Below are 49926 nucleotides of genomic sequence, written 5' to 3' on the forward strand. Positions count from 1 at the left end.
CTTGCGGACTACGCCCGCCTCTGTCGCACGCGTTACTCACGCTCCGGCGCGCCGCCATGGCGAAAACGCCGGCCGTGACGCGGAGCGAATCCGAGGCGTGCGAGAGCGCACACGCCAGGCAGCGATTCGATGATCCACGAATTGGTAGATGCGTTCCGCGCTCACGACCTGACGCTGCGGCGAACGTTCCAGGACATGCTCAACGAGCTGCCCGCCCACCGGACGGAGCGGCGCGGTTGCGGCTTCACGCAAGCCACGCGCTTTCTCTCGACCTACATCAACGCGCCGGGCGCCTCCGACGATCCGAGCGATCTGCAGATCTTCGAAGACTGGCCGCCGCGCGGAACCCCGTTCGCCGCCGCGACGGCGATGGCTGCGGGTTGGCCGCACGGCTGGCGGCGGCTCGACGAATTCGAGCCGCATCGGCATCTCGACGGCGCGCAGTTCAACGAACTCATGGAAGCGCTGACGCTGCTGAGGCACCGCTTCCGCGCCGCGGTCGCGTCGCTGGCGCTCCCCGAAAGCCATCTGATCGCGACGCTGATGGCGCAGATTCTCGACCGCGACGGCGACACGCTGATCGTTCTCCCGCCGATGCCGGTGAAGCCGAACATCGGCAGCTGTTCGCAGGCCGAAGAGTTTTTCCTGGAAATCTCGCACGGGCGGGTGCGGCGCGGCGGATCCGTCAACGTGTTCGTCGACGATGACGGGAGTCCGGTTCTCGTCGAGAAGATGAACCTCGGCGAATCGCATTCTGCCGTCGTGCTCGCCCCGGTGCGCCTCAATGGCGTCGTGCTGCCGCCCGGTTCGCTCTGCGCACTCGCGCACGATGACCCCGATACGGGCCGCGCCACGGAGCACGGCCGCTGTTATCCGCTCGCGACGATCACGCAGACGCGTTTCCTGCGCCTGACCACGCTCGCCGTCGAGGCGGCGCACCGGCGACGCGTGTTCTCCTGCCAGCTCGACGCGCAGCAGCGCGCGGGCATGTTCTCCCCCGCGACGACGACCCTCGCCGAACTGCGTGCCTTCGCCGCGGCCGAGACGGCAAGCCGCCGATGACACGTCTGCCGATGTACTTCTCGCCCGCCTACGCGCCGGAAACCGAGCCGCGTCTGGCGCGTCTCGCGGTGGCCGCCGAAGCGCTGCAGGCCGGCAATCTGGTGGATGTGCGCGAGCCCGCGCCGCTGGACCGGAGCCTGCTGCAGGGACTGCATGCGGACGGCTATCTCGAGGCCTTCCACGAGGGCATCGAGCCGCTCGCGTCGAGCCAGGGCAGTCGCTGGAGTCCTGCGGTCCGGGATGCGGTCTACGCGATGTTGTCGGGCCAGCTCGCCGCCGTGCGCGAGGCCGAAGAAAGCGGCATCGCTCTGAATCTCGCGCGCGGCTTCCACCACGCCGTGTACGAGCGCGGTTCCGGATTCTGCGCCTTGAACGGCCTGGCATTCGTCGCCCACGTCTGGCCCGGCAAGAAAGTGTTCGTCATCGACTGCGACGAACATGGCGGCAACGGCACCGAGGAATACGCGGCGCGAATGCCCAATCTCTTCAACGCGTCGATGTTCGGCACGCGCTTCGGGTGCATGGGAAACGTCCGCTCCTGGCCGTTCGAAGTGCGCCTGCAGCGCGACGGTCCGGACGCTCACGAGCGGGCGCTGCGGGACATCGAGCGGCTGCTCGATCAGTGCCGTCCCGATCTCGTCCTCTATCAGGCCGGCGCGGACAGTCACGAAGCCGATCCGAAGAGCCGTTCCGGATTCAGCGCGAAGGATCTGGAGACGCGCGACCGGATCGTGTTCCGCATGCTGCGGCAGCGCCGGATTCCGACCGTTTTCGTGGTCGCGGGCGGGTATCAGCGCGCCAGCGACATCGCCAGACTCAACGAAGCGACCGCTCGCTGTGCGCTGCAGGCGTTCATGCTCGCCGACGAATCCTGAGGCGCAGGCACCGTTCCACGGGTGCGTTCGGCGGCACCTCCCGTCCCGGCTTGTCGTCGTGTAGCCGTCGTGGCAATTTCCCGCGACATCCCGTCGTTGGAGTGTCGTGATGACGGCAACCCGTGTTCGAACACTGATGCTCGCCCTCGCGCTCGTATTCGCCGTCATGGGAATCGTCCAGGCCGCCCGTCCCGACGCCGAGCAAAAGAAGATCGACTATCTGATCGCCGAGCTTCAGCGCCTGGACGGCGCGACGTTCATCCGCAACGGCAGCGAGTACAGCGCCGCGAAAGCCGCCGATCATCTGCGAACGAAACTGCGCCACGCCGGCGACCGCATCCAGACGGCGCGGCAGTTCATCGATGAACTGGGCACGAAGTCGTCGATGTCCGGCGAGACGTATCGGATTCGATTCGACGACGGACGCGTGCTCGATTCAGCGCAGGTGCTCAACGACCGGCTCCTGCACTACAAGCCGTAGGTTTCGCGCAGGTTCTGGGACAGCCAATAGGTTCCAGGACACCCAACGCGGGAATCGGCCTCAACCAGACCTCGGTATCGGCGCCTGCCGCGCATCCGACGCGGGCGGCGATCGGCGCGTCGTACTGCGGCCTCTCGGCCGCCTCCCGCGGCCGGCGGCGGTCTTGCCCTATCCATCCCGCTTCGCAGCGGCGCGCTCGGCGCTTGCGTGGTCCGACGTCTGCTTCGCTCGCTGCACCATGGCCAATGCCCGGATTCGGCATCGGTCGATGCGGCAACTACGGCAACGCCTGAGCATTGACAAGAAAATTTGTCAAAGCTACCGTCCGGCCATGTTCGACATCCACGTCATCGATGATCCGGCCGCGGCGGCGGCGGCCTTGGAGCCGGTCCGCGGTCGGCTGCTGGCCGAACTGGCCACGCCCGCCTCTGCCGCGACCTTGGCCAAGCGAGTCGGCCTTGCTCGACAGAAGATCAACTATCACCTGCATGCGCTTGAATCTCATGGGCTCGTGCGACTGGCCGAGGAACGCCAATGGGGCGGACTGAAGGAACGGCTGCTCGTCGCGACGGCCGCCTCGTATGTCGTTTCGCCGAGCGCGCTGGGTCCCGTAGCGGTCGACTCGAACCGGGCCGTCGACCGGCTGTCGGCGAGCTATCTGATCGCGCTCGGCGCGCGCGTCGTGCGTGAGGTCGGCGATCTCGTACGCCGCGCGACGGCCTCGGGCAAGCGTCTCGCGAGCCTCGCCGTGGATGCCGAAGTTCGCTTCCGGTCGCCGGCGGAACGCGCCGCGTTCAGTCAGGAGCTCGCCGAAGCCGTCGCGACGCTCGTTTCCAAGTATCACGACGAATCCGCGCCGGGCGGCCGCGCCCATCGGCTCGTCGTCCTCGCCCATCCCCTACCGCAGAAATCCGAATCCGAGGAATCGCCATGAGCGTGAAGCAGGAACCCAACGGACGCCGTTCGCTGCACGTCGAATTCGAGGTTCCCGGTACGCCGGAAGAGGTCTGGCAGGCCATCGCCACCGGGCCGGGGCTTTCGTCGTGGTTCGTGCCGGCGGAATTCGAGGAACGCGACGGCAAGCCCGTCACGATGAAGCTCAACTTCGGCCAGGGCCTGCAGCCCTGCGCAGCCATAACCGCGTGGGATCCGCCGCGGAGCTACGCCGGCGAGGGCGAGGTCTACGGCGGCGGCTCGCCGCCGGTCGCGACCGAGTGGACGATCGAAGCGCGCTCAGGCGGCGTATGCCTCGTTCGCATGGTGCACAGCCTGTTCGCCAGCACCGACGAATGGGACAACCAGCTCGAAGGCGCCGAATCCGGATGGGCCGGTTTCCTCAACATCCTGCGGCTCTATCTCACTCACTTCCGCGGCCAGCGCGCCGCGATCATGCAGATCACGACGCCGATCGCGACGACCGAGGCGGAAGGTTGGGAGGCGCTGACGGCGGCGCTGGGCGTCACGGGCGTGGACGTCGGACAGCGCTGGGCGACTGACGCCGGCGCCTCGCCGCTCGCCGGCGTCGTGGAACTCGTCACCGAGAATCCCTATGACGCCCTGCTGCGGATCGACGAGCCCGGCCCGGGCATCGCGGCGCTGGGCGCCGCCACCTACCCCGGCGGCCCGACTGTCGTCGCGATGAATTTGTATACGTACGGCGATCAGGCGGCCGACACCGTGGCCCGCGTGACGCCGCTGTGGCAGGCGTGGTTCCAGGAGCGCTTTCCGATGCCGCAGACGAGCGGGAGCGAATGAGTCCGTGCGTCGATTGCCGATCATCGTTTCGCGTCCGATGCGCACGCCGTCGCCGCTCCCGCGCGCGTCAGCTGCAGGCGGCGGCGGATCCGGCTCAGGCTCACCGGCGTGACGCGGACGTAGTTCGCGATTTCGTGCTGTTTCAGCCGAGCGGCAATCTCCGGCATGTCCTGCAGAAAACGGACGTATCGCGCCTCGGCCGACAGCGTCAGCAGTTCACGCTCGCGCTTTTCCTTGCGCTGCCCGTAGCGCTTGAACGCGTTGAGCAGCGCGCGCTGCCAGGCCGCTGACGCGCTCGACAGGTGATCGAGCGCCCGGAACGGAATCGACGCCACCGTCGTGGCCGCACCCGCATACGCATCGAAGTGCGCGCGGGCGCCATCGAGGCAGGAAACACAGGCAAACGGCATCAGCGGCGGCACGAATCCCTTGATCCACGACGTGCCGGCCGACGACGCGTATTTCAGTGTCAGGAAACCCTCCAGCACGACGTGGACGCGGCTGTCGACGGATCCGGCTCCGAAGAGCAGCCCGCCCGGGGCCAGGCTGCAGACACGGGTCTGTCGGTCGAGTGCTGCGTCGCGAACCAGGCGCTGCCCGGCGAGCTGCTCGAATGCGTCGTACACAAGCCTCGTCGCGACGGCGGCGTTATCGCGGGATAACGACGGACGGGTCGCGGTGCCGGATGCTCTGCGGATCATAGGAGGCCCCTTGCAATGATGCGTTTCCTGATTCCGCCGGTGCTCGTACTCGTCACGATCGGCGGCATGCTGGTGCTGGACAGGATGCTTCCGTCTCCGGAGCTGATCAAAACGCCCTACACCTGGCTCGGCGGCGTGATCGCGCTGGCCGGACTCGCGCTGGCTCAGGCCCATGCCCGCCTGTTCCACTCGCTGCGCATCAACATCCAGACCTTCGGCGAGCCGTCGGATCTCTGCGAGCGAGGGCTGTTCTCACGCAGCCGCAATCCGATGTACCTGGGCATGCTCGTGCTGCTGTCCGGCGTGGCCTGGTGTCTCGGATCGCTGGTCGCGTTCGCAGGGCCGCTGCTGTTTCTGCTTGCGGCGCAGTACTGGTACGTCCCCTACGAGGAAGCCCGGCTGCGGCGCAAGTACGGCGAGCGCTACGACGATTACTGCAGGCGTGTTCCGCGCTGGATCGGATGGCGCCGTGGCGGTCGCGACCTGCGCTGAGCGTCGAGGTATTCCCCTGACTTTTCCTTGTTTCGGTTATGTTATAACATAACTATTCTGGAGCCGCCGGGGAATTTGATGCAGACAAACCACGGACGCCGGCCGAGCTTGCGCTGGTGCGTATGCCTGTCGCTGGCCTGCCCGACTGCGCAGGCCGAGGAAGCGCCGCGAACGCTGGACCGCGTCGAGGTGACCGGGACCACCGCGCCCTCGCCGCTCGACGAGACGCCCGCGGTCGGCTCGCGGCTCGGCCTTGCGACACGCGAAACGCCGGCGACGCTCGATGTCCTGGACGAGACGCAACTGCAGGCGCGCGGCGCACGCACGAGCATCGAAGCGATCAATGCCGCGCCCGGCGTGCTCGCGGCGGCGCTGCCGTCGTCGCCCGGCGTGACCACGATGCGCGGCTTCAGCGGCGGCGCGATCTCGCTGCTCTACGACGGCATTCGCCAGACCGCCGGTCCGCTGATCACCCGGAACTACGACAGCTTCAGCTTCGAACGCATCGAGGTGCTCAAGGGGCCGGCTTCGGTGCTCTATGGCGAGGGCGCGCTCGCCGGCGCCATCAATCTCGTGCCGAAGCGGCCGCAGTTCGAGGCGCCCCGCTGGAGCGCGACGCTGGGCGCCGGCGATTTCGGCGCGCGTCGCGCGGGTGCCGATGCCAATGCGCCGTTCGGCGAGCGCGCCGCGCTGCGCGCGGTCGTCAGCGACAACCGCAGCGACGGCTTCGTCGACGACACCGACACGAGCACGCAGGCCGGCTTGTTCGCGTTCCGGTGGCGGCCGCACGACGCGCTCGAGCTCGGCGTCTCGATCGACCGGTTCCGCGACGACTACGGCACCGCCTACTGGGGTACGCCGCTGGTTCCATTTGCGGCGGCACGCGATCCATCCCGCATCGTGACGAGCGCGAACGGCTATGTCGTCGATCTCGCGACCCGCAGGCGCAACTACGACGTCGCCGACGGTTACTCCCGCGCGAACGCCGACTGGCTGCGCACGCGACTTGCCTGGCAGCTCAGCGACCACGCGCAGTTCGTCAACGAGCTCGACCGCTATGCCGCGGACCGCCGCTGGCGCAACACCGAGACCTACACCTGGGACGCCGCGGCCGCGAACCTGCGCCGCTCGACCACCTTCATCACGCACGACCACGACTATTGGGTCGAGCGCGCGAGTTACGTCGTCGACGCCGACCTCGGCGGCCTACGCCATCGCTTTTCGGCCGGAGTCGAATACAGCGAAAGCGATTTTTTCAATCGGCGCCGCTTCGGCACGACGACGCCGGTCGACCTGCACGATCCGCAGCGCGGCCACTTTCCCACAGGCGACGAAGCCCTGCTGTTCCCCGGCGCCGGCAATCGCGTCGACTTCGACAGCGCATCGACGGTCAGCGCGCTGTTCGTCGAGGAGGCGCTGAACCTCGGTACGCGCTGGCTGCTCGTCGCCGGCCTGCGCCACGATCGCATCGACCTCGATCGCGTCGTCTCCGACCGCAACACGGGCACGCGCACGGCCTTCGCGCGGAGCTACTCGCCGCTCACCTGGCGTGCCGGTGCGGTGTTCGAGGCCGCCGAGCGCACGCAGCTCTACGCGCAATTCAGCCGCGCCGTCGCGCCTGTCGGCAGCCTGTTCTTGATTTCCCAGGCCAACGCGACGTTCGACCTGACCACGGGTGACGCAGTCGAGCTCGGCCTGAAATCGTCGCTATGGCAGGAACGCATCGATCTCACCGCAGCCGCGTACCGCCTGCGCCAGGACGACATCGTGACGCGCGATTCCGGCAACGTGAACGTGACGGTCCAGGGCGGGCGGCAGTCCTCGCGCGGCTTCGAAGTCGGCGTATCGGTGCATCTCACGCCGCAGTTCGACCTCGACGCGAATCTCGCCGTGCTCGATGCGCGTTTTGACCGGCTCGTCGAAGCCGGCGGCGCGGACCGGGCCGGCAACCTGCCGGCCAACGTGCCGGAACGCCTCGCCGGCCTGTTTGCGGTCTATCGCTTCGTCGACGCACCGGTATCGCTGAATCTCGGCGCGCGTCATGTCGGCCGGTTCTACACCAACAACGCGAACACCATTCGCGTCGGCGCCCACACCGTGGTCGACGCCGGCGTGAGCTGGCAACTGCCGCTCGGCGAGCTCGCGCTGCGCGGGCGCAATCTCGGCGATGCCGTCTATGCCGACTGGAACGGCGGTGCCGCCGACCAGATCCTGCTTGGCGCGCCGCGCAGCGTCGAACTGTCCTGGACGGTGACGCGATGAGCGCGCTGCGTCTGGACGGCGTCAGCAAACGCTATGGCGGCCGGATCGCCGTGGATGCGCTGTCGCTGGTGCTCGCGCCGGGCGAGATCTATGCCCTGCTCGGCCCGAACGGCGCGGGCAAGACGACGACGGTCAATCTCATTCTCGGCTTCGCCGCGGCCGATGCCGGCACGATCGAAGTCGGCGGTACGCGGGTCGACCGCGCGCCGTTGGCGGCCCGCGCGAAACTCGCCTACCTGCCGGAAACCGTCATGCTGCATCCGGCGCTCGATGCGATCGAGAACCTGCGCTATTTCGCGCTGCTCGGCGGACGCCGGCTCGGCACGCACGAAGCGCGCACGCTGCTGACCGAGGCCGGATTGCAGCAAGAAGCGCAGGTGCGCCGTACCGAGGCCTACTCCAAGGGCATGCGGCAGAAAGTCGGTCTCGCGATCGCCCTGGCCCGCCGCGCCGGCCTGCTGCTGCTCGACGAGCCTACCTCGGGCCTGGACGCGTCGGCGGCCAACGATCTCACACGCTGCCTGCGCACCGCCGCCGCACGCGGCATCGCCGTGCTGATGGCCACGCATGATCTCTATCGCGTGCGCGAACTGGCCGACCGCCTCGGCGTGCTGCGCGAAGGCCGGCTCGTGCTCGAACAGTCGACCGGCAGCCTCGGTCCTGCGCAGATCGAAGCGCTCTATCTCGCCGAGCTCGCCGCATGAGCAGCCGACTCCTTTCTCTCGTCGTATACGAATGGATACTGCTGCGGCGCGACCGGCGCGCCGCCGGCGCCCTGATCGTCCTCGCAGTGCTGCTGGTCGCGGCGTTCGTCGTCAACGCGGCGGCACTCGCGCGCGACAACGCGGCGAAGACGCAGACCGCCGCCGCCGAGCGCGCGCGCTGGCTCGCCCAGCCCGCCAAGGATCCGCACTCGGCCGCGCACTACAGCATTTACGCCTTCAAGCCGGTGCCGGCACTCGCCGCACTCGACTTCGGCGTCGAACCGTTCGTGGGTCAGGCCGTCTGGCTTGAGGCCCATGTGCAGAACGATCTGCTGTACCGGCCGCAGGGCGACGCCTCCGCGCTCGACCGCGCAGGGCTGCGTCATCCGGCCGTCCTGCTGGCGACGCTCGCGCCGCTCGTCGCGTTCCTGCTGGCCTTCGCCACGGCGGCGCGCGAGCGCGAACGCGGCACCTTGCGGCTGGCTCTGGGCGTCGCCGACAGTCCGCGGCGGCTCGCGTTCGCGAAAGCCGCGGCGGTCTGGCTCGCACTCGTCGCGGCGCTCGTGCTCCCGCTCGTGCTTGCCGCAGCCGCCGACCGCAGCGTGACCGGTACCTGGCATGCCGACGTTCTCGCGCGCCTGGCCGCCTGGACCTGCGCCGCGGCTATCTATCTCGCGGTGTTCGCCGTCGCCGGCGTCGCGATCGCGCTGTACGCCCGCGACACGCGGCTCGCGCTGATCGCGCTGTGCGGTGTCTGGGCCGCCGTCGTACTCGCCCTGCCCCGCTTCACGAGCACGGCGGCGGATGCGGCGCGGCCGCTGCCGTCGACGCAGTCGGTCAAGCAGCAATTGTTCGACGAGGCTCCCTCGTACTGGAGCGCGGAAACCTCGCGCGAAAACGAAGCAGCCATCCTCGCGCAAGCCGGCGTCTCGCGCCGCGAAGAACTTCGCGCGAACTATCGCGGCCTCGAGCTCGATCGCGCGGAGCGGTACTCGCAGGCCGTGTTCGATCGTGTGCTCGGCGGATTCCATGATCGCGTGATCGCGCAGGACGAGGCGTTCGGCGCGCTCGCCTGGCTGTCGCCGGCCATCGCATTCGCCGCGCTGTCGCCGGCGCTCGCAGGCACCGACTTCGCGCACCACCGGCGCTTCATCGACGCGGCCGAGCGCTACCGGCGACAGCTGGTCAACACGATGAATGCCGAGGTCGCGGCGCATCGTCCCGGCGCCGACGGCAAGGCCCACGCGGCAGGGCCCGAACTCTGGGCCTCGCAACCGGCGTTCGTCCACGAGCCGCCGCGACTCGGTGAAGCCGGCAGCGCCGGCCCGGCATTCGCCGCACTCACCCTGTGGCTCCTCGCCGCATCGCTCCTGCTCGCCCGCGTCGCACGGAGGCTGCAGCCGTGAGCATTGCATCCAATTCCACATTGCACCATGTGCACGACGCCGCCGCGGGCGTGAACGCGCCGCCGGCGGCGAGCTGGCGCGCGCTGCTCGGCTGGGAGCTGCGGCGCATCGCGCGCAGCGGCATCTTCTGGAGCGCGATTGCGCTCCTCGCTGTCGCGTTCTGCGCCGGCGCGCGCGTCGGCGGCGCATTCCAGCGCGCGCAGGCCGCGGCGCAGCACGCACAGACCGCTGCCGACGCGGCCTGGCAGCGTGCGATCGAGCAGCGCGCGCGCGACTATGCCCACCCCGCTGCGCAACCCGCGCCCTACTGGCAGGATCCCACCGACCTCGCCGGCTTCAGTCGCTACCAACTGCGCCGCCATGCCTACAAACCCGTGCTGCCGCTTGCGCCGCTGTCGATCGGCGCAAGCGACCTCGCGCCGTCGCGCTGGCCCGTGAAGCTCGAAACGCTGTTCGGCGTCGAGCCCGCCTACGATTTCGAACCGCCGCGCAGCCTCGCCGTCGGACGCTTCGATCTCGGCTTTGCGATCGTCACGCTGCTGCCGGTCGTCGTGATCGCACTCGCTGCATTGCTCGGCACGGCAGAGCGCGACCGCGGCATGCTCAGGCTGATCGCAGCGCAGCCGGTCGCGCCGCTCGCCTGGCTGTCGGCGCGTCTGGCCGCATTGAGCTTCTGGCTGCTGCCTGTGGTTGCGGCCGCGCTCACGCTCGCACTGTTCGTCGGCGGCGCGGATCCCACCGCCGCCTGGCCCGAATGGATCGCGGCGCTCGCACTCGTCGCGGCCTACGCGCTGTTCTGGCTCGCTCTCGCCTTCGTCGTGCTCGCCGCATGGCCCGGTGCGGCGGGCGCGATCGGGAGCCTGCTTGCGCTCTGGCTGACGCTCTCGCTCGCGCTGCCGCTGCTCGGCCGCTTCGTCGCCGACGGCGTGCAGCCGGCGCCGTCGCGCGTGCTTTACGTGGATGCCCAGCGGCGGGCCGAGGATGCCGTCGCCGGCGCGCGCGATGCGCTCGTTGCCGAGGCTTTCCGCAGCCGGGCCGATCTCGCCGCCCTGACCGATCGCGTGGCGAATCTCGACTATGCGACGCGGCAGAGCTTTCTCGTGCCGATGATCGAGACACGCCTGGCCGTCTGGAACGATCGCATCGCGGCGCACCGCGGGTCGCGCGAGACGTTGTCGTCCGTCCTGGGCTACGTCGCGCCGCCGCTCGGCATGGACACCGCGCTCGCCACGCTCGCAGGCACGGACATGGCGCGGCAGCGCGACGCCGAACGGCAGGTGCGTATCTACCAGCAGCAGTTGCGGGACTTTTTCTGGCCGCGCATGCAGCGCGAAATCGCGCATCCCGCGCCGAGGCCGCCCGGAAGCTACGCGCGGCTGAACTTCACGGACTACACGGCCATACCCGCGTTCGTTCCCGCCGTCGAGCCCCGGCGCGGACGCGTGAACGCGGTGCTGCCGTTCGTGGCCTGGCTCGTCGTTGCCGCACTCGCGCTCGCCGGCCTCGCGGCGTGGCGGCTGCGCCGCTGGCCGGCACCGCTTTGAGCCGGCGCGCACTTGCGGCACCGGGGCTGTCGCAGGTGGTGCTCCGCGGCGTCGCCGGCGGCGGCACCGCATCGGCAGGCTCGTCACCGCATCCTCCACTATGACAACAATGTCCCCCCACACGTCGCAGTCGCGCCCTGTTGATGCGGTACGCATGCGCCGTCGCCCGCGGCACTCGCCTGGATTCGCGATCGACCGGCAGCCACGCGATCGCCGCTCGTCCGGCCGCGATAGGGGTAATGTCCACCAATGTCCCGCGACATGACAGAAATGGACAGCTCATCACATTGAGCTCCTTCTGGAAATGTGTCCGGGTTCGAAGAACCGGTCCCCGTTCAGGCACAGCATCACGGCCCGTCGAACGGAGGATCTGCCATGAGCGAACTGACTGTCGGCGCGCGTCGCGCCACGGCGCGGATTCTGCTGAACGCCCCTGCCCGCCTCGTGCTCGGCGCCTGTCTGCTGCTGAGCGGCGCGTTCGCGCGGGCCGAGTTCATTTTCGTCGACGGCTTCGACGCGGGTCCCGCGCCGGTCGTGCGCGTGCTGCGCGACGATCGCGTCGCGACGCTCGAGATGGACTACAACGCGGAAAGTCCGTGGGGACAGTTCTGGACCATGAGCGGTTCGCCGAAGGACGACGCCGGCTTCCTCGTGAGCTGGTGGCCGGCGACCGCGAACGCCCTCGACGCGGCGCGTGCGATGTCGGGCAAGGACAGCGGCGGCCTGTGCCTGAATCCCGATCACCTGAAGTCGCCCGAGCCCGCCGCGTCGCCGTCGGACCTGCCGCCGGGACACAAATGGCTCGTGACCGGCAATCGCCGCGTGCAACTGCAGCCGCTGGTCAACAACGCGCCGTACATCGTGCGCGTGCAGCGTGTCAACGCGCTGGGCCAGATCGCGAGCGCGCCGACGCAGCTCAGCTTCGACGGCGGCGATCCGGCGCGCGTCGACGCGCTGCGGTCGAGCCTCACGTACTTCGACGATTTCAATCTGCCGCTCGGCGCGGCCGACGAGAAGCTCTGGAACAACGCGACGGTGACCTCGACCGACTCGCGCTTCAACCTGTTCTTCATCAACGATCAATTCCATGCGCATACCTTGAACGGCACGCGCGTGGACAACACCGGCGACAAGTCGCAGACCGCGCAGCGCTTCCGCAAGAAGATGCGCGTCGAGTCCGGCGTGCGCCGCCGCGTCGTGTTCGACATGGACGGCCCGCTGAGCCCGCGCTCGGTCTGGTACCTCGATCTGAATCCGGTCGCGACCGACACGACGGCACATGCGAGCTTTTTCGACGAGGACGGCGCGACCGGTCTGCCGGCCGGCATCCTGCGCCTGCGCGCGCAGTTCCAGACGCTCAGCGTCAGCCTGATCGACATGCAGGGTGCTTCGCATCAAGTGGCCACGGTCGACATGGAGAACGCCGGGCGTCAGGTCGTGCCGAACGTGCGGCGCAATTTCGACGTGCGCGTCGGCACCGACGGCATCCAGATCTTCGTCGACGGCCGCAGTCTCATCAACGCGAACTTCGCACCGGGCGCGTTCGCTGCCGGCGACTACGAGCTGCTCTGGGTCGGCTTCGGCTACAACACGCCGAAGGACGCCGTGTCCTATTACCTCGTGCACTGGGACAATTTCGGCTTCGACGGGCCGACCGTCGACGCGCGCGTGGTCCACAACTATGTCACGCGCATCGCGGGAACCGACTATCAGAAGTCGCAACGCTGGGACAATACGTTCCCGACGTTCTCGATCAACATTCCCGACGACCTGCGTCCGACCGCAGCCGGCGCGACCGCCGAAGCGTGGCTCGTATACACGTATCAGATGGGCGATTATTCCGGCTTGAACGTGCTGCCGGGCGACTTCGTCCGGGTCAACGGCGCGGGCCAGTTCCCGCTGCCGCAGCCGGTCAACAACAGCGCACCGTACAACGCGTCGCTGCTGCAGTGGGGCATGCCGCATACCGCGCGGATCCGGCTCGGCACGCTCGTGCAGGGCGGCGGCTCGCCACTGCTGGTCGGCAACAACACGTTCCAGTTTTTTGCCGACAACGCGGGTCTGTTGAACGCGCATGTCGAGGTGTTCTATCCGCCGGGCAGCGCGCCGGCCTACACGCCGCCGGCGGCGCTGCATCCTTTCCCGCTGCACGCGGAGCTGCCGCGGCTCGGTCCGCCGGCGCGGCTGCAGCGCATCGGCGACACGGATGTCGGCGAAGCGCAGCATCTCTCGGCGACGTCGCCGACGCGCATCACGGTCAGCGGCACGGTTCCGCTGAATGTCGAAATCGGCAATGCGAGCTGGGCCGGCTGGGCGCCGCAGCTGATGCACATGCCGGTCGTCAGCGGCGAGGTCTGGAGCGCCGGCGGCACGGCGGGCATCGCAACGCTCGAGGTGTTCATCCGCGCGAGCGGCGCCACGGCGCCGGGCACGCGCCTCGTGCTGCTCGACACCGCGCGTCACGTGCCGGCGCCGCAGGGGCGCTACGCCCTGCAGTTCAATTCGGCCGCCTTCCCGAACGGCGACTACGAGCTGTTCGTGCAGGCGACGACGCCGTCGGGCCTGAAGAGCGTGCCGAGCTACGGCGACGAGGTTCACGTGTTCGACGCGGCCGTGCTCTCGGGCGCGTACTACCCGATTCCGATCCGCATCCAGAACTGACCTCGTGCGCCTCGCCGCGTTCGTCGCCGTGCCGGTGCTGCTCGCCGCCGCAGCGCCGGCGATCGCGTTCGCCGGCGCGTGCGGTCTTGCCGCGCCGGCGTTCTGCGAAACCTTCGAAGACGGTCCGGCGCCGCCCGCCGATCGCGGCCGCGGCAACGAGCTGAGTCGCTCGCGCTTCAGCGCGACGCGCTACGCGCCGTCGCTGTCGACCGGCGACGGCGTGACGTTCTGGGTCTGGGATGCGGAGTTCGGCCTGATTCCGGACGAGCCGCCGCCGTGCCGCAGCGATGTCACCGGCTTTCTGCCGGCGAACCGCGACACGCTGGTCTGCGATCCGTCGGCGCACATCAACAGCCGCTATCTGCTGACCGCGGTCGGTTCCCAGAACTACGGCAGCAACGTCTATCGCATCCGCCAGCCGTTCGATTTCGCCGGCCGCACCGGCCGCATCGTGTTCGACACGGACCTGACGACGAACTTCCTGCTCGGCTACATGAGCGTGGTCATCAGCGAAGATCCGTCGCCGACACCGGCGTGGGACCTCAACGGACGCGGCCCCAATCCGCGCAACGGCGTGATGCTCGTGTTCGTGAGCAACAACGTCGAGATCCACGACGTGCGCGATTACGCGCTGACGACGATCCCGGGCTCGGCGTCGACGATTCCCGCGCAGAAGGGCCGCCTGTGCCGCGTCGAACTGCGCATGTCGGCGACGCAGCTCGACGTGCTGACCTCCCCGCCCTCGGACGACGGCGTGAACTTCGCGCCGCCGGTCAGCCGCCGCATCGTGAATTTCGCGCCGCCGCTGCCGTTCTCGCGCGGCTACGTGCATCTGATCGGCCACAACCATGCGACCTGGAAATACGCGATCACGTTCGGCGGCCTGCCGCGGCCGCTGCGTTCGTGGAATCTCTACTGGGACAACATCGGTTTCGACGGTCCGGCCATCAGCTGGACGCGCGAATACGAAATTCCCGACGCCGCGATTGCGTCGACGCGCACGACGGTCGACGAATATCCGCCGGGCACGCTGCACACGACCGTGCACAACGGGCTCAGTCTCGGCTACGTGATGCCCAACAGCGTGTCGACGCTGAGCGCGCCGCTGACCTTCACTAACGTCTCGCTCGCGCACGCAACGCGCGCGCGGCTCGTGTTCAACGGCTACTACCAGGGCTACAACATCGACGGTATCCGGCTCGGCACGGGACGGCTGCGCTATCAGATCAACGACGGGCCGGTCCACGTGCGCGCGTTCACGCCCGGCGAAGTCGCGATGCTCGACACGCCGGGGCAGACCGGCGGCTACAACCATGCGATCGACATCCCGCTCGCCGAACTCGTCGACGGCGACAACACGGTGCGCTTTTCGACCCTGAACATCGAATCGGGTTATCCGAACGCCGTGCTGAATCTCGATCTCGTCATCGATGCCGATCCGGACCCGCTGTTCGCGAACGGCTTTCAACCGTAGCGAAGCCGGGGGGACACGTCCGCGCAATCGTGCGTTGAACGATCAACGGCACGTCGACGCGCTGCAGTGCGAGGAAGCGCATCCGGGACTCGATCTGCATCGCGCACTGAATTGGGCGGCCGCACGCCGTCATCGGCGGATCTTCGCCAGCGTGTCCCGGAGCGATCTGCCCGCTACGGATCCGGACGTGTCGTTTCCGTATCGAGTGCAACGCCTGGCGTTCGCGCCGTCCGCTCGGCGTGCCCGGTCCACAGCCGCGCGGCGCGTGTCAGCCGATGCTCCGCGCCGAGCGCCGCGGCAAGGCGCGGCTCGGCGGAATGAATCTGCGCGGCGCCTGCTGCGTCTCCGGCCAACTGCCTGCCGCGTCCCTGCAGCGCCTCGGTCCAGGCCCGCAGCCAGTCGCCGAACGGCAACGGCTGCGCTGCGTTCGCCGCTGCGTCGGCGGCGCTGCGTAACGCGGCGGCGTCGCCCGACCCCAGCGCGAACTCGATCTTCAGCGCGAGCGTGCGCACGAGCGGGCGCAGCGCCGCGCGGCCGCCGCTGCGAAACTGCGCGGCCGCGATGTCGAGCTGCGCCTGCGCGCCGGCCGGATCGCCGCGCGCCTGCAACAGGCGGCCGCGCTGTTCCGGAACCAGACCGCGGTAATGATGCGACGGCGGATAGCTCGCCGCGATCAGCGTTTCCGCGCGGGCGAGCTCCGTATCGGCCTTGCCGAAATCACGCTGCAGCAACGCGGCTTTCGCACGTTCGATCGCGGCCTGCGCGAGCGGCGCGCCTTCCGCGATCTTCAGTTCGCGCTGTATCGCCGCCGCGCGATCGAGCAGCGGCACGGCCGCATCGGGCTGCTCCAGCACGAGCTTGGCGGTGGCGGCATTGATGAGCCGCTGGCTCAATCCGGCCGACGCGCCGGCATGTTCCTCGGTGCGCGCAATCACTTCGGCGAAGCTCGCGTCGGCATCGAGCACCCGTCCGCCGTTCAGTCGCGCCAGCGCGAGATTGCCGAGCGTCGACAGCGCTGCGGCGCTGTCACGCCGGCCGAGCCGCGTATAGATCGCGAGCGCGCGCTCGTTGTGGGTCAGGGAGTCGTCGATCTTTCCGCCGTAATACGAGCCCAGCGCGTAGGCATGCTCGATGCCGGCGAGCTGCAGCGCGGACTCGGTGTCTTCGCCGACGCCGCCCTCGGCCTCGGCCAGTGCGGTGCGCAGCATGTCCATGGCTTCCGCATCACGGTTCAGGTCGGCGAGCACTGCGCCAGCGACGCTGCGACAGCGCAGCAAAGTCGCGCGCGCGCTGCCGGTCAGCGCCGTTGCCAGCGCGACACCCCGCTCGCTGAGTTCGCGAGCCCGCTCGAGCTTCCCGCCGGCGTGCTCGGCGAACGCAAGCACGCAGCGCAGGCGCGCGCCGAGTTCGGCCGGCAGTTCATCGATATCGCTGCGCTCGAGCAACGGCGCCAGCAGTTCGCGCGCGCCCTGCGGATCGCGGCGCAGCAGCTGCAGTTCGCCGAGCACCGAGTGGACGAGCACGGCCGAGTCGCGGTCGGCCGGCGGATGCGCCCCGAGCCAGACCGCGCCGCGGCTCAGCAGTTCGCTCGCGGTGAATTTTTCCGACTCGTTCGCGCTGTCGCGGAACAGGCCGACGAGAAATTCGTACAGCGCGCCGTTGCGCGCGGCTTCGAGGCGTGCGGCATCGCGTTCCGCGCGCGCGCGATCGCGTTCCTGCGCGGCGATGCGCGCCTGCCACAACGTGCCGGCCACACCGAGCATCACCGCTACACCGAGCAGGCCCGCGACGGCGACGGCAACGCGATGGCGCTGCAGGAACCTGCGCAACCGGTAGCCGCGCGACGGCGCGCGCGCGTCGATCGGCAGCCGGGCTGCGCTGCGATCGAGGTCGCGCAGCAGCGCGTCGACCGTCGCGTAGCGGTCCGCGGGCTCCTTGGCCAATGCCTTGCCGACGATCGCATCGAGATCCCCGCGCACCTGCCGCGCCGGCACCTGCGTCAATGTCGTCACCTCGCTCGGCGGCGGCGGCGTCACCTCGCAGGCGCGGCGCACGAATTCCGCGAGCGACAGGTCGCGCATCGCCAGCGGTGGACGTCCGCTCAGCAGCAGATACAGCAGCGCGCCCAGCGCGTAGACGTCGGTCGCCGTCGTGACTGGCTCGCCGGTGAGTTGCTCGGGCGCGGCGAAGTCCGGCGTCAATGCGCGCTCGTGCGTCTGCGCGCCGTCCGCGTCGAGCAGCTTCGCGATGCCGAAATCCAGCAGATGAACCTGAGCCTCATTGTCCACCAGTATGTTCTGCGGCTTCAGGTCGCGATGGACGATCAGGTGCCGATGCGCGTGCGCGACGGCGGCGGCCACGGCGCGGAACACGCGCAGGCGCTCGTCGAGGCCGGGCTGCGCGCGCGCGCACCAGTGGTCCAGCGTCACGCCGGCGATGTATTCAGTGACGAGATACGGCGTGCCGCCGGCGCTGAATCCCGCGTCGAGCAGCCGCGCGATCTGCGCATGCTGCAGCCGCGCGAGCGCTTGGCGCTCCTGCGCGAAGCGCGAGCGCAGGCTTGGCGAGTCCTCGCGCAGGAACTTGATCGCGACCTGCTGGCGATACGCGCCGTCGGCGCGTTCGGCGAGCCACACGGTGCCCATGCCGCCCTGCCCGATCGGCTGCAGCAGGATCCAGGGACCGACGCGCTGCGATGCGGCCGGCTGCGCGCCTCGGGCCGCGTCCGGCAGCGGGATTTCATCGGCCCGGTCGATGCCGCGCAGCCAGCCGCGCAGCGCGGCGGCGTCCTCGGGTACCGAAGCGTCGAGTTCGGCCAGGCGCCGCTGCCGTTCCGACTCGACCAGCGCCAGCAATTCGTCGAGCGTGCCTTCCAGCCGCGCCCAGCGCGCCCGTTCCGGATCCGTGCCCGTGCCGCTCATGACGGCGCGCTGTCCGGATGCAGCTGCGCATACAGCCAGCCGCGCGCCTTCAGCCAGTCGCGGCGTACCGTGCTTTCCTCGACCGCGAGCAGGCTGCCGATTTCCGTGTTGCTCATGCCGGCATAGAAACGCAGGTACACGACCTGTGCGAGACGCGGGCGCACGCGCTCGAGCTGGTCCAGCGCATCGGCGAGTTCGATCGCGCCGAGGGCTTCGGCCTCGTCGATGACGCTCAGCGCCGCGTCGTCGATCGCGACGGGCGCCAGCCCGCTGCCGCGCTTTCGCGCAAGCCGGCCGCGGGCGTAGTCGACGAGCACCTGACGCATCGCGCGGCCGGCCAGCGCGTAGAAGTGACGGCGGTCGGCGACGCCCGGCAGGCTGCCGCCGCGCAGCTTCATGTATACCTCGTTGACGAGTGCGGTTGTGGACAATGTTTCACCGCCGCCGGAAAGACGCCGCTCGTGCCGCGCGATGCGGCGCAGGTCGGCCTGGCCGACCGCGAACAGTTCCGCGAGCGCGCCGGTGCGCTCGCTGAGCAGGCGCTGCAGCAGCTCGGCGATCCGCGCCGTCGCTTCGGCGTCATCGGGAACGTCGTGCGTGTCGACCATGGTGCCCCGGCACGGCAGGAATTGCCCCAGTACAGCACAGTCCCGCCAGCGACGAAACGTCCGCTGCACGGATCGGCACCGCTTCCTCGTATTGGAGGCGGCACGGGCTCGCGCCCCTCCTGAAGGCAGACTTCCATGAATCGCGATCGCAGACCTTTCCACAACGCCGGATGGCTCGCAGCGCTGCTGCTCGCCTGCCCCGCGGCGCACGCCGCGACGCTGACCTGGCCGAATCTCGTGGGCGTCGGCAGTTGCCTCGGCACCTTGCAGGCCTGCATCGACAGTGCGGCTCCGGGCGACACCGTGCAGATCGGCACCGACGACCTGTTCGTGCCGGACGCCTATACGGCCATCGACGAGTTCGTCACGATCCGCAAGTCACTGACCCTGCGCGCCGTCACGGGCATCGACGCGGTGTTCGCGCCCCGGCGCGGCATCGCGGTGCAGTCCCCCGCGAGCGGTCCGGTCAACGTGCGCATCGAGGACCTCGTCTTGCGGCGCGGCAGCCTCTTCGTCCAGCACCAGTCGACCGATGCGTCGACCTACGCGCTGAGCCGCATCCGCATGGTCGAGGCCGACAACACGACCGGCGACTGCATGATCCGCATGACCGGCACAGGCAGCGGCAACCCGACCTTCGTCATCGGCGACAGCACGCTGCTCGCTACCGGACCGACCGGCCTGCCGCGACCCGCGATCTGCGCCGATCGATTCACCGGCAGCTGGCAGGTCAACCTGTTCCGCAACCGCATCCGCGGCGAGAACGGCGTGCTCGGCAGCGGCATCACCGTCGCCGGCAGCGCCGGCGGTTTCGTGACGCTCGATGCGAACCGCGTCACCGGCAGCCGTTTCGTGCGCGGCATCACCGTGTCGCAGAACACCGGCAGTCCACCGAACCGCGTGACGCTGCAGAACAACGTCGTGCAAGGACAGGACAACCTCGGCGGCACCGACTACGCGCTCGGCGTCAATCTGACGAACACCGACGTGCACGTCGTCAACAACACCGTGATCAACGGCGCGACCGGCGTGGCCATCAACGGCACCACGACCGCCGGCAACAGCGGCCGCATTGCGAACAATCTGATCGCGTTCAACAGCGTCGTCGGCCTGCTCGTCGACAGCCGCGTCGCCGCGGTCGTGCCGAATCGGTACAACCTGATTCACGGCAACGGCAGCGAGGCGTTCACGCCGGGTACCGGCACGATCACGGCCTCGCCGGCGCTGTCCAGCGCGCGCAATCCGCGGCCGAGCGGCGTGTCGCCCGCCGTGAACGCCGGCAACAACGCGGATGCGCCGACGTTCCCGTTCGGCCCGACCTACGACGCCGACGGAGAACTGCGCAGCGTGGGCACCGCGGTCGACATCGGCGCGTTCGAACTGAACTTCGATTTCGCCGTGCGTCAGGAAGCCAGCGCCGCCAACACCGGGGCCAATGAAACGCAGATCGACGCGCTCGCGAACCGGCTCGGCCCCAGCGAGAGTCTTCTCGTCACGCCGCTGCGCGGCAGCGCGAGTGCCACGGAAGCCGGCGCGACGCTCGGCGTGTACCGCGTGTCCAACCCACCGGCGCTCTATGCGCTTTTTCGCGAGGACCAGCTCGCGATCTCGACCGGACGGCGCTATGCCGTGATGGCGCCGTTAGACGGCCGGCGCACGTCGGTGCACATGACGACGCCGGGCAACATCGTCAACGCCTATACGCAGCTCGACGATCCGGAACTCAACAACCGCCCGGAGGCGCTGCTGTTCGCTCTGCACAACTGGAATCCCGGCGGTGTCGGCGGTACGTACCACGACCACCGCATCGGCGTCTCGTATCTCGGCGGGCGCTGGTACATCGGCAACCAGGACTCGGTCGACATGGTCAGCGGCGTCGCGTTCAATTTCAGCGTCGCGCCGCCGGGATCGCCGAACGCATTCTCGCAGCCGGTCGGCGCGAGTCCGCGCAGCGAGTTGCGGCTCGCGCATCCGCTGCTCGACGACAACGACTGCGCCGCGCCGCAGCTCACGCGCACCGGAACGCCGTCGAGCGACACCGGCTTCAGCCTCGCCTATGTACGCGGCGGCTACGGTGCGCCGGGTCGCTGGGTCGTCGTCGCCGAAGGTACGGGATCGCCGACGTTTGCCGCGAACACCGGCTTCAACGTGATGCTGCACGGCGCGCAGGCGAACGAATGCCGCGACGATCGGATTTTTGCGGATGGACTGGAGGCTGTCTTGTAGCGACGGCGATCGATAACGCTTCACGCAGGAGACGGGCCGGCGGCTGTTCTCTGGCGGCGAGGCCCCCGCGTTACTTGCCTGCAGGCGAGAAGCGGTGGGCTCGGGCGAGTCATCGCAACGTGTAGCGAGCTTTCTCAACGAGTGGGAACGAACCCTCCCCTTCACGGGGAGGGCATGGGTGGGGATGGGTTTGCTTTGCACTGTCAGGAGACGGCGCTGAAAATCCAAAGGCCTCAGAGTTTCCGTTTGCCCCGGGAAGCGCCACGCGCCTCATCACCAGGCGCCGGCTTCGCCGTCAGCGCCCCCCAGACGGCTTCGAAACCCCATTCGCAAATCGTGGACGCCGCGCCGGGCTCCCGCGCCATGTGGTCCATCGTCGTCGTCGCGACGGCTTCCATGACAGCGCCGACGAACATCGCCGGCGCCTGCCGCATCGGGCCCTGGGCGCTGATCATGCCGATCAGCGCAAACATTTCCTCGACGCCCTTGAGTCCGGTCGCGCGGGTTTCGGGCGTGATCCTGTCGGACACCGCGAGCTGCGCGAGCGCCCGGCGCTCGGCGGGATGCTGGACACCCCAGGCCGTCCATGCCTTCCAGCTCGCCTTCAGCTGCGTGCGCAGGTCGGCCTCGCGCGGAACCGCAGCGGACACGCGGGACGTCAGCTCGCGCTTCACATGAAGGTAGAGCTCGTTGAACAGGATGTCCTTGTTCGGAAAGTATACAAACAGCGTTCCGTCGGCCACCTTGGCCGTCCTGGCGATCTTGGCGGTCGGCGCGCCGAGCCCTTCTTCGGCAATCACGCGCGCCGCCGCGGTCAGGATCGCGATCCGCTTTTCCTCGTCTTTCTGGCGAGCCATTGCCGTTGCCGTGCCCCGTTCCCGTGTCGATGTCCGCGCAGACGGCGTTGCCGCACTTGCGGACGGCGCGATCGTGTCGTAATAATGAGTGCGTAGGCAGTTAATAATAACTGCCGTGGCCGAACCTTACACCCGCCTTTCGTCCGACGAAAGGACGGCGGCTCGACGGCGACTTTCCGTGACTCGCCTCGCCCGCCGTCCGCCGTCTCCGCCGCATCGCGCAGAAGCGTTGCGCGGCGCCGGCGGAACGTAACCGCACGCAGTCTCCGACGGAGTCCCGGCATGGCGATCAGAATCAACGGCAGCGACGTCGCACCCCCGACGGATCCGCGCACTTCACTGCTCGACCTCCTGCGCGACGGCGCCGGGCTGACCGGAACGAAGGTCGGCTGCAATCAGGGTGCCTGCGGCGCCTGTACCGTCCTCGTCGACGGCACGCGCGTGCTGTCGTGCCTGACCCTGGCGGTGCAGGTCGACGGACGATCGGTCACGACGATCGAAGGGCTGGGCAGCGGCGGCGGACTGCATCCGCTGCAGCGCGCATTCATCGACTGCGACGGCCTGCAGTGCGGCTACTGTACGCCGGGACAGATCTGCGCGGCCGCGGCGATGCTCGAGGAAATCGCCGCGGGCGTGCCGAGCTACCTCACCGCGGACCTCAGCGCGCCGATACCCGTTTCGCGCGACGAGATCCGCGAGCGCATGAGCGGCAACCTCTGCCGCTGCGGCGCTCACAACGGCATCGTCGACGCGATTCTGCGCGTCGCCCGGGAGCAGACGCCATGATGCCGTTCGTCTACGACCGCCCGACCTCGATCGGCGAAACCCTCGCACTGATGGAACACCGCGGGCACCAGTTGCTCGGCGGCGGAACCAATCTCGTCGATCTGATGCGCAAGGGCATCGCGCAACCGTCGCGCCTCGTCGACGTCACGGCGCTGTCGGGCCGGATCGACGCCGCGGCCGACGGCAGCCTCATGATCGGCGCCGCGGCGCGCAACAGCGAGGTCGCCGCGCATCCGCTGGTGCGCGCGAACTACCCGATGCTCGCACGCGCGATCCTCGCGGGCGCCTCGGCGCAGATCCGCAACATGGCCACGGTCGGCGGCAATCTCATGCAGCGCACGCGCTGCCTCTATTTCCAGGACGCCGCGGCCGCGCGCTGCAACAAGCGCGTGCCCGGCAGCGGCTGCGATGCGATCGGCGGATTCAATCGCTACCACGCCATCGTCGGCACATCGCCCGCCTGCATCGCGGCGCATCCGTCGGACATGTGCGTTGCGCTCGCGGCGCTCGACGCGACGGTCCACGTGACCGGCCCCGGCGGCACGCGTGCGATCGCGCTGACCGGCTTCCATCGCCTGCCGGAAGACCGGCCCGATCGGGAAACGGAACTCGCGAGCGACGAAATCATCGTCGGCGTGGAGGTTCCCGCCCCATCCCGCGGCGCCCGCTCGACCTACCGCAAGGTGCGCGATCGCGCGAGCTACGCGTTCGCGCTCGTCTCGGTAGCCGCGTCGCTGGAGCTGCACGACGACCGCATCGCGCACGTGCGCCTCGCGTTCGGCGGCATCGCGCCGAAACCCTGGCGGGCGCTGCGCGCCGAGGCGGCGCTGCTCGGCGAGCGCGCCACGCCGCACGCGCTCGCTGCAGCCGTCGCGACGGAATTCGTCGATGCCGCGCCGCAGCGCGACAACGCCTTCAAGGTTGACCTCGCGATTCGCACGGCGACCGCCGTGCTGACCCAGCTCGGCGGGAGCGCGCCATGAGCCGGCTGCAGAACGTGATGATCGCGTCGCTGCGGACCGTGCTGGGCTGGGTTCCCGACCGGTGGCTTCCGGGCAGCCGGCCCGACGCGCTGATCGGGCGCGTCGCCGCGGTGGGGCGGCACGACGTACGCGTGGACGGTCGGGCAAAAGTGACCGGCACCGCGCGGTTCGCGGCCGAGGTCGCGATGGACCGGCTGTGCTACGCAGCGCTCGTGCACAGCACGGTCGCGCGCGGACGCATTGCACGGCTCGACACAACCGCGGCACAAGCGGCGCCGGGCGTCGTCCTCGTCCTGACTCACCGCAACATGCCGCGGCTCGCGCCGCCGGATCTGATCGGCGTCTCGAATCTGTCGGCGATCGGCAACAGCAGCCTTCCGGTGCTGCAGGATGCCGACGTGCGCTATGACGGACAGATCGTCGCGGCCGTCCTCGCCGAAACGCAGCTACAGGCCGATCATGCGGCCTCGCTCGTTCGCGTCGACTACGCGCGCGCCGACGCGCGCACGCGGTTCGAGCAGGCCAAGGCCGATGCGCGCACGCCGGCCTCGATCCTGATCGAGAAGAACCACGAGACGAAGGGCGATGCCGATCGGGCGCTCGCGCAGGCCGCGCACGCGGTCGACGCCGTGTACACGACGCCGGCGCTCAATCACAACGCGATCGAGCTCCATGCCGTCACGGTCGACTGGCAGGACGATGCGCTGATCGTGCACGACGCGACGCAGATGGTCGCCGCCACCGCCGCAACGATCGCCAGACTGTTCGGACTGAAGAAAGAACAGGTACGTGTCTTCTCGCCGTTCGTCGGCGGCGGATTCGGCGGCAAAGGTTTCTGGGATCACCAGATCGTCGCCGTCGCTGCATCGAAAATCGCCCGCCGGCCGGTTCGCCTCGTGCTGACGCGCGAGGGTGTCTATCGCAGCGTCGGCGGACGCAGTCCGTCCGAGCAGCGCGTCGCGATCGGTGCCGACGCGGACGGGCGATTCACGGCGCTCGTGCACACGGGCTATTCCGTGATGCCGGCTTACGCCGCGTGTCCGGAGCAGTTCACGCTCGGCAGCCGCGTGCTCTATCGCGCCGCAAACGTCGAGTTCCTGCAGCGTCATCTCGATCTCGACGTCGTGCCGAACACGTTCATGCGCGCGCCCGGCGAGGCGATCGGCACGTTCGCGCTCGAGAGCGCGATCGACGAACTCGCGCAGGCGATGGGGCTCGATCCGATCGAGCTGCGGCGCCGCAACGAACCCGAGCGTCATCCGATTCACGGGCATCCGTTTCCGCAGCGGGCTCTGACCAAGGCCTATGCCGACGGCGCGCAGCGCTTCGGCTGGACGCGGCGCGCCGCCGAGCCCGGCGCACGCCGCGACGGCGAATGGCGGATCGGCATGGGCTGCGCGACCGGCACCTATCCGTATACGCGGATGCCCGGTGCCACCGTGCGGCTCACGCTGCGTCGCGACGGCACGGCGACGGTGGCGAGTTCGGCGCAGGAAATGGGCATGGGCACGGCGACGGTGCAGATCCAGCACGCGGCCGATCGCCTCGGCCTGACTACCGAAGCCGTCTCGTTCGAACTCGGCGACTCGATGCTGCCGCCCGCGCCGTTCGCGGGCGGCTCCGGGCAGACCGCGTCGCTGCTCGGCGCCGTCACGGCGGCCGTGAAAGAACTGATCGCCGAACTGCTGAAACTCGCCGGCAACGACAGTCCGGTCGCGGGACTGCGCGCGGACGAGGTTCAGTTGATCGACGGCAGCGTGGCCGGCATCGCCGATGCGTCGCGGCGCGAACGTTTCCAGTCCCTTCTCGCGCGCGCCGGGCGCGACGACCTCACGGTGACGGCCACCGGAAATCTGCCGCTGGAGATGCTCCGGTTCGCGATGCACAGCTACTCGGCGATCTTCTGCGAGCTGCGCGTCAGCGACGTGACCGGCGAGGTGCGCGTCGACCGGCTGCTCGGGTCGTTCGACTGCGGAACCATCCTCAATCCCAGGACGGCGGCGAGCCAGTTCAAAGGCGGAATGATCATGGGACTCGGGCTCGCACTGACCGAGGAAACGCTGTTCGACGCACGCAATGGCCGGATCATGAACGCGACGCTCGCCGACTATCACGTACCCTCGCATCTCGACGTGCCCGAGATCGAGGTCATGTGGACCGGCATTCCGGATCCGCGCTCTCCGCTCGGTGCGCGCGGCATCGGCGAGATCGGCATCACCGGCGTGGCGGCCGCCGTGGCGAACGCGGTGTTCAACGCGACCGGCCGGCGTGTCCGCGAGCTGCCGATCACGCTGGACAAACTGCTGTAGCGCGCCGGGACCGATTGCACTCCTCGACGTCGCGCAAAGCGAATACCATCGCCGGCCGTCAACGACGAGGAACGCTCAGTGATCCGGAACGCCGCAGGCTTTCTCCCGCTGTTCCTGGCCTGCCTGCCGATGGCGTCCGCATCGGCAGCGCAGGCCGTCGATGCAAAAACGTTCCTGGCGCGCGGCCCTCGCGGCGCGTCCGAGATCCGCATCACGCAGGTCAAATCCGGCGATGCCGACCTCACGCTCGCGCTGAACCGCTTCGAGGTATTCGGGCGCACGGCGCAGCTCGTCGCGGACGACGGCCGCGGCAAGGTCGAACGCATCGCGCGTCCGCGCACGCGCTATTTCAGCGGCCGGGTCGTGCAGACCGGCGAGACGGCGTTTCTCGCGGTCGAGGACGACGGCAGCGCGCGCGGCATCGTCGACGGCGGCGGACGCACGTATTCGCTGTCCGGATCGGCGCGCGACGGCTTGCGCCTCACGGCGATCGACATGCGCGAATCGCGCGCGGACGGCGGCTTTCGCTGCGAGGCGGACAGTCTCGACCCGGCGCGCGGACTCATCGAGGACAGCCGTTCGATCGTGGCGGCACCCTCGCCGGCATCTGCGCGCGGCGCGCTGCCGTATCGCGCCCGCGCGGCCATCGAAACCGACTACCAGTTCTATCAGCGCTTCAACGACGCAGCGGCGGCGACGCGCTACGTCGGCGACCTGCTGGCCTATGCGTCGACCAAATACGTCGCCGAGGTGAACACGCGCCTCGAAGTCGTCTTCGTGCGGTTGTGGACCACGGCCTCGGATCCCTGGAACGAGACCATGTCCAACTGCAGCCTCTACGAGTTCGGCGCGTACTGGAACGCGAACATGACCAGCGTCTCGCGCACCTTCGCGCACATGCTCAGCGGCCGCTCGACCGGCGGCGGCATCGCCTGGGTCGGGACGCTGTGTTCCGGGCCGTTCACCACGAATGTCCCGACCTGCAATTTCGGCACCGGCAATCTCAGCGCCGGCGGCGACTACGGCTTCACCGGCAACATCAGCGGCAATTTCAATCCCGGCAATCCGCAGGTGATCTGGGACATCGTCGCGACGTCGCACGAGATCGGCCACAACTTCAATTCGCCGCACACGCACTGCTATGGCGGCATCGGCGGCAACGCCGAGCCGATCGACCGCTGCTATGCCGGACAGGCCGGCCAGACCGGCTGCTACGGCGGTGCGACGTCGCTGCCGGGCCCGGCCGGCCAGGGCAGCGGCACGATCATGAGCTATTGCCATCTGCTGTCGCCGCAGATGGCCAACATCAGCCTGACGTTCGGCAACGGCCATCCCTACGGCATCGCGCCGGAACGCGTGCCGACGCGGATGACCGCGCGCATGGACAGCCTCGCGCAGTCGAACCCGGCCTGCGTCATCGACGACACGGTGTTTGCCGACGGCTTCGAGTAGCTCGGCCGGTCGCGCGCCGGCCTGCCTGAGCGCGAAACCCGCCGGTAGCCGGAAGCGCGCCCGTTCACCCGTACGCGCCACGGCAACCGGGACATTTCCGTCCATGCATGATTCGCGTGCGGAGCGCGCCCGACGCTCGGGCCGTCGTGGCCGGCACACGCCTCGCCGCAGACCGCCGGTCTGCCGGCGTGCCGCGGCCTATGCTCTGCGCCGGTCCGTCGGGAGTCGTCCATGAAACAGGCCATCCACCTGCTCGCGCTGGTCTTCTGCGCAGCACCGTCGCCGGTAGTCGCCGAATCCGGCGCGCGCGTCGCGTTCGAGCAGCTCAAGGGTCTGGCCGGCGACTGGCGCAGCGAGAAACAAGGCAACGCCACCGTCGTGAACTACGCTGTGATCGCCAACGGCACGACGGTCGTCGAGAACTGGACCATGAGCCCGACGCTGCGGTCGATGACCGTCTACACGCTCGACGGCGACCGGCTGATCGCGACGCACTACTGCCCGCAGGGCAATGCGCCGCGGCTGCAATGGATGCGGACCGATGCGGACGGCACGCATCGCTTCGAATTCGTCGACGGCGCCAATCTGCAGGACCCGTCCGGGTCGCACGAGCACGCGTTCCGCATGCGCATCGATGCATCCGGCACGCTGCGGCGCAGCGAGGTGTATATCCGCAACGACGCCGCCTACGACGCGCAGCGTGACGTCGGCGACACGGCATCGTTCGTGCGGGTGCCTGACGCTTGAACCGCGGCGGCGGCCTTCACATCCATGAACCGCCGCGCGGCTGGGCACGACAACCGCAATCGCGTACCCTCGCGCCGCCGCCGCATGCATGACGCACGCCGGCCGCGCATGCCTTCAGGGGGGCATCAAGCAATGAACGCGGACTATTTCTGGAGGCCGGAAGGCGATCGCATGTCGCTGATCTGGCAAGCGCGCGAGCTGGGCTACGTCGTAGGACTCGACGACGGCGGCTGGCTCGCCATCAACACCTTGGGCGCGACCTCGATCCTGCGATGCACGTCGAGCCTGCAGGCGCGCGAGGCGCTGCTCGATCTCGTCGCGGCACAGTCGGCCACCCTGCCCCAGCGCGATCCGGCGCTGCGCCCCGCCGACAGTCTGCAGCCGTAGCCTCGGGACATGCGCAGCCGGCCCTGAACCGGCGCGTGCAGAAAAGCCGAACCGGTCATCGTGATGCGACGGCGCGACAGCGCCGGTCGCGCCGTCGACCACGCCGCTGTTGATGCCGACGGCGGCCACTGCAGCCGCGCCGAACCCGTCGTTGCAAAAGCGATCGTCCCGCGGTTCGGCAGGCGGCGCTGCCGCCGGCGGTCCGCGCGCAGTGCCGGATGCGCCGTTGACCGCCGGCGACGCGTTAGCATCGCGGTCGCATCGGCGACCGGCAGCCGGCAAGAGGACGACGACCACGATGGCGATCTCGCAGCGCACGCTTCGCCGCTGGCATGCGTGGATGGCGTGGACGGTCGGGCTGCAGGTCGTGCTCTGGGTCGTGTCCGGCGTCTACATGACCGCCGCGCCGATCGACTGGATCCACGGCGATCACTGGGTGCGCGCCGACGACCGCGCGCTCCCGGCACCCGGCAGCATTCTCGTCACGCCGGCGCAGTTGCAGCAGCGTTTTCCGGCCATCGAGCGCTTCACGCTGAAACCGCTGTTCGGCAAGCCCGTCTACGAGGTCCACCACGGCGCGTCGATCGCGCTCGTCGATGCGGCGACCGGCACGCCGCTGCTGCCGCTCGATGCCGGCGCCGTGCGCGCGCTCGCGCAGGCGCGCTTCGCCGGCACGGCGAGGATCTCTGCGGTGACCTGGCTGGAGACCGCGCCGCAGGAGGTCGCGACGCGCCCTGCTCCGCTCTGGCGCGTCGACTTCGACCACGTGTCGGCGCCGGCGCTGTACTACTCGCCGTTCACCGGCGAGCTGCTCGCGAAGCGGTTCGCGGGCTGGCGCGCATTCGATGCATTGTGGATGTTGCACATCATGGACTACGACACGCGCGAGGACGTCAACAACGTCGTGCTGCGCGTCGCGGCGGGCCTCGCGCTGGTGTTCGCGATTTCCGGCGCCGCGCTGCTCGTCGCGGCACGCCGCCGCGCGCCGGCCGCGCTGCGCGGCCGCCTGCCGCCACGCCCGTGGCCGTACCGGATCCATCGCCTGCTCGCCTGGATCGTCGGCGCACAGCTGCTGCTCTGGATCGCAAGCGGCCTTACCATGAGCCTGCTCGATCAGCGGGTCGTCGAGGGACAGCACTACCGGCGATCGCCGGCGCCCGCGGCGATCGATCTTTCCGCCGTCGTCGCACCGGAATCGCTGATCGCCGCGCAAGGCGCCCGCGTGCGCGCGGTGGAATTCCGCACCGCGATCGACGGTCCCGTCTACATCGTTCGCAGCGATGCGGGCGACCGCCGCTACGGCGCGCGCAGCGGCCAGCCGCAGCCGGTCGACGCGGCGCTGGCGCGAGCCATCGCGAAGGCCGACTACGCCGGACCCGGCACGGTGCAGGCCGCGCAGCGGCTCGGCGGACCGGATCTCGAAACGCGCAACCATTCCGGGTCGCTCTGGCGCGTGCCGGTCGCCGACGACATCGACACGACGCTCTACGTTTCCGCGGTCACCGGCGACGTCCTCGAACGCCGCAACCGCGTCTGGCGCATCTTCGACGTCGCCTGGATGCTGCACATCATGGATTACCGCGAACGGCGGAATTTCAACCATCCGCTGCTGGTCGCCATGGCCTTCGGCGCGGCCTGTTTCGCGGGTGCCGGCGTCGTGCTGCTCGCCCGCCGCCGGAGACGGGACAGCCGTCGGCCGGTTGCGGCCTGATCGATCGGTATCGCGTTCCTGCATTCCCGTCGCGGCGATCGGCAGCGCAGCGGCTGGATCCGCCGGAACACGTTCGAGCACACCGGCGATTCGGCCTATGACGTGAAGATCGGCGCGTACGACGTCACCGTGTCGTTCAATCGGCTGCGCGACGTCAAGCGCGCCTCGCTGCACGGATCGAGCGACAGCGAGACGGTCGGCGCGGCGATCCGCACGACGGTTCACGGCAACCTGCTCGTGACGACCGACGCGCACTACGGCGAGTCGGCCTCCAGCGGCCTGCGCCGCGGACCGCTGCTGCGGCGCGGCCAGTCGCATATGTCGGATACGCGCGACGCCGGCGAGCTGCCAGCAGCCGTCCGTGCAGCGCCAGACACCGAACCGGCCGGGCGCGCGCTGCGCGCCCGGCCTCGCTTCGAATCAGGCGGCGGAAACCTCCGTCGATGCCGGCTGCCGCGCGCCGGGGCCGTCCGCGTCGATCTCCGCATCCGATTCGCGGATCTGCGCGACGAAACTCGCCCAGTCCGCATCGCCGATGAAATTGCTCGCGAGCACGCGCCGCTCGTCGTCGACGAAGATATAGAACGGCGCGGCGTTGCGCGGATTGAGCGCGCGCCGAACCGCGGCGCTCACGAGCAGGACATGACCGAGCAGCGGCGAGTCCTGCAGAAATGCGCGCATGCGCCGCTTCGAGCGCGCGCTGACGACGAAGAATCCGACGCCCGAGCGGCGGATCGCGTCATACAGCGTCGCGAGTTCGGCGATGCGCCGCCGGCAGTCCTCGCAGTCGGGCGACAGGAACACCAGCACGGCAGCCTGGCCCGACAGAAAATCGCCGGACAGCCGCGCGCCGTCGCGCAGACGTCGTCCGGAAAACGCCGGCAACGTGCTGCCCGCCGGCACCGCGGTTGGCGACCGCAGATAGGCCTGCGCGCTGACGACGGCGGCGAGCCGCAGCACGAGAAACAGCACGAAGGCGACGACGACGGCGAGCACGGCCACGACGAAACTCATGAGGCTCGGCTCGATCGACGTCGGACTCATGACAGTCCGGCTTCGATCCGCAGCACGGTCGCGATGTCGCGCAGGTTCGTCGAGAGCTGGAACAGCATGAACCCGATCGCGGCCAGCGCGATCTGCGCGAACACGTCGACACCCGACACCGTCGGCATCCAGGCGCCGAAGCCGGCCGCACCGATCAGCAGGCCATTGCGCAGCAGGTCGTAGCCGGACACGGCATGCCCTGCTCCGCCGAAGCAGCGGCAGACGACGGTTCTGTCCTGCACGAGCGCGACGGCGACGACCAGCGTCATCGCCGCGAACAGCGCGGCGGCAGCCGCCATGCCGCCGCGAGCCGGGTCGCCGCCGCAGGCGATCAGCACGACGAGCAGCCATTCGACCGCGACGATCGCCGGGGCTACCGCGGCGACGCCGCCGCGCAGTTCCGGAAACGACGCGGCGAGTTCCGCACGAAAGCGCGCGAACGCGAACGTCTTGCCGAATGCGGCCACGAGCAGCGCGCACAGCAGCCACCAGCGGCAGATCTCGGCGATGTGGCCCGGGAGCGCCATCAACGCGCGGCCAGCGCTTCCCAGACCGCGGCCGGCGCATCGACGCTGCGCCGGCGGCGGATGCCTTCGTCGCGCGTGATCAGGATCGCGTCGTACCAGTCCGCGTCGGCCGATCCGCGCGACTCCGCGCCGATGCGCGCACGGACCTCGCGCGCGATCGCCCAGGCGATGCGCTCGATCGCCGGATCGCGCGATACCGGCAGGCCGATGCGCGCAAGATCGTCGCGCGTCAGCGCAAAGGTATGCGAGTGGAAATCGAACAGCAGCGCATCGGCGATCGCCTGGCGCCGCTGCGCCGCGTGATCGGGCAGATGCAGCGCGAGCAGTTCGTTGCTGATGACCTGCACTTCGCGTGTGCAGCGGTAGAACGAGGTCAGCGTCGTCGGGAAGATGCTCTCGCAGAGCTGCGGCAGCGCGCGCTCCTGCGCGGTTTTTTCGTCGATGCCGAACCAGTCGCGACTCATCTGCGGAAACAGGCGGACGTCCTGCGCCGACAGCGCCGACGGGCCGCTGCCGCCGTCGGCGCTCAGATGCGGATCGGTCGGCGAAAAGATCGCGAGCGGGCCCGCGACGATCTCGTCCGCGGCCAGGGCCATGATGGTGCCGGCCGACTCGCAGAAGTGCGGCACGATGAAACGCAGGCGCCCGGCGAATTCGCGGAACAGCAGCGCGATGCGCCGCGCCGCGTTGACCGAGCCGCCGCGGCAGAACACGACGACGTCCAGGCGCTCGCCATGCCCGATACCGCCCAGCGTCTCGTAGAGCGCCGGCAGCAGGTCGATGTCGAGACTCGTCGCGCCGAACACGACCACCCTGCCCTGCGCGTGATCCTCGAGCTCGCGGATCGCCGCGTGCACCGATCCGGCACTAGCGTTCACCGCGCGCTCCGGCGATCAGATAGTCGGCGACCGCATCGATCATGCGCAGCTCCGGCACGAGCTGCTCGACGAACAGGAATTGGCCGCCCGGATTGTTTTCGAGAAACACGTAGTCGCCGGCCGGCGTCACGATGAGATCGAGTGCGCCGTAGGTCAGTCCGTAGCTGTGCACGAAATCGCGGCAGCGCTGCGCGACGTCGGCCGGCAGGTCGAACGCGTCGTAGCGGATCGCCGCGGAGAAGTCGCGGTAGTCGGTCCGCGTGCGGGCGTCGTCCTGGGAATGGATGCGCGCAGCGAACACGCGATCGCCGATCACGGTGACGCGCAGCTCGTAGGCCTTTGCGATGTGGTCCTGGAAGAAGCACGGCACTTCGCGCAGCGAATCGAGCATGTCGAGATAGTCGTCGGTGATCCGCGTCGTCGCAACGCCGGTGGCGACGCAGTCGTCGGGCTCGACCTTGTCGGCGCCGAGAAACGGCGAAGCCATGGTCTTGAACACGATGTCGCCGCCGACCGCGGCGCGGAAGCGATGTACGGGCTCCGGAGCATTCGCGATCAGCGACGCGGGCACGCGGAATCCCATGCGCGCCGCGCGCAGCAGCTGCTCGCCTTTCCACTGCGCGGCGCGCACCGCGGCCGGATGACTCATCCAGCGGCAGTCGAGCGAATGCAGCAGTCCCAGCAGCACGTGTTCGGTCTCCTCGGCCGCATAGGCTTTCTCCTGCGGCCCGAGGTCGGTGCTCTCGAACGCGAAGTCGGCGGGCTTGCGCGTCCAGACCGCGCCGATGTCGTCGGGCGCGAGCACGTCGCCGCCGGGCCGGTAGGTCAACGCGCCCTGCCAGCGTCCGCCGGCGAACGCGAGGTCGACGCCGAACGCCGCAGGAAATTCATCGAGATTCAGCCGGAACGGCCGGTGCCCTCTCGCCGCGATGCGCTCGACGACGAGATCCGCGTGAATGTCCGCGCGGCGGGTGACGATCAGAATGCGTTGGGTCATTGCGCGATGGCTGCAGAAAAAGCGCAAAGGGCCCGGCGGTTGCCGGGCCCTTCAGGCAGGCTGCGTCTATTCAGCAATAGACGCCGCGATCCGCCGCGCCGCCGGCGCTGGTGTAGCGCAGGTTGCCCACCCAGATGTAGTCGGTGCAGCCCGCAACCGCGGCGCCGTCACGACCTTTCCACTGGGCGTCGGCCTTGGCGGCTTCACGCTTTGCGTCTTCTTTCGCGGCCAGCTTGAACGCAAACAGCTTCTGCTTGGTTTCCATTGCGAAATCCTCTCGATTGATGGAAGTGCGTCGTTGTCTACACCGCAGGGGTCGCCTGCGCACGCGACAGCCGGCGCGCGGGAACGCGCGCGGACTCGTCGGCGCCGTGTCGCTTCTGTCCCCCTGACAACAAGTCAACAACAAGACGTAGCAACCTTTCTACCATACGAGAAATTGTCGGCGACGCGCAGACTGGCATCCATGCAACAAAGGGACTAAAGTCGTCGGCTCGCCGACCGCCGCAGCGACCATGCCCGAACCGACGAGCAACGCCCCCATCGGCAGCCTGCGCGCGCTGTGGCCGCTGATACGCCGGCATCCGGGTCTGCTGTCCGGCTGGCTGGCCGCCCTGGCGGCGACGAGCGCCGCGACGCTGATCCTGCCGATGTCGTTCCGCGCGGTGATCGACGAAGGCCTCGCGCAGGCCGGCACCGACATCGACCGCGCATTCGCGCTGATGCTCGGCCTCACCGTCGGTCTCGGCGTCGCGAGCGCCGCGCACCACTTCTTTATTTCGCTGCTCGGCGAGCGCATCGTCGCCGACCTGCGCGAGCGCCTGTACGCGCACCTGATCGGCATGGACGCGGCGTTCCACGACCGCAACCGCAGCGGCGAACTCGTGTCGCGCCTGATCGCCGATTCGGAGCTGCTGCGCATCGTCATCGGCTTCACGCTGTCGGCGGCGCTGCGCAGCGGCGTCACGGTGATCGGCAGCTTCGTGATGCTGTTCGTCACGAGCCCGCGGCTCGCGGGCTTCGCGCTGCTCGGCATTCCGCTGACGATGCTGCCGCTCGTGTTCGGCGGCAAGCGCCTCGCGCGCATCGCGCGGTCGAACCAGGACCGCATCGCCGATGCGAACGCGCTCGCGGCGGAGACGCTCGGTGCCGTCCGCACGGTGCAGGCGCACGCGCACGAACCCTACGAGCGCGGCCGGTTCGCCGCCGCGCTGCAGGCCGCGATCGCGGCCGCTCGCCGGCGCATCGCGACGCAGGCGACGATGACCGCGCTCGGCATCAGCCTCGTGTTCGGCGCATTCACGATCGTGCTCTGGCTCGGCGCGCACGACGTGATCGCGCAGCGCATCACTCCCGGCACGCTCGCGCAGTTCGTGTTCTACGCCGTGATCGGCAGCGGCTCGGTCGGCGCGCTCGCCGAAGTCTGGAACGAAGTGCGGCGCGCGGCCGGCGGCATGGGGCGCATCGCCGAGCTGCTCGCCGAAACGCCGCGGATCAAAGCACCGGCGAACCCCGCGTTCCTGCCTTCGCGACTGCGCGGCGACGTGCGCATCGAGCATCTGCACTTCCGCTATCCGCAGCAGCCGGACCGACCGGCGCTCGCCGACTTCAGCCTGCACGTCCGGCCCGGCGAAACCGTTGCCGTCGTCGGGCCTTCCGGCGCCGGCAAGAGCACGCTGTTCTCGCTGCTGCTGCGCTTCCACGATCCCGAAGCGGGCCGAGTCCTCGTCGACGACGTCGATATCCGCACGCTCGATCCGGCGGACTTGCGCAAGGCCATCGGCCTCGTGCCGCAGCAGCCGACGCTGTTCGCCGCGAGCGCGCGCACGAACATCCGCTACGGCCGCCTCGACGCCGGCGACGACGAACTCGACGCCGCGGTGCGCGCCGCGCACGCGGCCGATTTCATCGCCGCGCTGCCGGACGGCCTCGACACCGAACTCGGCGAACGCGGCACGCGTCTCTCCGGCGGCCAGCAGCAGCGCATCGCGATCGCGCGCGCACTGCTGAAGGACGCGCCGATCCTGCTGCTCGACGAAGCCACGAGCGCACTCGACGCGCAGAGCGAGCGCGCCGTGCAGCAGGCGCTGGACACGCTGATGCAGGGCCGCACGACGCTCGTCATCGCGCACCGCCTGTCGACCGTGCTGCGCGCCGATCGCATCGTCGTGCTCGATCACGGCCGCGTCGTCGCCGAAGGCACGCACGCGCAACTGCTGGCCCAGGGCGGTCTGTACGCGGAACTTGCACGACTGCAGTTCCTCGACGCGCCGGTCGCGGCCGCCGGGTCCGCGCCGGCGCTCGTCGAACCGGCCTGACGCCGCGGCTAAAGCGTAAAACGACGCACTTTCCACTCATGCCCGCGGCGGGCAACATCGGCGCGGTCGCTTCGGCGAAAAAATTCGCCTTGTCCACTTGAGCCGTGCCGCGCGCAGGCGGCACTATCGGCCAACCGTCGGGAACGCCGTGCGCAACGCGCGTCGTTCCTGCGGCAGCCGGCAGAGCTGCCGGATGCTCCACAGTGCGCCACCACGCCGGACAGGGGAATCGGTCATGCGACATCGCTTCGAACGGACGTGCGCCGACGGCGCGCGGCTACTCGCCCGCCTGCGTCGGCTCGGCGGCCTCGCCGCGCTGCTGCTGCTCGTCGCGCTCGGCGGCTGCAGCCAGGCGATCCGCGGCGGCGCGCCGACGACGCTGGACCGGCCGTCGGGCCCGACGGCCGGACAGCCGGCGCCGCTGCCGGTCGCCGCCGAGGAACTCATGGCCGCGACCAGCGTCGCGCAGCGCAACCAATTGCTGCAGCGGCGCCTGATCATGATCGACGCGGCCTACGTCGACTTCATTTCGACGCTGCGCCGGCAGAAGACGATGACGGATCTGGCCACGAGTCTCGCCGAGCTGGCCATCGGCGTCGCCGGCACGCTGACCGACGGCGTCGCGGCGAAGACCCACTACGCCGCAGCGGGCACGCTGCTGACGGGCGGCACGGCGGTCGTCGATCAGACGCTGTATTACGAACAGACCGTGATCGCGCTCGTCGCCGCGATGGATGCGAATCGCGCGGCGCTGCGCCTGAACATCCTCAGGGGCATGAACGAGGATCTCGGCGCCTATACCGCCGACGACGCCTATGCCGATCTCCAGGCCTACGAACGCGCCGGCACGCTGCTCTCGGCGATCGGCTACATCCAGGCGACGGCCAAGCAGGCCAAGGACGCCGCCGACAGCGACATCCGCGACATCGTCGCACTGACCCCGGCGCAGTACGACGCGAAGGCCTGCAACACGCGCAGCCTGTTCAGCAACAACCCGAAGCGCACGGCGGCGAGCCTGCAAACGGCTGCCGGCACGCTCGGCCTGACGGTCCCGGACAGCGAGCAGTCCGACGCGAACGCGATCGCCGCGCGCATCAGCCAGCTCAATCGCGACGCCGACACCGGCGGCATCGCGCGCATCAACGCGGCGCTGTCGAGTGCCGGCGTACTGATCGACTGCACGCCGTAGCCGACGAATCTTCCGGAGAACCGCATGTACCAACGCTCGATTCCGGCCAACCTGTCCCTCGACGACATCGCCGGCCTCATCGCCGACGAAGAAGCCGGCGGCTCGCAGTTCGCCGACAACCAGATCCGCCTGTTCAAACAGTCGGGCAAGCCCGGCGCCATGCGCAACGTCGCGAGCTTCGAGGTGCTCGACGACGCGATCCCGAAACGCCCGACGCTGATCGAAAAAGGCGACCCGCCGCCGGCCGGTCTCGCGCTGCAGTGGACCGGCAATCTGCTCGTCAAAGGAACCTCGACGGTCGTCGGGCTGTATCGCTAGTGCGGATGGCGCAGGCGCGCCCGGCGCCGGTGCTACAGTGCGCGGCTCTGCCCTTCCCTGCCCAGCGAGCCCCGCAATGACCGACGCGCACACCTATCCCATCGGCACTCCCGGCCAGCCCTGGGGCGACGCGGAAAAGGCGGCATGGCGTTCGCGGCAGGCGCGCCGGCGCAGCTATGCGGCGGACGTGATCAGCGCGATCGATCGGCTGCGCGCGCGGTTCGACGTCGTCGAATACGGGCAGCTCGAGTACGCATCCGACGACGGCGGACCCGATCGCTATCCGCTGCTTGCGATCCGCAGCCGCGACTGGCGCAACGATCTGCCCGGCGTGCTCGTGACCGGCGGGGTGCACGGCTACGAAACCAGCGGCGTACATGGCGCGCTGCAGTTCGTCGAACGGCATGCCGCCGAGTACGCCGGCCGCGTGAATCTGCTCGTCGCGCCCTGCGTGAGTCCATGGGCCTACGAGCGCATCCACCGCTGGAACGCCGACGCGGTCGATCCGAACCGCTCGTTCCGCGACAACAGTCCGGCCGAGGAATCGGCCGCGTTGATGCGCCTCGTCGCAACAGTTCCGAACGTGCTCGTGCACGTCGACCTGCACGAGACCACCGACAGCGACGAAACCGAGTTCCGGCCCGCGCTGGCGGCGCGCGACGGCAAGGCGTACGAACCCGACACGATTCCCGACGGCTTCTATGTCGTCGGCGACAGCGACAACCCGCAGCCCGGATTCCAGCAGGCCGTGATCGCCGCGGTCGAACGCATCACGCACATCGCGCCGGCCGATGCGAACGGCAACATCATCGGCTCGCCCGTGATCGCACCCGGCGTGATCCACTATCCGGTCCGGAAACTCGGCCTCTGCACCGGCATGACCAACGCGCGCTACACGACGACGACCGAGGTCTATCCCGACAGCCCGCGCACCACGCCCGGGCAGTGCAACGCCGCGCAGGCCGCAGCGGTGTGCGCGGCGATCGACTTTGCGCTAAGCGACTGACCCCGTACGGGTTCCTGGTTCCGGTGATTCATTCCGGGAGATTCATTCCGGGACACCCAGAAGATCGGGTGATTCCGAGAGCAATTCGGGACACCCAGAAATCGGGCCGGCATGGCCGCGCAATTCCAGGACACCCACCGACATCCCGCAAAACCCGCGCAGCGATCGGACTGCCTCGAGCAGCCTCGCGCGCCGCGCGGATGACCGCAAAGGCAGGACACGTCGATTCATTCCGGGACACCCAGAGAATCGAGTGATTCCGAGGGGATTCCGAGGACACCCAGCAATTCGGATTCCGAGGACACAGCAACTCGGGAAGCAATTCGGAGCAATTCGGGACACCCAGAAATCGGAGCAATCCGGGACACCCAGAAATCGGGCCGGCATGGCCGCGCAATTCCAGGACACCCCGCGACTTGATCGGATAGCGGTGCTCGCGCACCTGCACCGCAGCCCGCCACTGGCTCGATCCTTCCTTGAAATGCAGCTTCATCGACGGGTACGAGCACGCGACGCTCCGTCACCGCGCCTCGACGGCGGGGCCGGTGCGCGGCGCGGCCGTCAGGCTTCGGATTGTCGATGCGCGGACTTCGGCGCGTCATGCGAATTCCATGTAACCACATGTGCGACATGTGCATTCGAGCCGCTTTTCTACTCGTACCGTGACGTCGCAGCATTCCTCCGCCGCACCGGCGCGTTTCAGGCGGACAGGGTCAATCGCGAGACCTCGAGCAGCGGCTGGCGCAGGCGCGTATCGAGCTGCGAGTACAGCGCGAGCGACAGCAGCCATGCACCGGCCGGCACCGGCGCGTTCGCGCTCCTCCAGGCGGCCAGCGCGCCGGCGATCTCGCCGGCCGTCGCCGCGGCATACGGCTGGACCGGAAACAGCACGACCGGCAGCCGGACCAGCGGCGACGCCTCGGGGTCTGCCGGATCGATGCGATAGGCGTAGGCCGACTGCAGCGCGATGCGCTGACCGATGCGGCGCTCGCCGAACCACCGCTGCATCAAGGCGTCCAGCGCCGATGCCGCGTCGCCGCCAAGCGCATCGATCGGCACGTCCTGCGACCAGCGCAGGAACGGCGACACTGGCTGCGTCGTCGCGATGGCGGAGCGGAAGACGTGCTCGTCGACGGTCGGTTCGCCGAGATTGCCGTTGCGCACGGCGGCGAGCGACGCCGACGCGTTCTGCAGATCGCCGAGCCCCAGCGCGGTGAAGCTCAGGCCGATGCCCGGCCAGTTCTCCGCGGGTACCGGCGGATCGAAGACATAGCGGCGGATCGCGTCGTCGCCACTGCCGTTGCCGAGGTCGACCGCCGCGCCGCTCGGCGCGCGGTAGTCGGCATCCGGCCAGCGATCGCCCGGTCCGGATTCGACCTGCGCGCGCGCCAGCTGCAGCGCCTCGATGCGTTCGCCGTCTTCGCTGTAGACGAGCACCGCACGATAGCGAAAGTCGACGCACGGCGGCGTGTCGGCGGTGACCTCGGCGTCTTCCGACGGCGTGACGTTGAACGAGACGGCAACGACGACTTCATCGTGCGCGAGGTGCTCGTGCCGGTAGTCCAGGCGATAGCGCCATTGCGCGAGTTCGGCGAGATCGCCGTCGCCCTGCGCCGCCGCGGACTGCGATTCCACGAATGGCGCGGCCGGTTCCACGAGCAGCGGAGCGATAGGACGTGTCGGCATCGCGGTATCTCCGGTGACGGTTTTCGAAAGCGCCTTGCGCAGTCCGAACCCTACCCGTTTCGAGCCCCACGGCGTCAACCTGCCGATTGCGGCGCTGTGATGCCCCCCACGAGATCGGGCACGGAAACGCCGGCACCGGGCAGGTCGTGCCACGCCGGGTCGTCCGGCGACACCTGACGCATCTGCGCCCAGTGCACGACGAGCGCACTACCCGGTCCCGACGACATCTGCATGACGAACCGCGCATGGCCGCCCTCGCCGCGCAGGCAGCCGGTGCCGATCGTCGTCGCCGCGGACGAGCGCACGAAGGTGATGTGGACGGCGCCGTCGGGCGTGATGCTCGCGTAGAACGTCGAATCGCTTTTTCTGCGACGCGTCCGGCGTGTCGCCGGCCGGCGTCAGCAAGGTGCTCGCCACGCCCCAGAAATAGCCGTCGGCACCGCCGGTGACGTGCCAGACGGTCTGATCGACGACCCAGGCGAAGACGCCGGTTGCCTCGGTGCGCAAGGCCGGCATGTCGGCCGCCGGGCAGTACCAGTAGGTGTCGCGAAGCCACTCGCGGGCGGGTCGAGGCGTCGGCGTCATCGTGTCGGTCCCTGCGCCGTCGGTATCGGCGCACGCGACGCAAAAGATACTAGAGAACGTTGCACAATGTTCACTATGATTTCCCCTGGAACGGCGGGGCCCGCCGCGAGGCGCTCGCGGACAGCGTCGTGCGGTTGCTCTAGACTCGGGCCGACCCATGCGATGGTCGTCAACCGCGACTGCAGCGACGGCTGGATGCGCGTGCAGTCCGCAACGATCCACATCCAATGTCCGGCCGTCGTCGACGACGCATCGACCGGCGGTTTGTATCTGTTTCTCAATTGGGACGTGTTGCGCCGGAACGGCGCGGCCAACCGCTGGTCGGCGCGCCTCGCGAACACGTCGGTCCACGGCCAGTACGCCGCATCGGCGTTCGGGACGCTTTCGCTGCCCGCCGGCCTCGGCGCGCATCGCTCGTGCCATCGCGTCGATGCGAACGGCTTCGTCCTGCGCCTGTCCGAAGCGCCCGACCGCCTGTCCGGAAACGGCTTCGACCGAGCATCACGCGCCGATCAGCGCCGCGTCGCAAGCACGCCGTCGAGCGCGAGCTGTGCGGCGAAGCCCGCCTTTTCCAGCCGCTTCGCGACTTCGCGCGGCACGTCGCGGCCGCTCGTGAGCTTGTTCGGCGTGCCGGTATAGTGGAACAGCCGCCCGCCGCGGCGCAGCACGCGCGCAAGCTGATCGTAGAACGCCTGCGCATACAGCTCGCCCGCGATGCCGAAACGCGGCGGATCGTGCAGCAGCGCGCCGACCGAGGCATCGCCGAGCAGCGCGATCGCCTGCGACACGTCGGCATGCGTCAGCTGCAAGCGTCCGTCGATGCCGGGCGCCTCCGGATCCGGCGACCAGGGGTTCAGCGTGCGCAGCCACAGCACGTCGGCATTCTTCTCGAACGATTGAATCCGCGCCGCGCCCGATTCGAGACAGCAGGCAGCGAAGTAGCCGAGTCCGCCGCAGGTGTCGAGGACAACCTTGCCGCGCGGTTCGATCAGCGCCACCTTGCGCCGCGCGTCCTCGAACGGCGACACGGTCGCCGTCGGCAGCATCTTGATACCGTCGATCTCGAACGTCGGTGCGCCCCAGTCGGTCGGCACGAGCTTGGTCAGCGAACCCGAGAACCGCGAAATCGCACAGAACGCGTCGCCGTCCCAGAAATAGATCGTGCGTTCCTTGAGCTTCTGCGCATACGGATAGCGCTCGCCGCGCCATTGCCAGGTATCGGCACCGAGCAGCGCCTCGCTCTGCGAACGATCCAGGTCGAGCGAACCGGTCCACGCGGCCGCGCCGCAGTCGCGGGCGGCGAGCAGCGTGTCGTTGGCGGCGAGGGTCAGCAGCGGACCGGAATAATGCGGCACGGTCGGAAATCCTGTCGGCAGTGACGAACCGGGCATTGTTCCAGAAATCGGTGAACGTCGGTGCGTAAAGGCTCCGCCCCGTGACAGACTGGCGACCGGAAAGGCGCGCGAACAGGCCATCCGGGTCGAACGGTCCTTCCGCCTCGCCTTCGTATCGAAGCGAGGTCCATATCGAAAGAAGCGCGCGAACCGTGTATCGCGTAACGCCTGCGCCAAACATGATCGTCGGCCCGCCCTTGCCCGCGGTGCGGCGGGAACAGCGCGGATCTATCCCGCCATCTTTACCCCGGCTTGAACACGTCCAGCCGCACGCTCCATGCGCTCCGCGGGCAAATCAGCGACCAGCCGTTCGAAATCATCGGGACTCGACATGCTCAAGTCGTACCCGCGCTCTTGCCCGTATCGCAAGCCGGATCGGAGGTCTCGCCGCGCGCCGGGCGCGACGGTCGGGCGGAAACCCGTCCCGGTGCTAGCGGACCGAACGGAGAAATCGAGACGTCTGCCACCGGAATCAGCCGGCAAACCGGCCCAGCCTAGACCGGAATCGTCCGCACGATCGAATACTCGTCGTTGCGAAGGCGCCGCGTGTCATGCAGTTCCGATTCCTCGCTCAGCGCGTCCACGAGCGGACGCCGCGGCACTTCGGTGTGGCGGTCTTCACTGCCGTGCACGTTGTCGCAGGTCGACAGGAACGACATCAGGCGGTCGGCGCCCCTTTTCGTGCCGCGCTGCGCGAATCCGCTCCAAAGATCCCTGGGTGTCGCATTGAGGCTGCCGTGATGACCGACCTTGTACAGGCTGACCTTGCCGAGCAGCTTGCGCATCCCGGGCTGCCCGAGAGCGTACATCCAGTTCTCGTACTGCGCATCGCCCGGGAACAGCAGCAGCTTCCTGCCGACTTCGAACAGCAGGATGAGACTCGTGTTGTTCATCTGGTCGTCGAGCGAGCGCACGATCGACAGCATGGATTCGGCGTGCTCGCGCTGCGCGTGATAGCGATACCAGCCGGCGTCCCAGGGCGGACGCTTCTCGACATGATCGGGGAACAACGGTGCGAAAGCGATTTCCGGCGCTGCGGCAATGGCCGCACGTTTCGACCAGAAGCCCGCGCGCTCGGCATTGAGATGCCAGAACTGGTCCTTGTCGGAACTGCGCTGCACGGCGATCGAGCGCGTCTGATCGAGCGTCGGCGGTCCCAGCACGCGCGTCGTCACGCCGGGCAGCAAGGCGTCGAGTCCGGACTTTGCGCCGAAGTACACATAGCTGCGTTTCGGCGACATGGTCATCAGGTTCGTGATCGCGTCGCGGTTCGCCAGTTCGTTGTCGTCGCCGAGAAACTCGAGCTGCTCGCGCAGCCCCTTGAGATGCGCGCCCTTGAGGCGACGGCTCGATTCAACGACGAAGCCCGCATAGCGGTTCATGTCCGCGAGCGCGCCGACATGCAGAGCGCGCCGCGCGCGCGCAGCGCTGAGGTTCTTCGACGGCTTCGTCGCGTCCCGTCGCGCTTCGGGATCCTCGGTCCAGGGCTGGATCACGAGTTCGGGATTCAGCGCGCGGATGATGGCGCCCGGCCCTTTCCCGTTCTTCATCGCGAATCCGCTGATGTGGTCCTTGTGGCGGTGCGTCGCGACGACGGCGTGCAGCTTGCCGCCGCAGTCCTCGGCGATGCGCTTCGCGACGCGTTCCATGTAGTTGCCCGTACCGACCTTGTCCTTGGGCAGGCGCGTGGAACCGAAGTCGATGAGCACGTGCCGCTCCATCGCCGCGTAGTGGAACGTCAACAGGTAGCAGTCGCCGAACCCGACATCGTAGCTGCGGAGCGTGACGCGATTCGGTTTTGCATTCGGCTTCTTCGCGGCGCGCGCGCCGGCATGCGTCTTCTTCGCTGCCGGCAGGTTCTTCGCCGCGGGCTTTCTCGTCGTACGCGGTTCCGCCGTCTTCGTTCGGGCTGCCATGATCACCATCCCTCCTGCAGGGTCTGCACCGGCCGCAGCACCCGGTCGCGATGCATTTTGGCGATCCGGGCGGACGCATCGTTTGATTGGAAGTGACCGCGCTGCCAGAGGCTGCGTAGTCGATCGGACTGCCTGGTGCTGCGTACGCCGGTGGTGATGTGGAATTTCAGGCGTCCGAATTCATCGAAGATCAGACTGCCGCCGCCGTAAAGCGTGATCAGGCGCGAGCCGCGCATGCCGTCCGGTTTCTCGATGCCCATCCCGGCAAGTTCGTTCGCCCACACCTTGAGCGTCTGCACGTACTCGACGACGGTCTCGCGCAGAATCGCCCGGTCGTTGCTGACGCGGACCACCGGCCGCACCGAGATGACGCGCGTGAACGCATTCGGCTCGACGCAAAGCGCGTCGCGGTTTTCCCAGATGAAGCGGAACACTTCGGTCGGATCGCGCTGCATGCGTTCGAAATGCGTGCCGGCCATCGAGAAATCGCCGCAGGGTGGATCCCAGGCGCCGTCGGCACGATCCCGGTTGGCCGGCTCGATGCCGAACGAAGCGAAGGTCTCGGTCAGCGTCTCGCGGTAGCGGTACTTGTCGTCGTCCGGATAGAGCTGAAGATCGGCGGTCAGCAACGCGCTCAGATAGTCGGGGAACGTCAGATCGACCGGCGGCAGGTAGTCGAGCGCACGAATGCAGATCCGCAGCAGCTGCCGCGCGGCAGTCGCGCCCTCCTCCGCGACGACGGCGACATTGATGCCGCCGACATAGTCGTCGCGACGCAGCGCGAGCCGGCGCAGCCAGGTTTTCACGAACGCTCGTACGACGACGGCGACGAGCAGCTCGCCGCGGTCATGTTCTTCCGCGAACGGCTCGCTCGTGTAGTGACGACGATCAGGCTTGATCTTCAGCGATTCCCTCAGTGCCGCAGCGGGTACACCTTCGAGCGCCGCCCCCATCTGCTCGGCAAGCTTCGCGATCGACGTGCCCGTGAGATCCTCCTCGGTCAGCTGGCCCAGCGGGATCCGGCGGTCCTTCTGCGTGATCGGCGCCAGCGCCTTCTGCACGACTTCTTCGCTGCGGAACACCGACAGCAGCGCGACGATATCGGAAAAACCTTCGTGGAAAGCCGCCTGGTCCGTCGACGACGGCTTCAAGTAGAACGGGCGCAGCCCGTCGAGCAGCGCGTGCGTCGTTTCATGCACGACGATGTCGTGAGACAGACACGTGAAAACCAGCGTGCCGGAGCCGTCGGAGAAGTAGCCGAAGTTCAGGCTCTCCGAGTCGCGCGAGTAGTAGGCGTTCGCGTCGGCGAATGCGTGCGGCGATACCTTCAGCTGATGGCTAGGATCGCGGAAACCCCAGTTGACCGGCCGCCCCAGCGCGCCTTCGAACTCGCACAGCGTGGCCATGGTGATCGCATAGACGTTTTGCTGGTGGAAATACGGATCGCGCACGAGCTGCCGTATATCCGTGACGCCGGCAAAGGGATCCGATGTCACGCCGGTCGTGCGGGAACGATAGAACCGGTCGGCCGACGCGTCGTAGTCGATCACATGGACACGATGCCCCTTGGGCCCTCGTTCCAGGCGCTCGGCCGGCACCGATACCGTCGTCGTGAGCGCGCTCCCGTCGGCTGCCGGAACGCCGGGATCCTGCGCGAGGATCGTCCATTGCCGCATCGGCACGTCGTGCCGGACCGGATCGTGCCGTGACTTGCCGTTCGAGCGTCGTGTCGTCATGAGCCATGCCTCGACGAATCGGGATGACGGCGCCGAACGAGACGCGCAGCGCCCATGGATTCAGTGACGTGGATGCACCAAATCTCTCACCGGCGCGTTGGGCCGCAATACGCCGCATGCAGCGCCCGCAACACGCCGAGCGCCGGCGTGTCGGCGATCGCGTAGTGGATCGTCTGCGCCTCGCGCCGCGTGGTCACGAGGTCGAGCGCGCGCAGCACGGCGAGGTGCTGCGACAATGCCGACGGGCTCAGGCCTGCGATCGGCTGGAGTTCGCCGACCGAGGCTTCGCCGTCGACGAGCCGGCACAGTACGAGCAGCCGCGCCGGATGCGCGAGCGCCTTGAGCAGACCGGCGGCTTCCGCGGCGTGGCCGGCCATCGCGCCGAGGCCGGAGACGCGCGCGACGCGTTTACGGCCGGCCTTGCGTGCAGCCATGGCTTGACTCCCCGATGAGGCGATTCTAATTTAGAAAAGTCTAATTCAAGGATCAAGCCGTGGATGCCATCTCCGCGCTGGCCGGCGGCATGCTGATCGGGCTGGCCGCGACACTGCTGCTCTGGCTGAACGGGCGCGTCGCCGGCGTCAGCGGCATCCTCGGCGGCCTGCTGTCCGGGACTCGCGGCGATCGCGGCTGGCGCGCGGCCTTTCTTGTCGGACTCGTCGCCGCTTCGGCGCCGTATCTCGCCCTTGCACCCGCAGCGCCGGATCTGCGCAGCGACTTTTCGCGACTCGGCCTCGTCGTCGCCGGACTGCTCGTCGGCTTCGGCGCGCGCATGGGCAACGGCTGCACGAGCGGCCACGGCGTCTGCGGTCTGGGCCGGCTCTCGCGGCGTTCGTTCGCCGCCGTGCTCACGTTTCTGCTGGCGGCGATCGCGACGACGTTCGTCGTGCGTCACCTCATGGGTGTCGCATGAGCGGCCACGCAGGTCTGTCCGGCGTGACGCTGTCCGCGCTGGCCTCGGGCGCTCTGTTCGGTCTCGGACTTGCGATCTCGGGCATGACCGACGCGCGGCGCGTGCTGGGTTTTCTCGATGTGTCGGGCGCGTTCGATCCGTCGCTGCTCTACGTGCTCGGCGGCGCCGCCGCGACGACGCTGCTGCTGTTCCGCGGCGTGCTGCGCCGCGGCCGTCCGCTGTTTGCCGATCGCTTCGGCCTGTCCGACGCGCGGCAGATCGACGCGCGTCTGATCGGCGGCGCGGCGATCTTCGGCATCGGCTGGGGCATCGCGGGCTATTGTCCCGGACCGGCGCTCGCGGGACTTGGCGTCGGCTCGATCGAAGCGCTCTGGTTCGTACCGGCGATGCTGGCCGGCATGACCGCACACCGTCTCGTCGAACGCCGCATGGCGACGGCGCGATGAGCGGCGCGCCGCAACCCGTCGGACTCGCCGAAGCGACGCGCTTCTGGGCGCGCATCGGCTGGCTCAGCTTCGGCGGTCCGGCGGGTCAGATCGCACTGATGCATCGTGAAATCGTGGAACAGCGCCGCTGGATCAGCGAATCGCGATTCCTGCATGCGCTGAACTACTGCATGCTGCTGCCCGGCCCCGAGGCGCAGCAGCTCGCCGTCTACATCGGCTGGCTCATGCATCGCACGGCCGGCGGCCTGATCGCCGGATTGCTGTTCGTGCTGCCGGGCTGCCTGGTCATGCTCGCGCTGAGTCTGCTCTATGCGACGCTGGGTCAGGTTCCGCTCGTCGCCGCGCTGTTGTTCGGGCTCAAGGCCGCGGTGCTCGCGATCGTCGTCGAAGCCGTGCTGCGCGTCGCGCGGCGCGCGCTCAGACATTCATTGACGATCGGCATCGCGGTGGCGGCTTTCGTCGCGATCTTCGCGTTCGGCGTGCCGTTTCCGCTGATCGTGCTCGGCGCGGCGCTGCTCGGCGCGCTCGGCCGCCATCTCGTACCGCGCGCGTTCCCCGCGCCGGCGGCCGACGGCGACGGCAGCGACGGCGCCTGCCTGGTCGACAGCCTGCTCGCACGCGGCCAGCTCGCGCACACCAGGCCGTCGCTGCGGCGCGCCGCGACCGTGACCGTCGTCGCCGTCGCGCTGTGGTTCGCGCCGCTGATCCTGATCGCCGCCTGGCTGGGGTCGGACGCGGTCATCACGCAGCAGGGCGTGCTGTTCAGCCAGACCGCGATGGTCACGTTCGGCGGCGCCTACGCGGTGCTCGCCTACGTCGCGCAGCGCGTCGTCGAGGATTTCCGCTGGCTCACGCCCGGGCAGATGCTCGACGGTCTCGGCCTGGCCGAAACCACCCCGGGTCCGCTGATCCTCGTCGTCCAGTTCGTCGCGTTCCAGGCGGCCTATCAGCATCAGGCGGGACTCGCGCCGTGGGTCGCCGGCGTCGTCGGCTCGCTGCTGGCGACCTGGGTCACGTTCGCGCCGTGCTTTCTCTGGATCTTTCTCGGCGCACCCTACGTCGAAGCGCTGCGCCACAACCGCACCTTGCACGCGGCGCTGTCGGCGATCACCGCCGCCGTCGTCGGCGTCATCGCGAATCTCGGCGTCTGGTTCGCGCTGCACACGCTGTTCCGCGAAGTCCGGCCGTGGTCGTCTGGCTGGCTGCGGCTCGACGTACCGATTGCGGCGACGTTCGATCCGGCGGCTGCCGCCCTGGCTGCATTTGCCGCAATGACAACATTTTCCCTCAAATGGAGCATGGGACGGACCCTGCTCTCCACCGCGCTGCTCGGCGCCGCCTGGACGCTGCTGCGCGGCTGACCGGCGTCGCTACGCCGACGCGACGCGAAACGCGGCGAGACCGGGAATGTCGATCGCCTCGGGCGCCCTGCCCGCCCGCAGCTGGTCGAGCACGTACGTCGCCACGGTACTCGACAGCAGTTGCGTCGGGTCTTCCATCATGAAGCGCAGGCGCGCGACGAATGCGAACAGATCATCGGCCGACGCCGCGCGCGGCGGAACGTGGACGACGGATGTCGCCGGCGCGACGACGGACTCCGGACAGCCCGCCGGCACGAAGCGCGGATACGCCGGAAACAGCTTGCCGGCCAGCTGCGCGCGGCCGTACAGCGTGGCCACTTGTGTCCGCAGCGTCGTGTCGAGCGTCGCATCGTCCGGATTGACGCTCATCGGGATCAGGAACGTGCGACCGGCGTCGAGTTCGCCGTCCGATACATAGTCCAGCAGCTGCACGAAGTGATTCGTGCAGCGCGTCAGCGCGGCCGCGGGCCCGCCGTTGCCGCCGGCGAGGACGACGAAGGCCCGGCGCCAATCGACCGCCTGCTGCCGCAGGAACGCGAGCGCGCTGCAGGTGCCGGTCAGGCCGGTCAGGCAGAACGTCGCGATCATCACGTGATCGAACGGTACCGGGAACGCGGCGCTGCGCGTTTCGAGGAAGTCGCGGACCAGTACATCGAAGGTGCGCGCCTGCGGATCGCGCTGAAAGCGCGCGATGAAGTCCAACGACAGCGCGCAGGCATAGGCGACCATCTTCCGGATCGCGTCGAGGTTCGGGGTCCAGACCGCGACGCCGAGACCGCGCCAGTAGTCGATCGTGTTCGCGGCCTGCGCGGCCGCGATGTTCCGCGCGAGCCGCTGCGCGTCGTCGCTCCACGTCGTGGCGCCGGCTTGCGCGGCGGCGGCGAGCGAACCGATTGCAGGTCCGAGATGCGAGATGCCGGCGAGTTCGAGAAACCCGGGATTCGCTTGGCGGATCGGTGTCGACGCACGCGTCCCGCCGGTGAAGATCACGATGCCGGTCGCGTAGATCACGACCAGCGGCGCGTCCGCGATCTGCCGCGCGACGAGCCGCGTGAGATGCGTGCCAATGCCATCGGTCGCATCGGCGTAGGCGTTGAACAGCGTGACGAAGGGGCTGGCGGTCGTGGGCATGGCGATGCGTTCCGGGTCTGGCGGGATCGAGTTCGCTGACGGATGGCGGCGTCGGCAGCGGGCGATTCGGTGGGTGT

At 68.9% G+C, this 49926-nt stretch carries 43 protein-coding genes; 27 read left to right on the forward strand and 16 right to left on the reverse strand.

The genetic code is table 11. The features are described from left to right. Positions 1 to 129 precede the first annotated feature (129 nt). The 5 genes from VLF18_RS06355 to VLF18_RS06375 all read left to right on the forward strand — a co-directional run bounded on the left by VLF18_RS06355 (position 130) and on the right by VLF18_RS06375 (position 4173). Positions 130 to 1062, forward strand: coding sequence for a hypothetical protein (locus tag VLF18_RS06355; RefSeq protein WP_325278777.1), 933 nt, complete (start codon positions 130 to 132; stop codon positions 1060 to 1062). Beyond that, positions 1059 to 1937, forward strand: coding sequence for a hypothetical protein (locus VLF18_RS06360; protein ID WP_325278778.1), 879 nt, complete (start codon positions 1059 to 1061; stop codon positions 1935 to 1937). The genes VLF18_RS06355 and VLF18_RS06360 overlap by 4 nt, the downstream gene beginning before the upstream one ends. Positions 1938 to 2046: 109 nt before the next feature. Further along, positions 2047 to 2418 carry a DUF5329 family protein gene (locus tag VLF18_RS06365; protein WP_325278779.1) on the forward strand — a complete coding sequence of 124 codons (372 nt, stop codon included), beginning with the start codon at positions 2047 to 2049 and terminating at the stop codon, positions 2416 to 2418. Between the two features lie 331 nt (positions 2419 to 2749). Next, entirely contained in the window at positions 2750 to 3352 is a 603-nt protein-coding gene (locus VLF18_RS06370; RefSeq protein WP_325278780.1) for a helix-turn-helix domain-containing protein, read from the forward strand. Then, positions 3349 to 4173 carry an SRPBCC domain-containing protein gene (locus tag VLF18_RS06375; protein ID WP_325278781.1) on the forward strand — a complete coding sequence of 275 codons (825 nt, stop codon included), beginning with the start codon at positions 3349 to 3351 and terminating at the stop codon, positions 4171 to 4173. The genes VLF18_RS06370 and VLF18_RS06375 overlap by 4 nt, the downstream gene beginning before the upstream one ends. Positions 4174 to 4193: 20 nt before the next feature. On the opposite strand, the gene VLF18_RS06380 is transcribed toward VLF18_RS06375, so the two are convergent. Beyond that, a complete protein-coding gene (locus VLF18_RS06380) occupies positions 4194 to 5048 on the reverse strand; it encodes a Crp/Fnr family transcriptional regulator (protein WP_325278782.1) in 855 nt (284 codons plus the stop codon). Between VLF18_RS06380 and VLF18_RS06385 the strand changes: the two genes are divergently transcribed. From VLF18_RS06385 to VLF18_RS06415, 7 genes are all read left to right on the forward strand, one after another. Continuing rightward, positions 5010 to 5366, forward strand: coding sequence for an isoprenylcysteine carboxylmethyltransferase family protein (locus VLF18_RS06385; protein WP_325278783.1), 357 nt, complete (start codon positions 5010 to 5012; stop codon positions 5364 to 5366). The genes VLF18_RS06380 and VLF18_RS06385 overlap by 39 nt on opposite strands. A gap of 78 nt (positions 5367 to 5444) precedes the next feature. Continuing rightward, positions 5445 to 7628, forward strand: a complete 2184-nt coding sequence (locus tag VLF18_RS06390) for a TonB-dependent receptor (RefSeq protein ID WP_325278784.1) — start codon at positions 5445 to 5447, stop codon at positions 7626 to 7628. Further along, positions 7625 to 8332, forward strand: a complete 708-nt coding sequence (locus VLF18_RS06395) for an ABC transporter ATP-binding protein (RefSeq protein ID WP_325278785.1) — start codon at positions 7625 to 7627, stop codon at positions 8330 to 8332. The genes VLF18_RS06390 and VLF18_RS06395 overlap by 4 nt, the downstream gene beginning before the upstream one ends. Continuing rightward, the gene (locus tag VLF18_RS06400; RefSeq protein WP_325278786.1) at positions 8329 to 9738 is read left to right on the forward strand and encodes a DUF3526 domain-containing protein; all 1410 of its coding nucleotides are present in this window, start codon (positions 8329 to 8331) and stop codon (positions 9736 to 9738) included. Before VLF18_RS06395 ends, VLF18_RS06400 begins: the two co-directional genes overlap by 4 nt. Beyond that, on the forward strand, positions 9735 to 11282 hold the full coding sequence (locus VLF18_RS06405) for a DUF3526 domain-containing protein (protein ID WP_325278787.1): 1548 nt from the start codon (positions 9735 to 9737) through the stop codon (positions 11280 to 11282). The genes VLF18_RS06400 and VLF18_RS06405 overlap by 4 nt, the downstream gene beginning before the upstream one ends. 375 nt (positions 11283 to 11657) lie before the next feature. Then, positions 11658 to 13943, forward strand: coding sequence for a hypothetical protein (locus VLF18_RS06410; RefSeq protein WP_325278788.1), 2286 nt, complete (start codon positions 11658 to 11660; stop codon positions 13941 to 13943). A 4-nt stretch (positions 13944 to 13947) separates the two neighbouring features. Continuing rightward, positions 13948 to 15417 carry a hypothetical protein gene (locus VLF18_RS06415; RefSeq protein WP_325278789.1) on the forward strand — a complete coding sequence of 490 codons (1470 nt, stop codon included), beginning with the start codon at positions 13948 to 13950 and terminating at the stop codon, positions 15415 to 15417. Between the two features lie 173 nt (positions 15418 to 15590). Here the strand turns inward: VLF18_RS06415 and VLF18_RS06420 are convergent, their stop codons facing one another. Both VLF18_RS06420 and VLF18_RS06425 read right to left on the reverse strand, forming a co-directional pair. Further along, positions 15591 to 18338 carry a protein kinase domain-containing protein gene (locus tag VLF18_RS06420; RefSeq protein WP_325278790.1) on the reverse strand — a complete coding sequence of 916 codons (2748 nt, stop codon included), beginning with the start codon at positions 18336 to 18338 and terminating at the stop codon, positions 15591 to 15593. Beyond that, positions 18335 to 18946 (reverse strand): ECF-type sigma factor, encoded by a 612-nt coding sequence (locus VLF18_RS06425; RefSeq protein WP_325278791.1) that lies wholly within the window; start codon positions 18944 to 18946, stop codon positions 18335 to 18337. The genes VLF18_RS06420 and VLF18_RS06425 overlap by 4 nt, the downstream gene beginning before the upstream one ends. Positions 18947 to 19081: 135 nt before the next feature. Between VLF18_RS06425 and VLF18_RS06430 the strand changes: the two genes are divergently transcribed. Further along, positions 19082 to 21172, forward strand: coding sequence for a DUF7452 domain-containing protein (locus VLF18_RS06430; protein ID WP_325278792.1), 2091 nt, complete (start codon positions 19082 to 19084; stop codon positions 21170 to 21172). Between the two features lie 233 nt (positions 21173 to 21405). Here the strand turns inward: VLF18_RS06430 and VLF18_RS06435 are convergent, their stop codons facing one another. Next, positions 21406 to 22029, reverse strand: a complete 624-nt coding sequence (locus tag VLF18_RS06435) for a TetR/AcrR family transcriptional regulator (RefSeq protein ID WP_325278793.1) — start codon at positions 22027 to 22029, stop codon at positions 21406 to 21408. Between the two features lie 282 nt (positions 22030 to 22311). Between VLF18_RS06435 and VLF18_RS06440 the strand changes: the two genes are divergently transcribed. The 7 genes from VLF18_RS06440 to VLF18_RS06470 all read left to right on the forward strand — a co-directional run bounded on the left by VLF18_RS06440 (position 22312) and on the right by VLF18_RS06470 (position 30404). Beyond that, positions 22312 to 22815: a (2Fe-2S)-binding protein gene (locus VLF18_RS06440; protein ID WP_325278794.1), complete on the forward strand. Its 504-nt coding sequence runs from the start codon at positions 22312 to 22314 to the stop codon at positions 22813 to 22815. Continuing rightward, positions 22812 to 23798 (forward strand): xanthine dehydrogenase family protein subunit M, encoded by a 987-nt coding sequence (locus VLF18_RS06445; protein ID WP_325278795.1) that lies wholly within the window; start codon positions 22812 to 22814, stop codon positions 23796 to 23798. The genes VLF18_RS06440 and VLF18_RS06445 overlap by 4 nt, the downstream gene beginning before the upstream one ends. Next, positions 23795 to 26107 carry a xanthine dehydrogenase family protein molybdopterin-binding subunit gene (locus tag VLF18_RS06450; protein ID WP_325278796.1) on the forward strand — a complete coding sequence of 771 codons (2313 nt, stop codon included), beginning with the start codon at positions 23795 to 23797 and terminating at the stop codon, positions 26105 to 26107. The genes VLF18_RS06445 and VLF18_RS06450 overlap by 4 nt, the downstream gene beginning before the upstream one ends. Before the next feature lie 78 nt (positions 26108 to 26185). Next, a complete protein-coding gene (locus tag VLF18_RS06455; RefSeq protein ID WP_325278797.1) occupies positions 26186 to 27559 on the forward strand; it encodes a M12 family metallo-peptidase in 1374 nt (457 codons plus the stop codon). Between the two features lie 231 nt (positions 27560 to 27790). Then, positions 27791 to 28306 (forward strand): hypothetical protein, encoded by a 516-nt coding sequence (locus tag VLF18_RS06460; protein WP_325278798.1) that lies wholly within the window; start codon positions 27791 to 27793, stop codon positions 28304 to 28306. A gap of 132 nt (positions 28307 to 28438) precedes the next feature. Continuing rightward, positions 28439 to 28693, forward strand: coding sequence for a hypothetical protein (locus tag VLF18_RS06465; protein WP_325278799.1), 255 nt, complete (start codon positions 28439 to 28441; stop codon positions 28691 to 28693). A 298-nt stretch (positions 28694 to 28991) separates the two neighbouring features. Then, positions 28992 to 30404 carry a PepSY-associated TM helix domain-containing protein gene (locus VLF18_RS06470; protein ID WP_325278800.1) on the forward strand — a complete coding sequence of 471 codons (1413 nt, stop codon included), beginning with the start codon at positions 28992 to 28994 and terminating at the stop codon, positions 30402 to 30404. Positions 30405 to 30824: 420 nt separating this feature from the next. On the opposite strand, the gene VLF18_RS06475 is transcribed toward VLF18_RS06470, so the two are convergent. The 5 genes from VLF18_RS06475 to VLF18_RS06495 all read right to left on the reverse strand — a co-directional run bounded on the left by VLF18_RS06475 (position 30825) and on the right by VLF18_RS06495 (position 34115). After that, positions 30825 to 31448 carry a peroxiredoxin family protein gene (locus VLF18_RS06475; protein ID WP_325278801.1) on the reverse strand — a complete coding sequence of 208 codons (624 nt, stop codon included), beginning with the start codon at positions 31446 to 31448 and terminating at the stop codon, positions 30825 to 30827. After that, positions 31445 to 31975, reverse strand: coding sequence for a MauE/DoxX family redox-associated membrane protein (locus tag VLF18_RS06480; protein ID WP_325278802.1), 531 nt, complete (start codon positions 31973 to 31975; stop codon positions 31445 to 31447). Before VLF18_RS06480 ends, VLF18_RS06475 begins: the two co-directional genes overlap by 4 nt. Further along, a complete protein-coding gene (locus VLF18_RS06485) occupies positions 31975 to 32853 on the reverse strand; it encodes an SDH family Clp fold serine proteinase (RefSeq protein WP_325278803.1) in 879 nt (292 codons plus the stop codon). Before VLF18_RS06485 ends, VLF18_RS06480 begins: the two co-directional genes overlap by 1 nt. Then, positions 32843 to 33850, reverse strand: coding sequence for an ATP-grasp domain-containing protein (locus VLF18_RS06490; protein ID WP_325278804.1), 1008 nt, complete (start codon positions 33848 to 33850; stop codon positions 32843 to 32845). Before VLF18_RS06490 ends, VLF18_RS06485 begins: the two co-directional genes overlap by 11 nt. Before the next feature lie 70 nt (positions 33851 to 33920). Next, complete coding sequence (locus VLF18_RS06495) at positions 33921 to 34115, reverse strand: hypothetical protein (protein ID WP_325278805.1); 195 nt, start codon at positions 34113 to 34115, stop codon at positions 33921 to 33923. Positions 34116 to 34365: 250 nt separating this feature from the next. Here VLF18_RS06495 and VLF18_RS06500 point away from each other — a divergent pair, with 250 nt between their 5' ends. From VLF18_RS06500 to VLF18_RS06515, 4 genes are all read left to right on the forward strand, one after another. Continuing rightward, entirely contained in the window at positions 34366 to 36168 is a 1803-nt protein-coding gene (locus VLF18_RS06500; RefSeq protein ID WP_325278806.1) for an ABC transporter transmembrane domain-containing protein, read from the forward strand. A 235-nt stretch (positions 36169 to 36403) separates the two neighbouring features. Next, positions 36404 to 37357 carry a hypothetical protein gene (locus VLF18_RS06505; RefSeq protein WP_325278807.1) on the forward strand — a complete coding sequence of 318 codons (954 nt, stop codon included), beginning with the start codon at positions 36404 to 36406 and terminating at the stop codon, positions 37355 to 37357. A 24-nt stretch (positions 37358 to 37381) separates the two neighbouring features. After that, the gene (locus tag VLF18_RS06510) at positions 37382 to 37675 is read left to right on the forward strand and encodes a hypothetical protein (RefSeq protein ID WP_325278808.1); all 294 of its coding nucleotides are present in this window, start codon (positions 37382 to 37384) and stop codon (positions 37673 to 37675) included. A gap of 76 nt (positions 37676 to 37751) precedes the next feature. Continuing rightward, positions 37752 to 38681 (forward strand): M14 family metallocarboxypeptidase, encoded by a 930-nt coding sequence (locus VLF18_RS06515; protein WP_325278809.1) that lies wholly within the window; start codon positions 37752 to 37754, stop codon positions 38679 to 38681. 699 nt (positions 38682 to 39380) lie between these two features. On the opposite strand, the gene VLF18_RS06520 is transcribed toward VLF18_RS06515, so the two are convergent. From VLF18_RS06520 to VLF18_RS06545, 6 genes are all read right to left on the reverse strand, one after another. Next, the gene (locus VLF18_RS06520) at positions 39381 to 40367 is read right to left on the reverse strand and encodes a hypothetical protein (RefSeq protein WP_325278810.1); all 987 of its coding nucleotides are present in this window, start codon (positions 40365 to 40367) and stop codon (positions 39381 to 39383) included. A 207-nt stretch (positions 40368 to 40574) separates the two neighbouring features. After that, positions 40575 to 40952 (reverse strand): hypothetical protein, encoded by a 378-nt coding sequence (locus VLF18_RS06525; RefSeq protein WP_325278811.1) that lies wholly within the window; start codon positions 40950 to 40952, stop codon positions 40575 to 40577. Positions 40953 to 41464: 512 nt separating this feature from the next. Beyond that, the gene (locus tag VLF18_RS06530; protein WP_414717190.1) at positions 41465 to 42307 is read right to left on the reverse strand and encodes a class I SAM-dependent methyltransferase; all 843 of its coding nucleotides are present in this window, start codon (positions 42305 to 42307) and stop codon (positions 41465 to 41467) included. Between the two features lie 533 nt (positions 42308 to 42840). Next, entirely contained in the window at positions 42841 to 44262 is a 1422-nt protein-coding gene (locus VLF18_RS06535; protein ID WP_325278813.1) for a hypothetical protein, read from the reverse strand. Between the two features lie 2 nt (positions 44263 to 44264). After that, on the reverse strand, positions 44265 to 45998 hold the full coding sequence (locus tag VLF18_RS06540; RefSeq protein ID WP_325278814.1) for a hypothetical protein: 1734 nt from the start codon (positions 45996 to 45998) through the stop codon (positions 44265 to 44267). Between the two features lie 86 nt (positions 45999 to 46084). Next, positions 46085 to 46432: a metalloregulator ArsR/SmtB family transcription factor gene (locus tag VLF18_RS06545; RefSeq protein WP_325278815.1), complete on the reverse strand. Its 348-nt coding sequence runs from the start codon at positions 46430 to 46432 to the stop codon at positions 46085 to 46087. Between the two features lie 59 nt (positions 46433 to 46491). On the opposite strand from VLF18_RS06545, the gene VLF18_RS06550 reads away from it, so the two are divergent. The 3 genes from VLF18_RS06550 to chrA are packed head-to-tail and all read left to right on the forward strand — an operon-like array spanning position 46492 to position 48718. Next, the gene (locus VLF18_RS06550) at positions 46492 to 46911 is read left to right on the forward strand and encodes a YeeE/YedE family protein (RefSeq protein ID WP_325278816.1); all 420 of its coding nucleotides are present in this window, start codon (positions 46492 to 46494) and stop codon (positions 46909 to 46911) included. 14 nt (positions 46912 to 46925) lie between these two features. Next, positions 46926 to 47357: a DUF6691 family protein gene (locus VLF18_RS06555; RefSeq protein WP_414717191.1), complete on the forward strand. Its 432-nt coding sequence runs from the start codon at positions 46926 to 46928 to the stop codon at positions 47355 to 47357. Then, entirely contained in the window at positions 47354 to 48718 is a 1365-nt protein-coding gene (gene chrA, locus VLF18_RS06560) for a chromate efflux transporter (protein ID WP_325278818.1), read from the forward strand. The genes VLF18_RS06555 and chrA overlap by 4 nt, the downstream gene beginning before the upstream one ends. A 9-nt stretch (positions 48719 to 48727) precedes the next feature. Here the strand turns inward: chrA and VLF18_RS06565 are convergent, their stop codons facing one another. Beyond that, complete coding sequence (locus tag VLF18_RS06565) at positions 48728 to 49849, reverse strand: DUF5624 domain-containing protein (protein WP_325278819.1); 1122 nt, start codon at positions 49847 to 49849, stop codon at positions 48728 to 48730. Positions 49850 to 49926 lie beyond the last annotated feature (77 nt).

This window comes from Tahibacter sp., assembly GCF_035481375.1.
In the GTDB taxonomy this organism is placed as follows: domain Bacteria; phylum Pseudomonadota; class Gammaproteobacteria; order Xanthomonadales; family Rhodanobacteraceae; genus Tahibacter.

Excerpts from the sequence above, each read along its gene's own strand:
- VLF18_RS06470 (WP_325278800.1), top strand. The coding sequence starts at position 28,992 with ATGGCGATCTCGCAGCGCACGCTTCGCCGCTGGCATGCGTGGATGGCG.
- VLF18_RS06510 (WP_325278808.1), top strand. The coding sequence starts at position 37,382 with ATGTACCAACGCTCGATTCCGGCCAACCTGTCCCTCGACGACATCGCC.
- VLF18_RS06400 (WP_325278786.1), top strand. The coding sequence starts at position 8,329 with ATGAGCAGCCGACTCCTTTCTCTCGTCGTATACGAATGGATACTGCTG.
- VLF18_RS06395 (WP_325278785.1), top strand. The coding sequence starts at position 7,625 with ATGAGCGCGCTGCGTCTGGACGGCGTCAGCAAACGCTATGGCGGCCGG.
- VLF18_RS06380 (WP_325278782.1), bottom strand. The coding sequence starts at position 5,048 with ATGGGCCTGAGCCAGCGCGAGTCCGGCCAGCGCGATCACGCCGCCGAG.
- VLF18_RS06500 (WP_325278806.1), top strand. The coding sequence starts at position 34,366 with ATGCCCGAACCGACGAGCAACGCCCCCATCGGCAGCCTGCGCGCGCTG.
- VLF18_RS06365 (WP_325278779.1), top strand. The coding sequence starts at position 2,047 with ATGACGGCAACCCGTGTTCGAACACTGATGCTCGCCCTCGCGCTCGTA.
- VLF18_RS06355 (WP_325278777.1), top strand. The coding sequence starts at position 130 with ATGATCCACGAATTGGTAGATGCGTTCCGCGCTCACGACCTGACGCTG.
- VLF18_RS06535 (WP_325278813.1), bottom strand. The coding sequence starts at position 44,262 with ATGGCAGCCCGAACGAAGACGGCGGAACCGCGTACGACGAGAAAGCCC.
- VLF18_RS06495 (WP_325278805.1), bottom strand. The coding sequence starts at position 34,115 with ATGGAAACCAAGCAGAAGCTGTTTGCGTTCAAGCTGGCCGCGAAAGAA.
- VLF18_RS06410 (WP_325278788.1), top strand. The coding sequence starts at position 11,658 with ATGAGCGAACTGACTGTCGGCGCGCGTCGCGCCACGGCGCGGATTCTG.
- chrA (WP_325278818.1), top strand. The coding sequence starts at position 47,354 with ATGAGCGGCGCGCCGCAACCCGTCGGACTCGCCGAAGCGACGCGCTTC.
- VLF18_RS06425 (WP_325278791.1), bottom strand. The coding sequence starts at position 18,946 with ATGGTCGACACGCACGACGTTCCCGATGACGCCGAAGCGACGGCGCGG.
- VLF18_RS06475 (WP_325278801.1), bottom strand. The coding sequence starts at position 31,448 with ATGAGTCCGACGTCGATCGAGCCGAGCCTCATGAGTTTCGTCGTGGCC.
- VLF18_RS06460 (WP_325278798.1), top strand. The coding sequence starts at position 27,791 with ATGAAACAGGCCATCCACCTGCTCGCGCTGGTCTTCTGCGCAGCACCG.
- VLF18_RS06520 (WP_325278810.1), bottom strand. The coding sequence starts at position 40,367 with ATGCCGACACGTCCTATCGCTCCGCTGCTCGTGGAACCGGCCGCGCCA.
- VLF18_RS06525 (WP_325278811.1), bottom strand. The coding sequence starts at position 40,952 with ATGACGCCGACGCCTCGACCCGCCCGCGAGTGGCTTCGCGACACCTAC.
- VLF18_RS06440 (WP_325278794.1), top strand. The coding sequence starts at position 22,312 with ATGGCGATCAGAATCAACGGCAGCGACGTCGCACCCCCGACGGATCCG.
- VLF18_RS06430 (WP_325278792.1), top strand. The coding sequence starts at position 19,082 with ATGAATCGCGATCGCAGACCTTTCCACAACGCCGGATGGCTCGCAGCG.
- VLF18_RS06450 (WP_325278796.1), top strand. The coding sequence starts at position 23,795 with ATGAGCCGGCTGCAGAACGTGATGATCGCGTCGCTGCGGACCGTGCTG.
- VLF18_RS06435 (WP_325278793.1), bottom strand. The coding sequence starts at position 22,029 with ATGGCTCGCCAGAAAGACGAGGAAAAGCGGATCGCGATCCTGACCGCG.
- VLF18_RS06515 (WP_325278809.1), top strand. The coding sequence starts at position 37,752 with ATGACCGACGCGCACACCTATCCCATCGGCACTCCCGGCCAGCCCTGG.
- VLF18_RS06545 (WP_325278815.1), bottom strand. The coding sequence starts at position 46,432 with ATGGCTGCACGCAAGGCCGGCCGTAAACGCGTCGCGCGCGTCTCCGGC.
- VLF18_RS06490 (WP_325278804.1), bottom strand. The coding sequence starts at position 33,850 with ATGACCCAACGCATTCTGATCGTCACCCGCCGCGCGGACATTCACGCG.
- VLF18_RS06370 (WP_325278780.1), top strand. The coding sequence starts at position 2,750 with ATGTTCGACATCCACGTCATCGATGATCCGGCCGCGGCGGCGGCGGCC.
- VLF18_RS06565 (WP_325278819.1), bottom strand. The coding sequence starts at position 49,849 with ATGCCCACGACCGCCAGCCCCTTCGTCACGCTGTTCAACGCCTACGCC.
- VLF18_RS06360 (WP_325278778.1), top strand. The coding sequence starts at position 1,059 with ATGACACGTCTGCCGATGTACTTCTCGCCCGCCTACGCGCCGGAAACC.
- VLF18_RS06540 (WP_325278814.1), bottom strand. The coding sequence starts at position 45,998 with ATGACGACACGACGCTCGAACGGCAAGTCACGGCACGATCCGGTCCGG.
- VLF18_RS06465 (WP_325278799.1), top strand. The coding sequence starts at position 28,439 with ATGAACGCGGACTATTTCTGGAGGCCGGAAGGCGATCGCATGTCGCTG.
- VLF18_RS06390 (WP_325278784.1), top strand. The coding sequence starts at position 5,445 with ATGCAGACAAACCACGGACGCCGGCCGAGCTTGCGCTGGTGCGTATGC.
- VLF18_RS06375 (WP_325278781.1), top strand. The coding sequence starts at position 3,349 with ATGAGCGTGAAGCAGGAACCCAACGGACGCCGTTCGCTGCACGTCGAA.
- VLF18_RS06505 (WP_325278807.1), top strand. The coding sequence starts at position 36,404 with ATGCGACATCGCTTCGAACGGACGTGCGCCGACGGCGCGCGGCTACTC.
- VLF18_RS06420 (WP_325278790.1), bottom strand. The coding sequence starts at position 18,338 with ATGAGCGGCACGGGCACGGATCCGGAACGGGCGCGCTGGGCGCGGCTG.
- VLF18_RS06445 (WP_325278795.1), top strand. The coding sequence starts at position 22,812 with ATGATGCCGTTCGTCTACGACCGCCCGACCTCGATCGGCGAAACCCTC.
- VLF18_RS06480 (WP_325278802.1), bottom strand. The coding sequence starts at position 31,975 with ATGGCGCTCCCGGGCCACATCGCCGAGATCTGCCGCTGGTGGCTGCTG.